Raw genomic sequence first — 55,150 nt, forward strand, 5'->3', positions numbered from 1 at the left:
GAATTCCGCGACTTCGCGCAGCGCCACGCCGTCGGCAAGGGCGGCTTGCGCGATTGCCTTGGACACCGGATGGTCGGAGCGGCTGGCCAGGCTGGCCGCGAGACTACGGGCGTGCTGGGGCGAAGCGTTACCCAAGGCAACGAAGTCGGTCTGCGCGGGCTTGCCGTGGGTGATGGTGCCGGTCTTGTCCAAGGCCAGCCAGCGCAGCTTGCGGCCCTCTTCCAAATACACGCCGCCCTTGATGAGAATGCCGTGGCGTGCCGCTGCGGCCAACCCGCTGACGATGCTGACGGGTGTCGAAATCACCAGCGCGCACGGGCAGGCGATCACCAGCAAAACCAGCGCCCGATAGATCCAATCCAGCCATGCCGCTCCCACAAAGAGCGGCGGCACCAGTGCGACGACCACGGCCAAGGCGAATACGGCGGGCGTGTACCAGCGCGCGAACTGATCCACGAAGCGCTGGGTCGGCGCGCGGCTGCCTTGTGCGGCCTCCACCGCATGAATGATGCGGGCCAGCGTGGAGTTGTTCGCCAGCGCCGTGACACGGTACTCGAACGAGCCTGACTCGTTGAGGGAACCCGCAAAGACGGGATCGCCTAGGCCCTTGTCGACGGGCAGACTCTCCCCGGTGATCGGCGCTTGGTTCACGGTCGAGCGGCCTTCTACGACCTCCCCATCGAGGGCGATGCGTTCGCCAGGCCGCACTCGCACCCGGCTGCCGATCGCAACCTGCTTGGCATCCACCTCGCGCCATGAGCCATCAGGCTGTTGCACCGTGGCTCGCTCCGGGGCCAGATCGAGCAGCCCCGCGATGGCGTTGCGGGCGCGGTCCAGCGACTTGGCCTCGATGACCTCGGCCAAAGCGAACAACACCATCACCATCGCCGCCTCCGGCCAGTGCCCGATCAACATGGCCCCGGTGACGGCAATCGACATCAGGGCGTTCATGTTGAGGTTGCGGTTCTTGAGGGCAATCCATCCTTTCTTGTAGGTGGACAGGCCACCGGTGAGGATGGCGACCAGAGCCAGAACCATCACCGACCAATGATTGCCGCCTTGGAGCCAGTACACGGCCTCCGCCGCAACAGCGGCGACTAGCGAGATGCCGAGCGGCCACCAATGGGTCGTGGTCTGCCCCGGTGCTGATGACGCAGGCGTGCGGTTGGCTTCTTCGAGCACTTGGGCCTCGAAGCCGAGCGATTGCAGAGCACCCAGCACGTCAGGCAGCACGGCTGGGGCATGGCGCACGGTGAGCGTGCGTTGCATCAGGTTGAAGTCGAGATCGATCACACCGGCCAGCGTGGCGAGATTGCTGCGGATCAGCGCCTCCTCGGACGGACAATCCATCTTGGCGATGGCAAGGCGGGTGGTCTGCACCGCCGAGCGGTCGTCCTGTCGCACCGCCTGCATATCGACAGCCGCCAAGGCTTGTTCCACGGGGGCCAACGACGCCAGGGTGTGCCGCACGGTCAAGGTGCGCCGCATCAGGTTGAAATCGAGCTCCACCACGCCGGGCACGCCGCCCAGCTTGCCCCGGATCAGCGCTTCTTCCGTGGGGCAGTCCATGTTCTCGATGTGATAGACGGCAACCGCCACCCCGGTAGTGGCGCTGGTCTGTGTTTCTGATTTGAGAACGGGAGCATCAGCACAACCGTACCCGCTTGATCCGCAACTCATAGCAATTCCTCGGCGTCGTCATTCGTTCAAATGCATTAAAATCCCTATAGTGGCTATAGGGTCAAGCATTGGAGGACCAGCATGGAAATCAGGATCGGCGAACTGGCGCAGCGCACGGGATGCGAGGTCGTGACCATTCGTTACTACGAAAAGGAAGGGCTATTGCCTGAGCCGGCGCGAAGCAGCGGGAACTATCGGCTGTACGGCGAGGAGCAAGTCAAGCGCATGCAGTTCATTCGCCACTGCCGTTCGCTGGACATGTCGCTGGGCGAGATTCGGACCTTACTGAACCTGTGGGACAGCCCCACCCAGGATTGCGGAAAAGTGAATGCCCTGCTGGATGACCATATCCGGCAGGTGGAGGCGCGGGTCGAGGCGTTGTTGCAGCTAAGGCTGCATTTGACGGCCTTGCGTGAAAAGTGCGCCGGCGCACGACCCGTCGAGGCGTGCGGCATTCTTCAAGGGCTCGTGAATTGTTCTTGCCATACCGTCAGCACCCGAGACGAGGCCAGCGCTGGCGTTTAGCGTACGATTTTTCCCAAATTCTGTGGCTTCCCCTGCTAGGCGACCCCGACTCGCGGCGGGGTCCATTCGCTTTCCTTCACGGCCGTGCTCACTGCCATGGCGAGCTTGTCGAGATTGCTGGCAGTCACGCCCTCCAGTGCCGAACGCCCCCGCAGCATCGAGCGCGGTTGCAGCAGTGCATGGTAGATCTGCCAAGGGTCCGCATCCCTGGTCAGCTTCAGGACGGACTGGATCAGCTCGTGCTTGAGCGGGTCGAGGTGCCAGTCCGGCACGCGCTGGCCGCGGTTGCCTACGTTCAAAGCCAGCAAGTTGCCCGCCTTGATCTCGTAGCTGATCCACCTGCGGGATTTGCCTGCCATCTTGGCAAACGCAGCGACGGGAAGGTTGTGCGGCGCTTCGAAGACATCGAACAGCTCCATCCGCTCGCGCTGAATGTCCGAAGGCACCAGCGGCGCGGCCGATCGAGGGGGCGGAACCGCCGGCAGCCGATGTGCGGCGGCAGAAACCAACGGCATGGCGTCACCCGGCTTTGTCACGAGCAGGATTGGCGAAGCAGCAACCGGCGTAGAGGGGGCGTTTGCGGTTTGCTCACTCGGGAATGCGGGCACGCCTTCCAGATGCACGGTGAGGGGCATGCTGGCCGCCTCGACCTGGTTCTGCTCGAAGAGGTCGAGCCGATCGGCCCAGTCCTGCATCATGCGGCGACGCTGCTCCACGTACTCGGCATGGTTGTAGGTCGCGCTGACCTTGTTGGGATCGACGTGCGAGAGCTGTGCATCCACCCAGACTTTCGGGTAGCCGATCTCGTTGAGCGCAGTGGACATCGTGCCGCGGATGCCGTGTCCGGTCAGGCGTTCCTGATAGCCCATGCGCTTGAGGGCACCATTGAGGGTGTTCTCGCTGATGCGCTTCTTCAAGTCGCTGTCGTGCCGGAACAGGTGGCGCTGGGCCGGCTTGAACTCATCGAGCAGGTGCCGGACGATCTCCATGGCCTGAATCGACAGCGGCACGATGTAGGGCGGGATGTCCTTCGCCTGCTGCCGCTTCTTGCGCATATCCAACTGGAGTTGCTTCACGACGTCGGGCGGGATGATCCACAACCCACGGTCCAGATCGAATTGATCCGGCATCGCCTGTCGCAGCTCGCCGGTTCGCACGCCGGTCAGCAGCAATAGCCGCAGCCCGAGCTGGGTCTGCCGCCTGCCGCGATAGCTGCGCAGCCGCTGCAACAGCTTCGGCAGCTCGGCCATGCGCAGGAACGGGTTGTGGTTGACGGGTGGCAGCGGCAGCGCCACCACATCGAGATCGGAGGCGGGGTTCTGCTCCAGGCCCGGCACGATCACCAGCGCGTAGCGGAACAGTTGGTTGAACCACGTCCTGACTTTCTCGGCGACGGAGAGCGCCCTGCGCTTCTCGATCTTGGCGATCACCTCCAAGAGGTCGGGACGCTTGATCTCATAGATCGACCGCTTGCCCAGGGCGGGCAGCACATCTTTGTCGAAGATGCGCGGAAGTATCGAGAGGGTCGTCTGCCGGCCTTCCTTGAGGCTGAGCCCGCGATGCTTGAGCCACTTGCGATACACCGCCTCGAAGGTGTTTTCGTCGGCGAGCCGGACAGCGGTGCGCTTCTGCTTGCGGTGAACGCGAGGATTGGTGCCTTTGGCCAGCAGGGCGCGCGCTTCGTCGCGCAGGCTGCGGGCCTCGCGAAGCGTCACCTCCGGGTAGGTGCCGAGCGACATCCGCTTCTGCTTGCCCGCCCAGTAGTAGCGGAAGTGCCAAGTCCTGCCCCCTGCAGCCGTGACGGCCAGGGAGAGGCCATCCAAGTCAGGGAGGGTGTATGCCTTGCCAGTTGCCTTGGCCTGTCGAACGGCCAGGTCTGAGAGTGCCATGCTCTTGCTCCTGAACATGAGTCAGGAACCAGATGCTGGTCACGTCGACCTCGCCCCTCCATCAACAATCCGGAATCAGCCGCGCCCGCAAAAATGGACTTGTTTGTGGACTTAAAAGTCCCGGCTGTAGATGGATCGCAGTGGACCGCGGCAGAACGTCAAAGAGAGGAAAAGTCCTTGTGTGGCAACGACTTGCAGACTCTCTTGGACTTCTGCGGAAGTCCGCAGAATGATGCAGTGGAGCGGGCGATGGGAATCGAACCCACGGCTCTAGCTTGGGAAGCTAGGGTATTACCATTATACGACGCCCGCTCGGGCTGATTTGGCGGCTCCAGAGGCAGAACCGAGGTGGCATTCTACGCCGCCGCCTGCCGCAGGGGCAACCGGCGGGGTACGAAACTCAGTCGGCCAGGCGGCGGTAGCGGCCGCCCTGGAAGACGAGGGGGGGCCGGGCCGGGTCCTGGGCGAAGCGCTCGACCTGGCCGATGAAGATGAGGTGATCGCCGCCGGCATGGCGGGCGACGTTGGCGCATTCGAAGCTGGCGCAGGTGCCGGCCAGCACCGGGGCGCCGCCCAGGCCGGGCTGCCAGGCGATGCCGTCGAACTTGTCTTCGAGGCGGGAGGCGAAGCGGTTGGAGACTTCTTCCTGGTTCGCTGCCAGCACGTTCACGGCAAAGTGGGAGGCGCTCTCGAAAATGCCCAGGCTGGGGGAGTTGGCGGAGAGGCTCCACAGCACCAGGGGCGGCTCCAGGGAGACGGAATTGAAGGAGCTGACGGTGAGGCCCACCGGGGTGCCGTCGGCGGCCATGGCGGTGACCACGGTGACGCCGGTGGCGAAGCCGCCCAGGGCGTTGCGGAAGGCGCGGCAGTCGAAGGGGGCCGGGGTGGCGGCGGCGTCGCTGTCGCAGGTGTTGCAGGGCAGGTCGAGGGCGGAGTTTTGGCTGGAAGTCATGAAGTCGTCGGAGGCGGGCTGCGTGCTAACATGCGCGGACTTTTTGCCGTCCGGGGTGGCGCCGCTGTGGCGGTCTGCCCCTGCAATGCCCTTATTTTCAAGGAAGTGATGCTATGAGAATCGGAACGCCCCTCTCCCCTTCGGCCACCAAGGTGATGCTGCTGGGGGCGGGAGAACTGGGCAAGGAGGTGATTATCGCCTTGCAGCGCCTGGGTGTCGAGGTCATCGCCGTGGACCGCTACGCCGATGCGCCGGGCATGCAGGTGGCCCACCGTTCCCACGTCATTTCCATGACCGACGGGGCCGCCCTGCGCCGCCTCATCGAGCTGGAGAAGCCCCATCTGGTGGTGCCGGAGATCGAGGCCATCGCCACCGACACCCTGGTGGAGATCGAGGCCGAGGGCCTGGCCCAGGTCATTCCCACGGCCCGGGCTGCCAAGCTGACCATGAACCGGGAAGGCATCCGCCGCCTGGCCGCAGAGGAACTGGGCCTGCCCACCTCGCCCTACCGCTTCGCCGATTCCCTGGCCGAGCTGCAGGCCGCCATCGACGGCACGGGGGAGGAGAAGGGCATCGGCTACCCCTGCGTGGTCAAGCCGGTGATGTCCTCCTCCGGCAAGGGCCAGTCCCTGCTGAAGGGCCCCGCCGACGTGGAGAAGGCCTGGAACCATGCCCAGGCCGGCGGCCGGGTGCAGCAGTCCCGGGTCATCGTCGAGGGCTTCGTCAAGTTCGACTACGAGATCACCCAGCTCACCGTGCGCGCTGTGGGCAGCTCGGGCCAGGTGGAAACCTTCTTCTGCGAACCCATCGGCCACATCCAGGTGGACGGCGACTACGTGGAATCCTGGCAGCCCCAGCCCATGAGCGAGGCGGCCCGGGAGAAGTCCCGGGAGATCGCCGAGAAGGTCACCAGCAACCTGGGCGGCCGCGGCATCTTCGGCGTCGAGCTGTTCATCAAGGGCGACCAGGTGTGGTTCTCTGAAGTCAGCCCGCGCCCCCACGACACGGGCCTGGTGACCCTGACCAGCCAGCGCCTCTCCGAATTCGAACTGCACGCCCGGGCCATCCTGGGCCTGCCGGTGGATGCCAGCCTGCGCACGCCCGGCGCCTCCGCCGTCATCTACGGCGGCCTGGAGGAACAGGGCGTGGCCTACGAAGGCGTGGCCGAGGCCCTGCAGGTGCCCACCGCCGACCTGCGCCTGTTCGGCAAGCCCGAGAGCTTCAAGAAGCGCCGCATGGGCGTGGCCCTGGCCACCGGCGGCAGCATCGAACAGGCCCGGCAGCGGGCCAGCCTGGCCGCCAGCCGGGTGACGCCGGTTTCCGGCAAGCCCGCAGCCAAGAAATAAGCGGGCCGTAACGCAATGGATACGGGCCAGTGGCTGCTCCCTACCCTGGGGGCCGCACTGGCCCTTCTTCTTGGCCGTGCCGGCCTGCACTGGGCCATCCGGCGCGGCCTGCAGGCCCCCATGGTCCCGGAACAAGGCAGCCCGGGCGATCTGGGCCTGCCCTTTCGTGAGTGCGCCATCGCCGGGCCCCGGGGCAAGCGCCTCTTCGCCTGGATGATTCCCGCCGCCACTGTCGCCGCCCCCACGGTGGCGGTGCTGCACGGCTGGGGCGGCAACGCGGAAATGATGCTGCCCCTGGCGGCGCCCCTGCACCGGGCCGGCTACGCCGTGCTGCTGCTCGACGCCCGCAGCCACGGCCGCAGCGAGGCCGACACTTTCGCCTCCCTGCCCCGCTTCGCCGAAGACCTGGAAGCGGCCCTGGACTGGCTGCCCGGCCAGCCGGAGGCGGACGGCCGGCGCCTGGCAGTGCTCGGCCATTCCGTCGGTGCCGGCGCCGCCCTGCTGGTGGCTTCCCGCCGCGACGATCTGGCCGCCGCCGTCAGCGTCGCCGCCTTCGCCCACCCGGCGGCCATGATGCGGCGCTGGCTGCGGGCCCTGCACATCCCCTACCTGCCCCTGGGCTGGTACATCCTGCGTTATGTGGAGCGGACCATCGGCCACCACTTCGACGCCATTGCCCCCATCCGCAGCATCGCCCGGGCCCGCTGCCCGGTGCTGCTGGTCCATGGCGACGCCGACGACACCGTGCCCCTGGCCGAAGCCCGGGCCATCCTCGCCGCCCGGGGCGACACCGCAGCCGAGCTGCTGGTGGTGCCCGGCAGCCACGACAGCTACGGCGAGGTGGAGGAGCAGATGCCCCGGTTGCTGGAATTCCTGGCCGCCCATCTCCATCCGGGCGAATCGGAGCCGGCGACTCCCGGCGCCAGTCAGTCCGTCAGCGCCTGGAAGATGCGCCGGTAGGCCTGGCGCATGGCTGCCAGGGCCTGGGGCCGGGGCTCCCGGCCGCTGTAGCTGACGATGTCGAAATAGCCCGTCAGCACATGCAGCTCCTCGGCCAGATCCGGGTAGCGGCGGTGCAGCTGGCGCCCGTATTCCCGGGGGCCCTGGGCGGCGGCCCGGGGTTCGCCGTAGTAGGCGAAGAGCCGTTCGGCGGCATGGAAGTACTGGCGGATGCCGCGCCCCCCTGCCCCGTGGCGCCCGCCCAGGCCCAGGCGCAGATAATCGAGGCGGGTGCGCAGCCAGGCCAGCGGCCCCGTCTCCCGTGCCAGCAGCCAATAGGCCAGCACCAGGGCCAACAGCAGCAGCGCCAGCAGGGTCTGGACCACTTCCTGCAGATGCTCCTGCATCCATTGCTTGAAGCGCTCCCACCAGTCTTCCACCGCCTCGCAGGCCGGGGCCGTGGCCTGCGTCAGCTGCTCCAGCCAATCCGCCAGATGGTTGATGGCGCTGGCCTGCCACTCGGGCATGCCGGGCCGGCGGGCGGCCAGGCGCATTTCCCCGGGACCGGGCCAGGCGGAACGGAGCGGACCGGCCTCCCCGGCGCCGCCCCCGCCACTGCCGCCGGCTGCCCCATGGCCACCGCTGCCGCCACCAGCGCCGCCGGCCGGACTCTCGCCCAACTGCACCCCGCCGGGCAGGCCGTGCTTCCAGGAGAGATCGGCCCAGGAGACCTGGGGCGTGATGGCATAGAACAGGCCCGCCAGCCCCAGGATCACCAGGGCGGCGGTCACCGCTGCCAGGCCCTGGCCGGCAACGCGGCCGTCGCCCAGGGCCTGGGCCTGGACCTGGCGGGAGCGGCGATCCACCTGCTCCGCCACCAGGCTCAGCACCACCGCCAGCACATAGGGCAGCAGATAGAAGAGCATGGTCCAGTCGGCCCGGTAGTGGGCGGCGGCGAACAGCACCAGCACCGCCGACACCAGCAGGCCCATGTAGAAATGGCGGCGGCTGATGCTGATGCAGTTCTGCGCCGCCTGCATGCCGCACAGCAGGTAGAGGCCGCCCCGGGGCATGCCCCAGACGGGCAGGAGAATGAGGAAGAAGAGCACGCCGGCCATGACCAGCACCGCCTTCTGCCAGCCCCGCCCCAGCTCGCTGGCCACGCCCTGCTGGCGCCAGCCGAGGAACAGGGTCAGGCCGAACAGCAGGGCCCACAGCGTCACCTCAAAGCCGAAATGGCCGTACTGGATGTCGAGGAAGCAGTTGCACATGACCCCCAGGGTCAGGCAGGCGTACAGCCCCAGGTAGGCGGGGCCGTAGGTGAGGGGCGCGGGGGCGGCGGCAGGGCGGGTCATGGATTGAACAGGGCCAGCAGATCGTCGCCCCGGCGCACCGGCAGCACCCGGGCGCCCAGTTCCATGAGGCCGCCGGTCAGGCCGTCGCTGCCCCAGGCGGTGGCGCCGGTGAAGCTTTCGGGGATGAAGCGCAGGGCCAGCAGATGGGCGCCCCGCTGCCGCAGCTGGGCCAGGGCCCCCAACGTCGCCTGGCCGCCCCCGGGCACGGCCGGCTCGTTGTGGAAGCTGATCACGGTCTCCCCCGGCGTCAGGGCTGCGGCGGCCTGCTCCAGCACCTGGGCGTAGGGCGTGTCGCCGTCCGCCGCCACCACGGCGAGGGCATCCAGCATTTCCTGGAAGTGCAGTTCGCCGCAGCCGGCGCCGATCTCCAGGGGCTGCCGGCCGGCGCCCAGGAGCCGCACCGGCAGGCCGTTGCCGGTGGCGTAGCGGGCCAGGGAGGCAGCGATGCGCACCGCCACCTCGAAGCTGGAATCCCGGCCCCGGCCCAGCTCCGAGGCGGCCTGGCAATCCAGCACCAGACACAGGCTGGCGGAGGCCAGGGGCTCGAACTCCCGCACCATCAGTTCGGCATTGCGGGCGCTGCTGGGCCAGTGGATGTGGCGCGGGTTGTCGCCCCGGCGGTATTCCCGCAGGCCGCAGAACTCGCTGCTGCCGGCCCCCTCCGGCAACTGCAGGGCGCCCCGGTGGATCAGGGTGGGCGTGCCGCGCAGGGGCAGGGCGACGATGGGGAAGATCCGGGGATAGATGACCAGGGAGGTGAGCCCAGCGTTGCGCCCCTGGCGGGCCTCGGCCAGCCCCAGGGGAAAGCTGGAGGCCAGACCCACCGGGCCGAGCTGGTAGAGGCCCCGCTTTTCCGCCTGCAGGGTGACGCTGAACTGGCGCGTGCCGCCCCCCGGCACCCAGGCCACCTGGCCCAGCACCACCTCGGCCAGAGGCGCGCCAGCCGCCGCGCCGACGAAGGGCAGGCGGTCCACCAGTTCCACCATGAAGCGGGGCAGCAGGCCCCGGTTGTGCACCGTCACCGTCAGTTGCAGCGGCTCGCCCTCGGCGGCCCGCACCGGGCCGCCGCGCTCCGCCGCCAGACGGCGCACCAGCCAGTGGGGCCAGACCACGCCGGCCGCCAGGGTGGCGAGGAACAGGGCGGCCACCGCCCACAGCAGGGCCTGCACCCGGTTGAGGGCGGCCGTGTAGGCCACCAGGGTGAGACCGGCCAGGATCAGGGCGCGCCGGTGCCGCCCCAGCCAGCCGGCCAGGGGCCGGCCGTCGAACGCCAGGGGCAGGGGCGTCTCCGGCGCCCGGGAGTCGCTCATACGGGGGCCGGCACCTGGTTCAGGATGTCCGCCAGCACCGCTTCCGCATGGCGTCCCTGGGCGGCGGCCTGGGGCCGCAGGATGAGGCGGTGGGCCAGCACCGGCCGAGCCACTGTCTTCACCAGCTCCGGGCTGACATAGTCGCGACCCTGCAACAGGGCCAGACCCTGGGCCGCCCGGCATAGGGCCAGGGTGCCCCGGGGACTGGCGCCCAGGCGCAGGTCCGGATGGACCCGGGTGGCCGCCACCAGGCGGGCCACGTAGTCGGCCAGGGAATCTTCCACATGCACCTCGCTCACCGCCTGGCGTGCCGCCAGCAGTTCCGCCTCGCCGAGCACGGCCTGCAGCCGCTCGATGGGATGGCCGTGGGCCTGGGCGCGCAGGATGCGGGCTTCCTCCGCCGCACTGGGATAGCCGGTGGACAGGCGCATGAAGAAGCGGTCCAGCTGGGCCTCGGGCAGCACGTAGGTGCCGGCCATCTCGATGGGGTTCTGGGTGGCCAGGACCATGAAAACCGGCGGCAGGGGGTAGGTGTGGCCGTCCACGCTGACGTGGAATTCCTCCATGCACTCCAGCAGGGCCGACTGGGCCCGGGGCGTGGCCCGGTTGATTTCGTCGGCCAGGAGGATGTTGGTGAACACCGGGCCGGGGCGGAACTCGAATTCCGTGGTCTTCTGGTTGAACACCGGCACCCCGGTGACATCGGAGGGCAGCAGGTCCGGCGTGCATTGCAGGCGCTTGCAGTCGAGGGCCACGGACTTGGCCAGGGCCCGGGCCAGCATGGTCTTGCCGGTGCCCGGTACGTCCTCCAGCAGCAGGTGGCCGCGGCAGAGCAGGGCGACCACGGCCAGTTCGATCACCGGGCGCTTGCCGATGATCACTTGTTCCACGTTGTCGATGAGGGTCTGGATGGTCTGCATGGAGGCGGCAGCGTTCATGTCGTTGGAATGGGCCGCAGTGTAGCCCGCCGGCATGGCCCCGGGCAATCCGGCGGCGGGCGGTAGAATGGCGCCCTTGAACGCTTTCCCATCAGTCCCGAGCAGCCCGTGCCCAAGACCGCCCCCGATCCCGTCGCCGAATTCGCCCCCCGCCTGATCGCCTGGCAGAAGCGCCACGGCCGTCACGACCTGCCCTGGCAGCAGACCCGGGACGCCTATCCCATCTGGCTCTCGGAAATCATGCTGCAGCAGACCCAGGTGACCACGGTGATGCCCTACTACGCCCGCTTCCTGGCCGAGTTCCCGACCCTGGCGGACCTGGCGGCGGCGCCCGTGGAGCGGGTGCTGGAGCTGTGGGCCGGCCTGGGCTACTACGCCCGGGCGCGCAACCTGCACGCCTGCGCCGTGCGGGTGATGGCGGAACACGGCGGCCGCTTCCCCCGGGAGCCGGAGCGCATCGCCGAACTGCCGGGCATCGGCCGCTCCACGGCGGCGGCCATCGCCGCCTTCGCCTACGGGGTACGGGGCGCCATCCTGGACGGCAACGTCAAGCGGGTGCTGTGCCGCTGTTTCGGCGTCAGCGGCTTTCCCGGCATCCCCAAGGTGGAGAAGGGCCTGTGGCAGCTGGCCGAATCCCTGCTGCCCCACGGTCCGGGGGAAATCGAGATCTACACCCAGGGCATCATGGACCTGGGAGCCAGCCTGTGCAGCCGGGGCAAGCCCACCTGCGCCATCTGCCCCATGCAGGAAATCTGCGTCGCCCGCCGCGAGGGGCGCCAGGAGGAACTGCCGGAGGCCCGGCCGGGCAAGGTCATCCCGGAGCGCCGGGTGACGGCGGTGATCTTCAGCGACGGCCCGCGCCTGCTGCTGCAGCGCCGCCCCCCCAGCGGCATCTGGGGCGGCCTGCTGGCCCTGCCCGAGCTGGCACCGGGGGAAAGCGCGGCCAGCCTGGCCCTCGGCCTGGGCCTGCGACTGCAGGCGGAGCAGGCCCTGCCGCCGATCCGCCACACCTTCACCCACTTCCGCCTGGAACTGACGCCCCTGCTGTGCCAGGTGGCACCGGTAGCCACGGCTGGGGAGCCGGGCTGGGAATGGCTGCCCTGGCAGGACATGGCCACGGCGGCCCTGCCGACGCCCCTGCGCAAGCTGCTGCAAGCACCGCTGTTCTAGTCTGGGCGCCGCTTCCCGGCCAGCTCCCGGTCAGCTTTCGTCAGTTCAATCTATTAACTAGTGCATACCGGCGGGGCCTGGGGGCGTGTTAAAAAGCGCCCGGCTTCGCGGTGCAGGGAGGTGTTCATCCGCGAGGCTTTCCAATAACAAACAAGAAGCATCGCCGAGCCTTTCATGAAAAATTTCCCGTTATCCAGGCAGATCCTGGTGGCAGCCGCCATTGCCGTGGCCGTGATGGTTGCCGTATTGAGCAGCGTCGTCACCTACCTGGCCCGCGAGGCCGCCATCAAGCAGACCGAGCAGTCCCTGCAGGAGCAGACTGCCCTCATCGTCACCACCCTGGAATTCGCCCAGGAGACCCTGAAACTGCGGGCCCTGGACAACCTGCGGGTATTCGAGCGCTCCCTGGACGGACACATCCGGGCCAGCGGCCGCAGCATCGCCACCGGCAAGGAACAGCTGCCGGAACTGCTGCTGGGCAATACGCCCATCAACGGCAACACCCCCCTGCTGGAGGCCTACCGCAAGGCCAACCCGGGCCGGGAGCCGTCCTTCGTCATCCGCAGCGGCGAGCGCTACTACCGGGGTGCCACCCTGCTCAAGAACGCGGCCGGCGAATCCCGCAACGGCGAGGCCCTCTCCGACAAGGAGGAATATGTGGCCTATCTCAACCGGGGCGAGCCCTACGCCGGCACCATCCAGCGCAACGGCAAGATGTACGCCCTGGCCGCCATGCCGATCAAGGACGACAGCGGCAAGGTCCTGGGGGGCATCACCCTGCGCCTGGACGCGGAGGACAACATTGCCCTGCTGAAGAAGAAGCTCTTGGGCCTGACGGTGGGCAAGAGCGGCTACCCCTACATCATTTCCCAGCCCTACGGCGACCAGACGGAGAGCGTCTACATCATCCACCCCACCCTGGAAGGCAAGAAGACCGGCGAAGCCGGCCCCATGGCCAAGCACGTCACCGACCTGCTCAACGCCAAGCGCAACGGGGTGGTGGAATACAAGTGGAAGGACAAGGAGGGCCGGGAGCGGGACAAGATCGTGGTGGTCAAGGAACTGCCCGAGCTGCACTGGATCGCCGCCATCGGCTCCTGGACCGACGAATTCACCGAAGACACCCTGGCCCTGCGCAACCAGGTGCTGGCCCTGGCCCTGGTACTCGGCATCGCCCTCATGCTGGCCATCGCCCTCCTCGCCCAGCAGCGCCTGAAGCCGGTGACCGCCGTGGTGGAGGCCGCCAACCGCCTGGGCGACGGCGACCTGTCGGTGCAGCTCCGGGGCGCCGAGGCCAGCCGCAACGAGGTGGATGTGCTGTCCCGTGCCCTGGGCCAGGCGATCACCGCCATCCGTGGCCTGATCGCCAATCTGCAGAGCACCAGCCAGACCCTGAACGGCACCGCCGCCGAAATCTCCGACGCCTCGGGCGAACTCAACGGCGCCACCGCCAGCCAGAGCGAAGCGGCCGCCTCCATGTCGGCTTCCGCCGAGGAGCTTTCCGCCAGCATCCACCTGGTGGCCGAAAGCGCCCAGGCGGCCCTGGCCCTCACCGAAGAGGCACGCCAGGTGGCCGACTCCAGCCTGGGCACGGTCAGCCAGGCGATCAGCGCCATGGGCCAGACCGCCGATGCCGTGCGGCATTCGGCAGAGCAGGTGGGCGAGTTGGGGCGCCGTTCCCAGGAAATCGAGCACGCCCTCTCCGCCATCAAGGGCATCGCCGAACAGACCAACCTGCTGGCCCTCAACGCCGCCATCGAGGCGGCCCGGGCCGGCGAGGCGGGCCGCGGCTTCGCCGTGGTGGCCGACGAGGTGCGCAAGCTGGCGGAGCAGTCCGGCCATACCGCCCAGGAAATCTCCAGCATCCTCTCCCAGGTGGGCGTGGGCGTGAACACGGTGCAGGACACCATCGCCCAGGCCGTGACCCGGGCTGCCGACTCGGTCCAGGCCTCCCGCCAGCTGGAGGAGGCCCTGACCCGGGTTTCCCAGCGCTCGGCCCAGGTCAGCAACGCCATCCAGGACATTGCCGGCGCCACCCGGGAACAGTCCGGTGCCGCCCAAAGCATCGCCCGGGAAATCGAGCAGGTGGCCAGCATGGCCGAAGAGACCGGCTACGCCGCCCAGGCCAATCTGGAACGGGCCGCCAAGCTGGTGGCGGCCGCCGACAATCTGCAACGGGACACCCAGCGCTTCAGCCTCTGAGGCATGTCTGGGCTCCCGACCAAGCCCGGCTCCGGCCGGGCTTTTTTGTATCGGTCCCGGGAACGGCGGCCAACCGGCGGCGCCTGCAACGGCCCCGCCGGCAAGGCCTGCATTGGTGCGGGATGCCGGCCATTCTTGACAAATCCCAATAGAATCAATATAGTGCGCACATCGCCGCTTCGCGGCGTTATTTTTTTCAGTCGGTCCCTTACCCGCCTCCCCTCTGCTGAGGCGACTGCCCTTCCCTCCAACCGGGCCGACTGCGGAGGCGCTTCTGCCGCCTCCCGATTTCTTGAACCCCACTGTCACCGTATTCGCGTCCCGAGGTTGTCGACGCGGTGGCCACAGGAAAGGAGAGAGAGCGCATGTCTTCCACCTTCTCGCTCAAGTACATGTCCCGGCGCGTCAGTTGCGCCTTCAACCTGCTGCAGGTCTGTCTGGTGGTGGCCGTCCTGGCCCTGCTGGTGACGGCCAGCCCCTTGTTCGCCGAAAACGCACTGAACGGCGCCGAAAACACGGCCGAAGCCGAAACCGAGGCCGGCGTTGCCGCCGCCGAAGTGATTCAGGCCCCGGCCCTGGCCGCCGTCGCTCCCGACCCCGCTGCCGACGAGCCCCTCAGCCCCCGCATGCGGGCGGCCCTGGGCTATGTGGCCCAGCGCTACCGGGTTTCCGCCGATGCCCTGCGTCCCATTTTCCACGCCGTGCAGAGCACCAGCCAGGAACTGAGCCTGGACCCCCTGCTGATCGTCGCCGTCATCGGCGTCGAATCCCGTTTCAATCCCTTCTCCCAGAGTGTCATGGGTGCCCAGGGCCTGATGCAGGTGATCCCCCGCTTCCACAAGGACAAGCTGCCGGCCAACGCCGGCAAGGCGCCCCTGCTGGACCCGGTGACCAATGTGCGGGTCGGTTCCCTGGCCCTGGAAGAGGCCATCCGCCGCAACGGCGGCCTCATGGAAGGCCTGCAGCAGTTTGCCGGCGCCACCCGGGACGAGGACCAGACCTACGCCACCAAGGTCCTCTCCGAGAAGCAGCGCCTTGAGGATGCGGCCAACCGCCGCCTCGGCCGCGGCTGAGGCCACGCCGTCCCCACCCCATCGGGCCTGACCTTGCGTCAGGCCTTTTGCATTGGGGCGTGCCTTTCTTCAGGCTCAGGTCGCCGCCGGCCCCTTTTTATCCACCAGGCCGATGCTGAGCCGGGCCAGGCCGATGCCCAGGGCCAGGGTGACGAAGCCGGCGCTCCAGCCGCCGACCCCGTGCCGGCCGAAGGCGTCCAGGGCCATGCCGAAGGCCACCGGGCCGACGAAGCCGCCGGCGAAGCCGATGCAGGCGTAGAGGGCCAGGGCCTTGCCGCGCCGGTCCGGCGGCGTTTCGGTGAGCAGGCCGGCGGTCATGGCGGCCGAATCCAGGTTCATGGTGGCGGCGTAGGCCAGCAGCAGCACCATGGCCCACCAGCCGTGGCCGCCCACATTGCCCATCAGCGCCACCAGCAGGGCCATGGCGGCGGACAGGTTCATCACCCGGCGCAACCAGACGGTGCGGCCCCAGCGATGGGCGCCCTCGTTGCCCAGGATGCTGGCCGGCACGGCGAGGAAGGTGGCCAGGGCGGCGACGATGCCCGGAGCCGCCGTCAAAGCCGAGGGCGTCTGCAGGTGGGACCAGGTGAGGTAGGCCACCAGCCAGGAGCGGAAGCCGAACAGCTCCCAGTTGTGGCCGCAGTAGGCGCCGCAGAAGGCCAGGATGCGCCGGTCCCGCAGCACGCTGCGCCAGCCGCCGTCGCCGCTGCCGGCGGCAGTGGCAGGCAGCTTGGGCGGCAGGGCGAAGGCGATCAGGGCCACGGCGGCAGCCACCGCAGCCGCCGCCAGGGCAAACAGCAGGGGCCAGGGCAGCAGGCGGCCCAGGCCTTCCAGCAGCAGGTAGGAAAGGCCGGCGCCGGTACCGAAGGAAGCGGTGTAGAAGGCCGTGCCCCGGGACTGGAAAGCCACCGGCAGGCGGTCGGTAAGGGCCCGCAGGCCCGGCATGTAGGTGCCGGCCAGGCCGAAGCCGGCCACCAGCCAGCACAGCAGGCCGGGCACGAAGCCCCGGGCGAAAAGGGCGAAGGCGGCCAGGGCCAGGGCGGAGAGGCTGGCCGCCAGGAGGTAGATGCGGCGGGCGTCGTAGCGGTCGGTGAGGCTCACCAGCAGGGGCACGGCGGTGATGTAGCCGAGGAAGAAGACGCCGCCGAGCCAGCCGCCCTCGGTGGCGGAGAGCCCCCATTCGGCGGTGAAGGTGGGCAGCAGGGTCGGCACCAGGGCGAAACCCAGCATGGTGAGTATCTCGGCACCGCAGCAGAGCAGCACCAGACGCCAGGGGAAAGCGGCAGGAACGGTCACGGCGACGACGGGGGCGCCCTAGGACACCAGGCCCTTGGGCGCCAGATACTTGTAGAGGATTTCCAGGCGGGACAGCGGGTCTTCCAGTTCCAGCAGCTTCTGCTGGGCCAGGGGCTGCACCGGCATGACCTCGGACAGGCGGTAGCCGACCCAGCTGGCGTCGTCGAAGGCGTGGGGCGGCGGCAGGCGCTCCGGCCCCAGGTCGGCGGCGATCTGTTCCAGCAGGGGCACCAGGGGCGCCAGCCCTTCCGGCACCGGAGTGAAGGGCGCCTCCTCCAGCACTTCCACCCGGGCCCGCAGCAGGCCGTCGGCCTGGGTTTCGCGTTCCAGGATGCGGAAGCGGTGGTCGCCGGCCACGGTGAGATGCAGGATGCCCAGCTGGGGCATGTCCCACTGGCGGATGAAGGCCAGGGTGCCGACCCCGTGGGGCGCCGCCGGGGCCCCCACTTCCTTGCCCTCGGCGATGAGGCAGACGCCGAAGGGCCGCTTGTTCTTCATGCAGTCGCTGGCCATGTCCAGGTAGCGCTGCTCGAACACCTTGAGGGGTAGCACGCCGCCGGGAAACAGCACCGTGTGCAGGGGAAAGAGGGGGATTTCCAGCACCTCGGGCGTCGCCTGGCCGGCGGGTTCCTTGCCCAGCAGTCGTTCCAGCCAGCCCATCAGCCCTCCTCCCCGGCTTCGCCCCAGCGGGCCATGAGCCGGTGCGGCACCGCCAGCTGGTCGAGGATGCGGGCGACGACGAAATCCACGATCTCCTGCACGCTCTGCGGGTGATGGTAGAAGCCCGGATTGGGCGGCAGGATCACCGCCCCGGCCTGGGACAGGCGCAGCATGTTCTCCAGGTGGATGGAGGAAAAGGGCGTCTCCCGGGGTACCAGCACCAGGAGGCGGCGCTCCTTCAGCACCACGTCGGCGGCCCGCTCGATGAGGTTGTCCGAGAGGCCCTGGGCGATGGCCGCCAGGGTGCCCATGGAACAGGGGCAGACCACCATGGCATCCGGCGGATTGGAACCGGAGGCCACCGGGGCAAACCATTCCTCCCGCCCGTACACCTCCAGGCGCCCCGGCAGGTCGGCATGGCGCTGGCGGAAATAGGCCGCCACCTCCTGGGGCCGGGAGGGCAGCTCCAGGTCCATCTCCTGTTTGGCGACGATCTGGGCAGCCTGGGAGTAAAGCAGCTGGACGCGGCAGCCGGCGGCAAGCAGGCATTCCAGCAGGCGCACCCCGTAGGGCAGGCCGGAGGCGCCGGTGAAGGCGAGGCAGACGGTCTTAGACATGGGCGGGCTCCGCGGCGGCCGCTTCGGCCGCCAGGGGGGTGGAGAGGAAACGGGCGGCGATGAGGCCGTTCACCGTGCCGAAGAAAAGCGCGGCGCAGGCGAACAGGGGCGCCAGGAGAAAGACCCCGTCATGGGGGATGAGCCAGGCCCGGGCCAGGAGGATCTGCCCGGCCATGTGGGCGAAGGCGGCAATCACCGACAGGCTGACCGGGCCGAACCAGCGCCCCGGCAGGTGCCGCGCCGCCCCCAGGGCCAGCAGGCTGAACAGGGCGCCGGTGGCGGAAAGGAAGAAGCCGGGAGCCAGGAACTGGCCCAGCAGCAGGCTGCCGGCCAGCACCCGCAGGCCCGTCACCCAGGCAGCAGCCCGCCAGCCGCAGCGGGCCAGGACGATGAGGGTGACGATGTTGGCCAGCCCCGGCTTGACCCCGGGCAGGGGCGTGGGAATGGCGGCGTCGATGAGGGAGAGGCCGATGGCCGCCGCCGCCAGGCGGGCGATGCGGTGGTCCTCGGCGCTGAGGGGAATGCGCAGCACCCGGCGGCAGTCCGCGTCAGTAGCTGAGGGAGTCATAGGCGGAGGTGCGGCCGGCGATCTGCAGGCTGACGTGGTTGGGGGCGCAGATGGCGATCTCGCCGGGACGGGCCAGCCAGCCCTGGCGCACGCAGTACTGGCGCGGCCCGGGGTCGGCGGCGATGCGGGCCCGGCCGGGCTCCACGGCAATGACGGTGCGGCCCAGGGGGCCGGGCACTTCCAGGGTGCGGCGCTGTTTCAAATCCACTTCGGCAAAGACCTGGCCGCCGCTGCGCACCACCGCCTTTTCCGCCGCCCCGCCCTGCCAGGCCAGGGGAAAGAGGCCGGCGCAGAGCACGGCCCCCAGGCCCAGGGTCAGCCAGTCGCCGGGACGCAGCAGGTGGCGCCATTCCTGCCAGCGCTGGCCCAGGGAGGGAGCGGCCGCCGCCGCCGGCTCACTTGGCGGCATCGGACAACTGCCGGTGACGCAGCAACACCCGCAGGCCATCGTTGCCGCCCTCGTCTTCGCCGTCGCGGAACTGGCGGGCCAGCCACTCGGCCAGGTACACGGAGCGGTGCTGGCCACCGGTGCAGCCCACGGCCACCGTCAGATAGCTGCGGCTGTCGCGCACATAGCTGGGCAGCCACTGGGAAACGAAATGGAAAATGTCCGCCGCCATGCGGCCCACGTCCTCCTGGGCTTCCAGGTAGTCGATCACCGGCTGGTCGCGGCCGGTGAGGGGGCGCAGGTCCGGGTCGTAATGGGGATTGGGCAGGCAGCGCACGTCGAAGACCAGGTCCGCGTCCAGGGGAATGCCGTGCTTGAAGCCGAAGGACTGGAACAGCAGGGTCAGGCCGTGGCTGGCGTCGGCGGCGATGAACTGGCGCACCCAGTCGCGCAGGGTGGCGGCCTTGAGGTCGCTGGTGTCGATGTGGTGGCCGAGCAGGGCGATCTCTTCCAGCAGCTCCCGCTCCTCCCGGATGGCCTCCACCAGGGTGCGGGACTCGGTGGCCAGGGGATGGCGGCGGCGGGTCTCGGAGAAGCGCTTGAGCAGGGTCTCGTCCTTGGCGTCGAGGAAGAGGAAGCGCAGCTCCACCTTGGCCTTGAGGCTATCCAGCAGCCGCGGCAGCTCCCGGATGCCGGCGCCGCCGCGCACGTCCATGGCCACCCCGACCTTGCTGTAGCCCTGGGCGGAAAGGGAGTCGATGAGCTGGGGCAGCAGCTCCGAGGGCAGGTTGTCCACGCAGTAGTAGCCGCCGTCTTCGAGGACGTTGAGGGCGATGGACTTGCCGGAGCCGGAGAGGCCGGAGATGAGGACCAGATGCATGGGGTGGAGAGCAGTCGGAAGGCGGATGGATAAAGGGCGGGCCGGCGCGGGCGCCCGGTCCCCGGAGCATAGCGGCGGGGGCTTTCGCGATCAAGCCGGGGCGGCATACACTGTTGGGCCCCGGTTCGATCACCGACCGTCACGCAAGTTCATCGCCATGCACCTGCTCAGCATTCCCTTCCTGCCCGAACTGACCGCCCTGCGCCGGGACATCCACGCCCATCCGGAACTGGCTTTCGACGAGAGCCGCACCGCCGACATCGTGGCCCGGGAGCTGGAACGCTACGGCATCGAGGTGCACCGGGGCATCGCCAAAACCGGTGTGGTCGGCGTCCTCAGGAATGGCAGTTCCAAGCGCGCCATCGGCCTGCGCGCCGACATGGACGCCCTGCCCCTGGAGGAAAAGAACGAATTCCCCCACCGCTCCCGTCACGAAGGAAAGATGCACGCCTGCGGCCACGACGGCCACACCGCCCTGCTGCTGGGGGCGGCCCGCTGGCTGGCGGAGCAGCGCAACTTCGACGGCACCGTGGTCTTCATCTTCCAGCCCGCCGAGGAATCGGAAGGCGGCGCCGCCGTCATGATCGAGGACGGCCTGTTCGAGAAATTCCCGGTGGACGCGGTGTACGGCCTGCACAACTGGCCCGGCATCCCCCTGGGGGAGATGGCCATCATGCCCGGCCCGGTGATGGCCGGCACCTGCGCCTTCGAGATCGCCATCCGCGGCCACGGCTGCCACGCCGCCATGCCCCACCAGGGGGTGGACCCCATCGTCGCCGGCAGCCAGCTGGTGCAGGCCCTGCAGACCGTGGTCAGCCGCACCCTGCATCCCTGCGAATCGGCGGTGGTCTCGGTCACCCAGTTCCACGCCGGCTCGGCCTGGAACATCATTCCCGACGACGCCGTCCTGCGCGGCACCATCCGCACCTTCAAGCCGGAAGTGCAGGAAACGGTGGAGCGGGCCATCGAGCGTCTGGTCAGCGGCGTCGCCGCCGCCACCGGGGCCCAGATCGGCGTCACCTTCGACCACCGCTATCCGCCCACGGTCAATTCCGGCCCCGAAACCGAAGTCTGCCGCCACGCCGCCCGGGCCGTGCTGGGCCACGAGCGGGTCATCACCGACGCCCTGCCCTCCATGGGCGCCGAGGACTTCGCCTACATGCTGCGGGAAAAGCCCGGCTGCTACGTCTGGCTGGGCAACGGCCCGGGCACCGGCGGCTGCACCCTGCACAACCCCCACTACGACTTCAACGACGAGGCCCTGGCGGTGGGTATTTCCTACTGGGTCAGCCTGGCCGAGACCGCCCTCAAGCCGGTCTAGGCCGCTGTCCCTGCCTGGCCGGCGCGGAAGGCCACGTAACGTTCGCTGATGAACTGTTCGAGGGCCCGGGTCAGATCATTGCCGGACAGGCCGGATGCCAGTTCCCGGGCCCGGGCGACAAACTCATCCTGAGCGACGCCGGCCCCCTCGGCCAGTTGCAGCCACAGGGAACGCTGTGGCGTCACCGCCTCCGTCACTTCGGGCATTTCCAGTCCTTCCTGCTGCCAGCGGGTCTTCCAGCCAGCCATGGGGTCCCAGACCCGGGGCGTGTCGTCCCCGGCCGCCGGCTCCGCTTGCGGCTGATCCGCCATCAAGACACCCATGGCCTGGGAAATGTCCAGTTCGCGCTGGGCGTCGGCTTCGGTCATGGGCGCCTTCCAGCCATCGATCTGGACCTTCATCGACAGATTGAGCAGGCGGTTGAAGCGGGCCTGCTTTTCCGGGTCCGGATTGTTGTGCCCGATTTCCTTCATCTCCTGGCGGAACTGCTGCAACAGGGCCTCGTTCTCCGGCAGCAGGGGCAGGTTGGCGACGCTGTCCGGCAGATAACCGCCGCCGGGGGCCGGCTGGCGCTGCTCCAGCCGGGCCCGGGCTTCGGCCATGATGTCCTCGGGAAAGTCCCGGCTCATCCAGTACTCCGCATCCGGCAGCTTCAGGCCCTGGCTGGTGTCATTTCTTGCCGCCTCCCGGGCGGCGCTGGAAATGGTGACGCTGGCACTGGCCGCCGCTGCCGCCGGGGTGGCGCCAGCCTCTGCGACATCCCGCTGGCGGCCCAGGGCTGCGGCGGAAATGCGGCTAATACTGGCATAGCCGCTGACTGCGGCAAGGGCAGAGGTGGTGCTCATCAATCGTCTCCTGGCGGCGCGGCAAAGTCTGCCGCGGGTGGCTCATGCCCGACTTCCATGCAGAAGTCATGCCAGAAACGTAAAGCTAGGTTAACGCGCCACCAGCCAGCCCTCTTCTTCCTGCAGCACGCCGGCCCGCAGCAGGTCGGCGGTGAGCCATTCCGCCGTTTCCTCCTCGTCCATGGCCAGGTAGCGGGCGGCCACGGAGCGGGGGAAGCTGAGGCTGGCGATGAGACCCGGCAGTTCGCGGCGCTGCACCCGGCGCTTTTCCAGCAGGTAGAAGACCAGCATCACCTTGAGGGCGTGACGGGCCAGGCGTTCGATGGAACTCTCGAAGCCGGCCAGGCGGGAATAGGCCCGCTCGAAGCTTTCGCCGATGTCGGCAAAAGGGGCTCCGTGGCCGGGAATGACCGCCCGGATGGGCAGGGCGGCCAGCATGTCCAGGGTCTGGCGGGTGGTGCGCAGGCCGTCGCCTCCCAGCAGTTCGGCGAAGATGACGCCGAAGCCGTCCTGCCACAGGGCGTCGCCGGAGATGAGGATGCCCTGGTCGGCATTGAAGTAGGCCAGGGCGTCCATGTCGTGGCCGGGCACGGCCAGGGACTGCCATTCCAGGCCGCCCAGGGTCAGCCGGTCGCCGGCGGCCAGGGTGGCGTCGTGCTGGAAGCGGGCCGCCTGCTGCCCCAGGGGCGAGAGCAGCAGGGCCTCCTCGTCCCACTCGGCGATGGTCGCCGCCATGCCGGCGGGCACCAGCACCCGGCAGCCGGTGGCGTGCTTCAAGGCGGCATTGCCGCCGATGTGGTCGGAGTGGGAGTGGGTGTTGATGAGGCGGGTCAGGCGGCGGCCGTCCAGGGCCTTTTCCACCAGGGCCAGGGTCTGGGCGGCGTGGGTGACGTAGCCGCTGTCCACCAGGGCCGCTTCTTCATCCTCGATACAGAGAACGTTGTTGGAGGAGAGCCAGCCCCGCTCCAGCACCAGCAGGGAAGCGGGCAGCCGGGGCGGCGGCGCCACGGATCGGGAGGATGCCATCAGTCGCTGCCTGGGCCGAGTTCGGCCTGCACATTGGCCGGCAGGGGCGCCTCCGGCTCAGCCGACGGCAACGGCTGGGGGACCGGCAGCGGCTCCCCGTCGCCGAAAATCTCGGCCTCGCTGCGGCCGCAGCCGATGCAGTAGCCGTCCTCCATGGTGCAGATACCGATGCAGGGGTTGTCCTGTTCGCTCATGGCAGACTCACTGATGGCCGCTGCCGACGGCAGCAGCAGGGGGATTCCTGAGCCTGCCGGCGCTCTTCCACCGCGGCCAGCACGGCCAGGCGCGCTTCGTCCGCAGCGCCGGCCCAGGCGGCGATTTCCTCCAGGGTGCGCAGGCAGCCCCGGCACAGGCCGGAGGCGGCATCCATCTGGCAGATGTTGATGCAGGGTGAGGCAACGGCCATGACAGTCTCGTCCGACAAAAAAGGGGCCGGGGTAGACCCGGCCCGCTACGGGGGGTTCCGTTTCAGCCGGCGCACTTGGCCAGCAGGGCCCGGGCGGCCTTGGAGGCGGACTCCCGCCCCAGGTGGGCGGAAATGAAGGCGCCGGCTTCCACCAGCCGCTGCAGGTCGATGCCGGTGCTGATGCCCAGGCCCTCAAGCAGATAGACCACGTCTTCCGTGGCCACGTTCCCCGAGGCGCCCTTGGCGTAGGGGCAGCCGCCCAGGCCGGCGACGGAGGCGTCGAACACCGCCAGGCCCAGCTGCAGGGAAGCGTAGATATTGGCCACGGCCATGCCGTAGGTGTCGTGGTAGTGGCCGGCGAGCTTGGCCATGGGCACGTGGCGGGCGCAGGCCTCCAGCAGGCGGGAAACGCTGGCCGGATTGCCGACGCCGATGGTGTCGCCCAGGGAGACTTCGTAGCAGCCCATGTCGTAGAGGATCTTCGCCACTTCGGCGGCCTTCTCCGGCGCCACGGCGCCCTCGTAGGGACAGCCGACAACGCAGGAGACGTAGCCCCGCACCTTGATCTCCAGGGCCGAGGCGGCGGACACGATGGGCTCGAAGCGCTTCAGGCTTTCGGCGATGGAGCAGTTGATGTTCTTCTGGGAAAAGGCCTCGGAGGCGGCACCGAAGATGGCCACCTCGGTGGCTCCGGCCTCCACCGCCGAGTCGAAGCCCTTCAGGTTGGGCGTCAGCACCGGGTAGGCGACCCCGGGCTGCTGGCGGATGCCGCGCAGCACCTCGCTGTTGTCCCCCATCTGGGGCACCCACTTGGGGGAGACGAAGGAGGTGGCCTCCACCGCCGGCAGGCCGGCGGCGGCCAGGCGTTCGATCAGTTCGATCTTCACCGCCGTGGGCACCACCTGCTTTTCATTCTGCAGGCCGTCCCGGGGGCCGACCTCGACGATCTTGACGTGGGTGGGTAGGGGCATGGTCAGTCTCCGCTAGGGTCAGGCCGGCAGGGGCGACATGAGGGCCTCGCCGGGGGCGGGCCCCGGCTGCCGCTCCAGCAGGCCGCCGGCGGTGGTGGCCGGCAGGGGACGGTGGAAGTAATAGCCCTGGTAGGCGGTACAGCCCAGGGCGGTGAGGAAGTCGAGCTGCTCCCGGGTCTCCACCCCTTCGGCCACGGTGGCGCAGCCCAGCACCCGGGACAGGGACAGGATGGATTTGACGATCAGGGCCTTCTTCTCCTGGCCGGGCAGGTCGGCGATGAAGGAGCGGTCGATCTTGATGGCGGAGACGGGGAATTCGTTGAGCTTGGAGAGGGAGGAATAGCCGGTACCGAAGTCGTCGATGAGCAGGGCGAAGCCCCGCTCCCGCAGGGCCTGGGCATTCTCCACCGCCAGCCGTTCGTCGCGGATGAGGCCGGTCTCGGTGATCTCGATCTCCACCAGGGCCGGCGGAATGTGGTGCCGGGCCAGGGTCTCCCCCAGGCGGTGCACGATGTCGGGACGGACGATGTCCAGGGCCGACAGGTTGATGGCCACCGGCAGCAGGCGGCAGCCTTCGCCCTGCCAGCGCTGGAGCTGGCGGCACACCTGCTCCAGGACGAAATCGGTGAGGCGGTGCATGAGGCCGGTGCGCTCCGCCAGGGGAATGAACTCCGCCGGGCTCACCGCCCCCAGGCGCGGGTGCTGCCAGCGCAGCAGGGCCTCGAAGCCCAGCACCTTGCCGTCGGCCAGGCACTTGGGCTGGTACACCAGCTCCAGGCCGCTGTCGTCCAGTTCCCGCAGGGCCAGTTCCAGATCCAGCTGGCGGTGGTGGCGCTGCTCCATTTCCTGATCCAGCACCGCGACGCTGCCTTCGGGCAGGTTGCGCGCCAGCTCCAGGGCCGTCTGCACCCGCTGCAGGGCCTCGTCCGCGCCCTCATCCAGCCGCGCCGCGGTGACGCCCACGGCCACCGGCACCGGCACCGCCAGGCCGCTGTCGGGCAGGGCCAGCTCCCGGGGCAGTTGCTGCAGCAGGCCCCGGGCCCGGGCTTCGGGCGCCTCCCCCGGCTCCAGGGGCAGCAGCAGGGCGAAGGTCACCCCGGCGGTGCGGGCCAGGAAGGCGTCGGCCGGCAGGTGCTCCGCCAGGGCCTGGCCGTAGGCCCGCAGCAGGGCGTCGCCGATGGCCGGACCGAGGCGGTCGTTCACCGCCCGCAGATTGGTCAGGCGCAGGTTGAGCAGGGCCCAGGCCCGCTCCTCCCCCGCCTGGCCCAGTTCCTCGAAACGCTGGCGCAGGTATTGCCGGTTGGGCAGGCCGGTGAGGGTGTCGTGCAGTTCCAGGTAGGAGGCGTTGGCGGCGCTGCGGGCCAGGGCCAGCTTGGCTTCCCGCAGGGGGGTGTCGTCCCGCAGGATGACCAGGAAATTGCCGTCGTGCTCCAGACGCCGGGGCTGCACCGTGACCCAGCGCAGCTGGCCGTCGGGGCGCCGCACCTGGCGCTCGCCCCCCAGCTCCTCCGGCTTGCGGCCCCAGATGCCCAGGTAGCGCTGCATGTTCTGCCCCTCTTCCAGCTGCTCGCTGCTCACCCCCAGGAGCTGGGCCGCCTGGGTGTTGGCCTTGATGATGTGGCCGCCGCGGCCGCAGATGAGCAGGGCCATGCCGGAGTGGTCGAACATGTCGCGGAAGACGCTGTTGCTGCGGGACAGCCGCTGATTGCTCACCGCCAGCTGCACGCCGCGGAATTCCAGGGCCTGGAGGGCGCGGAAGACGGCCAGGGGCACGCACAGGTTAAAGAAGAGGAAGACCAGGGTCTGGATGTAGGCGTGGCTCTCGGGCAGGGTGATGGAGTACTGGGGTCCCAGGGGATTGAGCAGGGGCTGGTTGCGCAGCAGCACCGCGAAGAGCAGGGTGTTGAGCAGCATCATGAGCACGGCCGAGCGCATGCCGAAGAACAGGCGGGCCACCAGGGGCGCGCTGTAGGCGAAGATGATGCCGAGCTTGGCTATCTCGAAGACGTCGACGAAGAAGAGGATGTGCAGGCTGGCGGCGTAGATGGTGAGCAGCAGGAAGCCGGCACCCAGGCGCACGTTGCGCAGGGCGGCATAGATGGCCGCGGCCAGCAGCAGGTAGAAGCCGGTGACGATGACGGGGATGTGGTACAGCCCGAGGCCGATGGCCTGCCAGGAACTGTGGGCCGCCACCAGGAACTCGAGGCAGATGCCGGAGATGAGGATGATGCGCAGCGCGCTCTGTCGCCACACCGGCTCGCCCAGTTCGGGCGCTTCCGGCTCGTGGAGGAGGAACAGTCTGGCAAGTTTTTTCAGCATGGTGGCGGCATACCTGAGGAAACCTGAACGGCTCAAGGGGCGGGCGGACCAGGGCCCCGTTCCTGGGGTGCAAAACCGGCGAAGACTATCCGCCATCATAGCAGCCCCGGGACGCGCGCCAAGCCTTATTGTTGCGGCACTATCCCCGGAGAATGGCTACTGTCGCCGATCTCCGGGGTATGCTCCGTTCAGGCCGCCGCTTCCGGCGCGAAATCCACCAGCTCGGCCCCGTCGGCAACCTGCTCGCCAACGGCATAGCGGAAGCCCTTGAGATTGCCCTGCTTCGGCGCCGTGATGGTGTGCTCCATTTTCATGGCCTCCAGGATCAGCAGGGGCGTTCCCTTTGCCACCGGCCCCGGCTGGGCCAGCAGGGCCACCACCTTGCCCGGCATGGGGGCGGTGAGGCCGCCGCCCTGGGCGCCGCCGGCTTCCACCAGGTGCAGGGGATCGTGGCGCTCGATGACGTAGGTGCCGCTGTTGAGGAAGACGTGGCGTTTCTCAGCCACGGCCACCACGCTGGCCATCAAGCGCCGGTCTTCCAGCTCCACCGCCAGCCGGTCGTGGGCCAGCAGGCGGCCCCGGACCAGCAGGGTGTCGTTGCGCAGGGTCAGCTGCCAGTCCTCGCCGGCATAGGCCACGCCCACGTCCACCTGGGTCTCGCCGACCCGGAAGCTGACGGTGCGGCGGGCGGCAATGTTCATGCGCCAGCCGTCGCGCCGGTTCCACGGCGACCAGGGATCGCCGCTGCGCCGGCCCTGCTGGGCCGCCAGATCCCGCTCCCGCAGCAGCTCGGCCACGGTGGCGGTGAGGATGACGTCCCGCGGCACTTCCGGGCTCTCGGGAAAGAGGAAGTCCTGCTGCCGCTCGATCAGGCCCGTGTCCAGGTCGGCGCCGGCGAAGGCGGGGCAGGACACCAGACGGGAGAGGAAGTCGATGTTGGTGGTGACGCCCACCACCCGGTAGTCGGCCAGGGCCTGGCGCATGCGGGCCAGGGCGGCCTCCCGGTCCTCGTCCCAGACGATCAGCTTGGCGATCATGGGGTCGTAGTGGGGCGTGATCTCGTCGCCCTCCTCGACGCCGGTGTCCACCCGCACATTGAGGCCCTCGGCCGGCGGCACCAGGTGCAGCAGGCGACCGGTGGAGGGAAGGAAGCCCTTGCCCGCGTCCTCGGCGTAGATGCGGGCCTCCAGGGCATGGCCGCGGATCTGCAGCTGCTCCTGGCGCAGCGGCAGGGCTTCGCCGGCAGCGACCCGCAGCTGCCATTCCACCAGGTCCTGGCCGGTGATCATTTCGGTGACGGGGTGCTCCACCTGCAGGCGGGTGTTCATCTCCATGAAGTAGAAGGAGCCGTCCTGGTTGGCGATGAATTCCACGGTGCCGGCACCGACGTAGCCGACGGCCTTGGCAGCGGCCACGGCGGCCTCGCCCATCTGGCGACGGCGCTCCGGCGTCATGCCCGGCGCCGGGGCCTCTTCCAGCACCTTCTGGTGGCGGCGCTGCACCGAGCAGTCCCGCTCGAAGAGATAGACGCAGTTGCCCTGGCTGTCGCCGAAGACCTGGATTTCGATGTGGCGCGGCCGGGTGATGTACTTCTCCACCAGCACCTGGTCGTTGCCGAAGGAGGAACGGGCCTCCCGCTGGCAGGAGGCCAGGGCGGCGATGAAGTCCTCGCCCTTGTCCACCAGGCGCATGCCCTTGCCGCCACCGCCGGCAGCGGCCTTGATCAGCACCGGGTAGCCGATGGCGTCGGCCTGCTGCTTGAGGAATTCCGGCTCCTGGTTGTCGCCGTGGTAGCCCGGGGTGAGGGGCACGGCGGCTTTTTCCATGAGGGCCTTGGCGGCGCTCTTGGAGCCCATGGCGCGGATGGCGGAGGCGGGCGGGCCGATGAAGACGACGCCGGCGGCGGCGCAGGCCTCGGCAAAATCGGCGTTCTCGGAGAGGAAGCCGTAGCCCGGGTGGATGGCCTGGGCGCCGGTGCGCCGGGCGGCGTCGAGAATCTTCTCGGCCACCAGGTAGGATTCCCGCGCCGCGGCCGGGCCCAGCAGCACCGCCTCGTCGGCCAGGCGCACATGGCGGGCGTTGGCATCGGCCTCGGAGTAGACGGCCACGGTGCGGATGCCCAGACGGCGGGCGGTCTTGATGACGCGGCAAGCGATCTCGCCGCGGTTGGCAATCAGGATCTTGCTGAACATCTTGTCTCCTCCGGGCCCCCGTCTAGGCGCGGGGGCTTGGGCATGTTGGGGTGGGGTGCGGCTTCAGTCGGTGATCCAGTGGGGCTTGCGCTTCTCCAGGAAGGCGGCGATGCCTTCCCGGCCTTCCGCCGAGGCCCGCATGGCGGTGATGCGCCGGGCGGTGTCGGCGATCACGGCATCGTCGATGGGCTGGTTGGCCACGGCCCGGATCAGCTCCTTGCTCGCGGCCTGGGCAGCGGGGCCGTTCTTCAGCAGCTTGTCCACGATCTCGCCCACGGCCTCGTCCAGCTGCTCCTCGCTCGGCACGATCTCGTGCAGCAGCCCCAGGCGGTAGCCTTCGGCGGCGGAAAAACGCTCGGCGGTGAGGAAGTAGCGGCGGCACTGGCGCTCGCCCAGGGCGGCGATGACGTAGGGGCTGATGACGGCGGGAATGAGGCCCAGCTTCACTTCCGTCAGGGCGAACATGGCGTCGTAGCTGGCCACCGCCACGTCGCAGGCGGCCACCAGGCCGACCCCGCCGCCGTAGGCGGGGCCCTGGACCCGGGCCACGGTGGGCTTGGCCAGGGTGTTGAGGGTGCGCAGCAATTCCGCCAGGTTGCCGGCGTCGGCCAGGTTCTGCTCCGGGGTGTAGCCGGCGGCCCGCTTCATCCAGTTGAGGTCGGCCCCAGCGCAGAAGCTCTTGCCGGTGGCGGAGAGCACCACCACCCGCACCGCCGGGTCGGCTTCCAGCTGCTTCAAGCCGGCGGTGATTTCCGCCATCAGGGTCTCGTCGAAGGCGTTGTGGCGGTCCGGCTTGTTGAGGGTGAGGATGCCGACGGGGCCGTCCACTTCGATGAGGATGGAGCTGAAGGTCATGGTCTTGTTCTCCCTGTGCGTTACATGCGGAATACGCCGAACCGGGTCTCTTCCGCCGGCGCATTCATGGCCGCCGAGAGCCCCAGGCCCAGCACCCGACGGGTGTCCGCCGGATCGATGATTCCATCATCCCACAGGCGGGCGCTGGCGTAGTAGGGGTGGCCCTGGGTTTCGTACTGCTCCCGGATGGGGCGGCGGAATTCCTCCTCCTCCTCCGCGCTCCACTGCTTGCCCGCCGCTTCCAGACCGTCCCGCTTCACCGTGGCCAGCACGCTGGAAGCCTGCTCGCCGCCCATCACCGAGATGCGGGCGTTGGGCCACATCCAGAGGAAGCGGGGCGAGTAGGCCCGGCCGCACATGCCGTAGTTGCCGGCACCGAAGGAGCCGCCGATGACCACGGTGAACTTGGGCACCTTGGCAGTGGCCACGGCGGTCACCATCTTGGCCCCGTCCCGGGCGATGCCGCCGTTTTCGTACTTGCGCCCCACCATGAAGCCGGTGATGTTCTGCAGGAACACCAGGGGGATGTTGCGCTGGGCGCACAGCTCGATGAAGTGGGCGGCCTTGAGGGCCGATTCGGAAAAGAGGATGCCGTTGTTGGCGACGATGCCCACCGGGTAGCCCCAGATGCGGGCGAAGCCGCAGACGATGGTGGTGCCGTAGCGGGCCTTGAATTCGTCGAAGTCGGAACCGTCCACGATGCGGGCGATGATCTCGCGCACATCGAAGGGCTTCTTGGTGTCGGTGGGGATGACGCCGTACAGCTCCTCGGCGGCGTAGAGGGGCTCCACCGGCTCGCTGAGGCTGACCGAGGGCTGCTTCTGCCAGTTGAGGTTCTTGACGATGCGCCGGGCGATGGCCAGGGCGTGCTGGTCGTTCTCGGCGTAATGGTCGGCGACGCCGGAGACGCGGGTATGCACGTCGGCCCCGCCCAGGTCCTCCGCCGTCACCACCTCGCCGGTGGCGGCCTTCACCAGGGGCGGACCGCCGAGGAAGATGGTGCCCTGCTCCTTGACGATGATGGACTCGTCGGACATGGCCGGCACGTAGGCGCCGCCGGCGGTGCAGGAGCCCATCACGGCGGCGATCTGGGGAATGCCCTGGGCCGAGAGATTGGCCTGGTTGAAGAAGATGCGGCCGAAGTGCTCCTTGTCCGGGAAGACCTCGTCCTGCATGGGCAGGAAGGCGCCGCCCGAATCCACCAGGTAGATGCAGGGCAGGCGGTTCTCCAGGGCGATCTCCTGGGCCCGCAGGTGCTTCTTCACGGTCATGGGGTAGTAGGTGCCGCCCTTCACCGTGGCGTCGTTGGCGACGATCATGCACTCCACGCCATTGACCCGGCCGATGCCGGCGATCACCGAGGCAGCCGGCACGTCGCCGCCGTACATGCCGTGGGCCGCCAGCTGGCCGATCTCCAGGAAGGGAGTGCCCGGGTCCAGCAGGGCGCTGACCCGCTCCCGGGGCAGCAGCTTGCCCCGGGCGATGTGCTTCTGCCGCGCCGCCTCCGGCCCGCCCAGGGCGATGCGGGCCATCTGCTGGCGCAGATCCGCCACCAGCCCCGCCATGGCATCGGCGTTGTGCTGGAAGTCCTCGGACCGGGGATTGAGTTGGGTTTTTAGTATGGTCATGTCTCCTCGCTTCTTATAGTTCGGGGTGGATGCGGACAAGTTGCAGCCCCGGCCAGGAGACAGCCTCCGCTCCATTTCGGCACGGCCCCGACAAGGCGGCCGGCAGGGAAAGGGTGCGGGGCAGGCTCATGGCTAGAGCTGACCTTCCTTTTCCACCCACTTGATGACGCTGGGGGGTTCATAGGCGGCCATGCGCTTGAGCAGGGCGGCGGGATCGATATCGGCCAGCAGCAGGTTGCGATGCACTTCCCGCACGAAACCCTCGTCCCGGGCCCGGTCGCACAGGGCCAGCAGCGGCGCGTAATAGCCCACAACGTCGAGGATGGCGGCGGGCTTGCCGTGGAAGCCGAGCTGGGCCCAGGTGAGGATTTCCCACAACTCCTCGAAAGTGCCGAAGCCGCCGGGCAGGGCGATGAAGCCATCGGCCAGCTCGGCCATGCGGGCCTTGCGGGTGTGCATGGAATCCACCACCTCCAGGCGCGTCAGCCCCGGATGGCCGACCTCCTTGTCCATCAGGGACTGGGGAATGACGCCGGTGACGCTGCCGCCGGCAGCCATGCAGGCATCGGCCACGGCCCCCATGAGACCCACGTTGCCGCCGCCGTAGACCAGTTCAATACCCTCCCGGGCCAGCAGGGTGCCAAGGCCTTCGGCGGCCTGGCGGTATTCGGGACGGTTGCCGAAGCTGGAACCGCAAAAGACGCAAATTCGTTTCATGTACTTTCCACCTTGGATGAAGCCAAAGCGGACAAGCATAGCGCGAGGCGGCAGGGAGGGGCCATGGCGGATGCAGTTGCCCGGGGGTGGAAAGTCATGACGGACACGACAAACACTCAGAAGGTGCCGTGGGCCAGCCAGCGTTCGATCTGGGGCAGACGGTCGGCGCCCCAGAAGGGCTCGCCGTCGATGAAGATGAAGGGGGCGCCGAAGACGCCGCGGGCGATGGCGGCATCGCACTCCTGGCGCAGCCGGGCCTTCATTTCCTCGCTCTGGATGGCGGCAGCCAGGGCCGCCGGATCGGCGCCGGCCTGCACGGCCAGCTCGGTCACCACGGCCGTATCGGAGATGTCCCGGTCGTGCACGAAGAGGGCGCGGAAGACGGCATGGGCAAAGGCCCGGGCCTGGGCGCAGTCCTGCTGGTGCAACCAGTAGTAGGCCCGCGCCGCAGCCTGGGTAGGCAGGGGGAACTTGCTGGGAAAGCGGAAAGGCAGGCCGAGGTAGCGGGCCGAGCGGTCGAAGTCCCGCCGGGAATAGTCGCCCTTGAGGGGAATCTCGGTCAGGGGGGCGCTGCCGGTGGCCCTGAAGACCACACCGAGCAGAATGGGCCGCCATTTGACCTGGCGCCCGTACCGGGCAGCGAGAGCGTCGATCTGCTCGCTGGCCAGGTAGGCGTAGGGAGAGGAGAAGTCGAAGTAGAACTCCAAAGGCTCGGCCATGGCCATGCTCCTGTTGTTGCTCCGCGGGGTTGGGGTGCGGGGCGCCGTCGTTATTGTAGGCTGGCGCCCCGGTGTTGCCGGTACTGCTTACTCCTGGGCGATGCTGCGGCCGATCACCAGACGCTGGATGTCATTGGCGCCTTCGTAGATCTGGCTGATGCGCACGTCGCGGTAGATGCGCTCCACCGGGAAGTCGCTGGTGTAGCCGACGCCGCCGTGGATCTGGATGGCGTCGGAAGCGATCTTCTCGGCAGCCTCGGAGGCGAACATCTTGGCCATGGAGGCTTCCTTGAGGCAGGGCTTGCCCGCATCCTTCAACGCGGCGGCGCGCCACACCATGAGGCGGGCGGCGTCGAGCAGGGTGTTCATGTCGGCCAGGCGGAAATTGACGGCCTGGTGCTCGATGATGGGCTGGCCGAAGGTGACCCGCTCCTTGGCGTAGCGCACGGCGGCCTCGAAGGCGGCCCGGGCCATGCCGATGGACTGGGCGGCGATGCCGATGCGGCCGGCTTCCAGGTTGGAGAGGGCGATCTTGTAGCCCTCGCCTTCCTTGCCCAGCAGGGCGGAGGCGGGCACACGGCAATCCTCGAAAATGATCTGCACGGTGTCGGAGGCATGCTGGCCCATCTTCTCCTCGGTGCGGCCGACGATGAAGCCCTTGGTGTCGGTGGGCACCAGGAAGCAGGAGATGCCCTTCTTGCCGGCGGCCTTGTCGGTGACGGCGAAAACGATGGCCATGTGGGCGTGCTTGCCGGTGGTGATGAACTGCTTGACGCCGTTCAGCACGAAATGGTCGCCGTCCCGGTCGGCCCGGGTGGTGATGGCGGCCGCATCGGAGCCGGTGTGGGGTTCGGTCAGGCAGAAGCAGCCCAGCTTCTCGCCCCGGGCCAGGGGCTTGAGCCATTCTTCCTTCTGCTGGTCGGTGCCGTACTTCTGGGTGATACCGCAGGCCAGGGAGTTCTGCACCGAGACGATGGTGGAGGTGGCGCCGTCGCCGGCGGCGATTTCTTCCAGGGTCAGCACCAGGCTCATGTAGTCCATGCCGGCACCGCCCCACTCTTCGGGCACGCACATGCCCATGGCACCCAGCTCGCCCAGTTCCTTCAGGGCTTCGGCGGGGAAGGTGTGGTTCTTGTCCCATTCGGCGGCGAAGGGGGCCAGACGCTCCTGCGCGAAGGCGCGCATGGAGTCGCGGATCATTTCCTGTTCCTGCGTCAGAATCATTTGCTACTACTCCGTCTTGTCGTTTTCGGCGCGGCGCCCGTCCGGGGCGCCGCGGTTTGCATCAATGGGACAGGCTGGGCCCGTCTCAGAACATTTCCACGCCAACGGCCACGGCTTCGCCGCCGCCGATGCACAGGGAGGCGACGCCCTTCTTCTTGCCGTACTGCTTCAGGGCGCCGATCAGGGTCACCAGGATGCGGGCGCCGGAAGCACCGATGGGGTGGCCCAGGGCGCAGGCGCCGCCGTGCACGTTCACCTTGGCCGGGTCCAGCTTGAGGTCCTTGATGGCGGCCATGGTGACCACGGCGAAGGCTTCGTTGATTTCCCACAGGTCCACGTCGGCCACGTTCCAGCCGGTCTTCTGCATCAGCTTTTCCATGGCGAAGACGGGGGCGGTGGTGAACAGGTTGGGTTCCTGGGCGTGGGTGGTGTGACCGACGATCTTGGCGATGGGGGCAAGGCCCAGGACCTTGGCCTTGGATTCCTTCATCAGCACCAGGGCGGCGGCGCCGTCGGAGATGGAGGAGGAGTTGGCGGCGGTGACGGTGCCATCCTTCTTGAAGGCGGGCTTCAGGGCGGGGATCTTTTCGATCTGGGCCTTCAGGGGCTGCTCGTCCTGGTCCACCACCACATCGCCCTTCTTGCCGGCGATGGTGACGGGAGCGATTTCCCACTTGAACAGACCTTCCTTGATGGCCTTCTGGGCGCGCACGGTGGACTGGATGGCCCACTCGTCCTGGGCTTCGCGGGTGAAGCCGTAGGACTCGGCGCATTCCTCGGCGAAGGTGCCCATCAGGCGGCCCTTCTGGTAGGCATCCTCGAGGCCGTCGAAGAACATGTGGTCCAGCAGCTGGCCGTGGCCCAGGCGATAGCCGCCGCGGGCCTTGGGCAGCAGGTAGGGGGCGTTGGACATGGATTCCTGGCCGCCGGCGACGCCGATCTCGTAGGAGCCGGCCAGCAGGCTGTCGTGCACCATCATCACGGACTTGAGGGCGGAGCCGCACACCTTGTGGATGGTGGTGCAGCCGGCGGAGAGGGGCAGACCGGCGCCCAGGGCGGCCTGGCGGGCCGGGGCCTGGCCGACGCCGGCTTGCAGCACGTTGCCGAACACCACCTCTTCCACCTGTTCCGGCTTGATGCCGGCCCGTTCGACGGCGGCCTTGATGGCCGTGGCGCCGAGCTGGGGTGCGGTCAGGCTGTTGAAGTCGCCCTGGAAGCCACCCATGGGGGTGCGGGCAACGGAAACGATGACGATGGGGTCAGACATAGTGCTCTCCTAGGTTAAAGAATCTCCGACCGCCCGCCTGGCACCGCCAGGCCGACGGCCGGATTCAGTTTCATGCCGTTTCGGCAAATAGCTCCCGGCCGATCAGCATACGGCGGATTTCGCTGGTGCCGGCGCCGATCTCGTAGAGCTTGGCGTCGCGCCACAGGCGGCCGGTGGGGTATTCGTTGGTGTAACCGACGCCGCCCAGGGTCTGGATGGCGTCGCCGGCCATCCAGGTGGCCTTTTCGGCGGAATAGAGGATGGCGCCGGCGGCGTCCTTGCGCAGGCTGCGGGCATGGTCGGCCCGGTCGCAGGCCTGGCCCACGGCATAGACGTAGGCCCGGGTGGCCTGCCAGGTGGAATACATGTCGGCCAGCTTGCCCTGCATCAGCTGGAATTCGCCGATGGCAGTGCCGAACTGTTCCCGTTCGTGCAAGTAGGGCAGCACCACGTCCATGCAGGCCGCCATGATGCCCAGGGGGCCGCCGCAGAGCACGGCCCGCTCGTAGTCGAGGCCGCTCATCAGCACCTTGGCGCCGTTGCCGACGCCGCCGAGAACGTTCTCCTCCGGCACCTCGCAGTCGTCGAAGAACAGGGGGAAGGTGTTGGAGCCGCGCATGCCCAGCTTGTCCAGGTGGGTGCCGTGGCTGAAGCCCTTGAAGCCCTTTTCCACGATGAAGGCGGTCATGCCCTTGGCGCCGGCGTTGAGGTCGGTCTTGGCGTACACCACCAGGGTGTCGGCATCGCCGCCGTTGGTGATCCACATCTTGGAACCGTTGAGGACGTAGCGGTCGCCCTTCTTCTCCGCCTTGAGCTTCATGGAGACCACGTCGGAACCGGCATTGGGCTCGGACATGGCGAGGGCCCCGACCTGCGTGCCGGAGATCAGGCCGGGCAGGTACTTGGCCTTCTGGGCCGCAGTGCCGTTGCGGCGGATCTGGTTCACGCAGAGGTTGGAATGGGCGCCGTAGGAGAGGCCCACGGAGGCGGAGGCCCGGGAGATTTCCTCCATGGCCACGATGTGGGCCAGGTAGCCCATGGCAGTGCCGCCGTATTCCTCCTCGGCGGTCATGCCGAGCAGGCCCAGGTCGCCGAATTTCTGCCACAGGTCGGCGGGGAACTCGTTGTCCCTGTCGATCTGGGCCGCCCGGGGGGCGATTTCCTTGGCTGCGAAGGCGCGCACGGTGTCGCGCAGCATCTCGATGGTTTCACCGTGACCGAAGTCCAGGCTGGGAATGTGCATTTGTCTCGCTCCTTTGGATTTTTTCCTTTCCCAGACCACCCGTGGCTTTGTCGCCTTCGCCTCGCCGTGCTGTTCGCACTGTCTTCGGCTTGGCTTCGCGCCACGAGCGGCCTGGAAAAGGAATTGTTTTGTGATGCCGCTTGTTACGGCTTATTCCTTGTGGCTTGTCTCATGTTTTTCTTTTTTACCGTGCATGGTCATGATGGTCTGCTGCATGACCGCGCACAGAGTCTTCTTGCCGTCTTTCACCGCAAACACCTCGCCCCGGGTCACGGTCAGGGTGCGGCCGTATTTCAGCACCGTACCCTGGGCGATGAGCAGTTCCCCGTCGGCCGGGGCCAGCAGGTTCATCTTGTATTCCACCGTCAGCACGCTGGCGTCGGCGGGCGTCAGGGTGTTGGCGGCATAGCCGGCGGCGGAATCGGCAATCATGCCGACCACGCCGCCGTGGATGAAGCCGTGCTGCTGGGTCACCTCCGGCTTGTAGGGCAGGTGGATCTCCGTGTAGCCCGCCTCCACCACCGGCATGGTGGCCCCGATCAGGGCCATGGCCTGCTGGCGGTGGAAGCTGTCCCGCACGCGGGCGGCGAAATCCGGATCGCTGGGGTGGTGCATGTCGTCTCCTCCGGCGCATTGTTGCGCTCTCTGGGATGCTATTGAATGTTACGTTGACGTAAACGTCAACTACCGCTGAAAACCTTCAGCCGGCCGCCTTGCCGGCGCTGGCCGCTCCCTGGCTGCGGCCGGCCTTTTCCAGGGCTTCGGCCTCCACCAGATGCTCGCGGCAGACGGCTTCGATGGTCTCGATCTCGGCCAGAACGGCCTCGATGTCCTCCCGCTGCTGCTCCAGGGCGGCCCGCCGTTCCGACAGCACATCGAGCAGGCGGGTCAGCTGGTCGGTCTCGTCCCGGGCCACGTCGTACATGTCGATCAGGTCCCGGATCTCGGCCAGAGACAGGCCCAGGCGCTTGCCCCGCAGGGCCAGCTTGAGGCGGGTGCGGTCGCGCTTGGTGTAGACCCGGTTGCGCCCTTCCCGGTTGGGCGCGAGCAGGCCCTGGTCCTCCCAGAAACGGATGGTGCGGGGCGTGATATTGAACTCCCGGGCCAGGTCCGAAATGGTGAAGGTCGGGGTGGCGGCAGCAGGCTCGGCCGCTTCGCTAACGGTGCTCACGTCGGCGCATCTCCGGAGAAAGTGGGGCGGGTTGGGAAAAGTGACGGGAGAGTTAAACAGATGCCCCGCCATTTTTCAATCGATACGACGGATACCCGCCGCCGCCAAAGGCCGGCCGGGATCGCCCCGGGACCAGCCGTCTGTCATGTTGGCGTAAGGGAACTGGGCTTCAATGGCCCTTGTCCCGGGGTATAGTTAAAAACTCCAATAACGCCCCTGCCACCCCACTCCTGTCCATGAAACCATCGCTGCACCTGCCCTTTTCCGAGCCCCCGGCCCCCGGCACCACCCTGGAAGTGGCGCCCGGCATCCTCTGGCTACGCATGCCCCTGCCCTTCGTCCTCAACCACATCAACCTGTGGCTGCTGCGGGACGGCGACGGCTGGGTGGTGGTGGACACCGGCTTCGGCCTGCCCGACATCCAGGCCATCTGGGAAACGGTCCTGGCCGGCCTCGACGGCACCATCGCCGGCATCGTCGTCACCCATTTCCACCCGGACCACCTGGGCCTGGCCACCTGGCTGCAGGAGCGCTCCGGCGCCCCGCTGTACATGACCGCCGGCGAATACCTGACCGGCCACGCCGTTTGGCACGAAATCGGCGGCCACGGCACTGCCCCCATGCTGGCCCAGTTCCGCCTGCACGGCCTCGACGCGGAACGCTGCAGCGCCCTGGAGCAACGGGGCAACGGCTATCGCAAGGGGGTGCCGGCCATGCCCCAGACCTACCATCGCCTGTTCGACGGCGACACCCTGGAGATCGGCAGCCGGCGCTGGCAGATCATCGTCGGCCACGGCCATTCGCCCGAGCACATGTCCCTTTACTGTGCTGATTCCAACGTGTTAATTTCAGGTGACATGCTGTTGCCGAAAATTTCCACCAACATCAGCGTTTATGCGGTCACCCCCCGGGACAACGCCCTGGAGCATTACCTGGATTCCCTGACCCGCTTCGCCCGGGAATGCTCCGACGAATCCCTGGTGCTGCCCTCCCACGGCCTGCCCTTCAAGGGCATCCGCCAACGGGTGGACGACCTGCACGGGCATCACGATGAACGCCTGGCCGTGCTGGAGGAGAACTGCAGCGAACCCCGTAGCGCCGCCGAGTTGCTCGCCGCCCTGTTCCCGCGGGCCCTCGACACCCACCAGACCATGTTCGCCATGGGCGAGGCCATCGCCCACCTGAATTACCTGGAGCAATCCGGCCGCCTCACCTGCCAGCAGGGCGCGGACGGCATTCTCCGGTATGTCCGGAAACAAACCACGCATTGACCAAGAAGGGGATTCACGATGTCGCAGCAGACCCAACAGGAAGACCACAACCTCCCCAACCCGGCCGAGCTGGCCAAGTCCTACGCCGAAGTGGCCCAGCGCGCCTCCCGCCTGCTGACCCATTTCATGGAAAAGAAGGCCGCCGAGGGCATCAATCCGCCCAGTGACGAGATGGGCATCGCCAAGGCCTTCATGGACCTGTCCTCGCGCCTCCTGGCCAATCCCTACAAGCTGGCCCAGACCCAGATGAACATGATGTGGGACTACTTCTCCCTGTGGCAGGGCTCCATGCTCAAGATGATGGGTATGCCGATCCAGCCCATCGCCGCACCGGCCAAGGGCGACAAGCGCTTCCACGACGAGGACTGGGAACAGCATTTCCTCTTTGACTACATCAAGCAGTCCTACCTGATCGCCTCCCGCCACATCCACGACACCGTGTGCTGCGTCGAGGGCCTGCCGGACGAAGCCCAGAAGAAGGTGGCCTTCTACACCCGCCAGTATGTGGACGCCCTGTCCCCCTCCAACTTCGCCTTCACCAATCCGGAAGTGTTCCGCGAGACGGTGAAGAGCCACGGCCAGAACCTGGTCAAGGGCCTCAACAACCTGCTGCAGGACATCGAAGCCGGCGACGGCCAGCTGCGCATCCGCATGACCGACACCAGCGCCTTCGAGCTGGGCAAGAACGTGGCCACCACCCCGGGCAAGGTCGTCTTCCAGAACGACCTGTTCCAGCTGGTGCAGTACGAGCCCACCACCAAGGAGCAGTACAAGAAGCCCCTGCTGATCGTGCCGCCCTGGATCAACAAGTTCTACATCCTGGACCTGCGCGAGAAAAACTCCCTGGTGAAATGGGCCACCGACCAGGGCCACACCACCTACATCATCTCCTGGGTCAATCCGGACGCCCACCTGGCCCAGAAGACCTTCGAGGACTACGTCACCGAGGGCACCCTGGCGGCCATCGCCGCCGTGGAAAAGGATACCGGCGAGAAGCAGATCGACGTGGCAGCCTACTGCATCGGCGGCACCCTGCTGGCCACCACCCTGGCCTACATGGCGGCGAAGAAGGACAACCGGGTGGCCTCCGCCACCTTCTTCACCACCATGATCGACTTCTCCAACCCGGGCGAGCTGGGCGTCTTCATCGACGAGCAGCAGGTCTCCAGCCTGGAGCACAAGATGGCCGAGCGGGGCTATCTGGAAGGCAGCGAGATGGCCATGACCTTCAACCTGTTGAAGGCCAACGACCTGATCTGGTCCTTCGTGGTGAACAACTACCTGCTGGGCAAGGACCCCTTCCCCTTCGACCTGCTCTACTGGAACAGCGACTCCACCCGCATGCCCTACGCCATGCACAGCTTCTACCTGCGCAATATGTACATGGCCAACAAGCTGAAGGAGCCGGGCGGCATCAGCATCGCCGGGGTGCCCATCGACATTTCCAAGATCAAGGTGCCCGCCTACTTCATCTCCACCGTGGAAGACCACATCGCCCCGTGGAAGAGCACCTACCTGGGGGCCAAGCTGTTCTCCGGCCCGGTGCGCTTCGTTCTCGGCGGCTCCGGCCACATCGCCGGCATCGTCAATCCGCCGGCCGCCAACAAGTACGGCTTCTGGATCAACGACGCCGCCAAGCTGCCCGCCACCGCCGACGACTTCCTGGCCGGCTCCACCCAGCATCCGGGTTCCTGGTGGACCGACTGGAACGAATGGGTCACCGGCCTGGACGGCGGCAAGAAGGTGGCGGCGCGCAAGCCCGGCGCCGGCAGCCTCAAGGTGCTCGAGGAGGCCCCCGGCTCCTACGTCAAGTTCCGGCTCGACACCCAGAAGAAGGAATCGGCCTGATCCTGGCAGGCCGCAAAAGCAAAGGGCGCCGACGGCGCCCTTTTTTTTCAGCCGGCGTGCCGGCCGGCTCCGCCTACATCTGGGCCACCTGGTTGCGGCCGTGGCGCTTGGCCTGGTAAAGGGCGCTGTCGGCCCGGGCCAGCACCGCATCGAAATTCGGATCGCCGGCCCGGAAGCCGGTGACACCGATGCTGACCGTGTAGGCGATGGTGAGGCCGTTGCAGTGGGCCGGCTGGCCGGCGATGGTCTGGCACAGGCGCTGGCCCAGGGCGAGGCCGCCGTCCTGGTCGGTATCGGGGGAAAGGATGCAGAATTCCTCGCCGCCGATGCGGCCGAAGAGGTCCACCTGGCGCAGCAGGATGCCGGTGCGGCGGGAAAAGTCCCGCAGCACCGCATCGCCGACACCATGGCCGTAGGTGTCGTTGATGTGCTTGAAGTAGTCCAGGTCCAGCATCAGCACCGAGGCCGGATTGCCGGCCCGGTTGAAGCGCGCCATCTCCTGATCGGCCAGGCGCAGGAAGCTCTGCCGGTTGCATAGCCCGGTTAGGGCGTCGGTGGTGGCCAGCTGGCGCAGTTCGTCCTCCAGCTGCTTGGCCTGGGTGATGTCCAGCATGAAGCCGCTCCACACCGCCGACTGGCCCGGTTCGATGACGTTGGGGCGAGACGAGAGGCGCAGCCACTTCTGCCGCCCCGAGGGAGTGAGGATGCGGATCTCGCTGCTGAACTGACTGGCACTGCGGTTGGCGGCCTGTTCCTCCTGGCGCAGGCGGGGCAGGTCCTCCGGATGCACCAGCTGCCAGAAGCACTCCATGTTGGCCATCAGCACCTCGGCCGGCACTTCGAAAATCTCCTCGCAGCGGGAATTGAGGTAGAGGAAACGGCTGTCACCGTCGCCGTGCAGGATGTAGTCGTAGAGCACGCAGGGGACGGTGCGGGCAAGGCGCTCGAAGCGCTCCTGGCTGGCGGCCAGCTCCCATTCGGTGCGCTTGCGCTGGTCGATGTCGGCAATGTTGCCGACCAGGCCGGTGGTGCGGCCGTTGGCGTCCACCAGGGCCTTGCCGGTGAGGTTGCCCCAGAACTCGCTGCCGTCCCGGCGCCGGTAGAGGCGCTCCACGTCCACATGGCCGACACCCCGGGCCATGGTGTTGAGCATGTTCTGCCGCCCCGCCTCCCGTTCCTGGGGATGGATCAGGCTCACGTACTCGCTGCCCACCAGCTCGTCCAGGGTGTAGTGGAAAAGGTCGGCCATGCGGCGATTGGCATGGACGATGCGGCCGCTCATGTCGAGCAGGAAGATGCCGACGCTGGAACTGTCGTAAATCGCCTGCAGCAGCGAAGTGTCATCAGCGATGCGCTTCTTCATCCGTGGGGGCCCCTTCTTTGCGGCTGCCTTTATAAAGAAAGCGACAGCCTGGGAGCATGGTATTCCTCCTGCCGGGTTTCTGCACGGCCGGCGCTACCGTGCTAGCCTGAAGGCAAACGGCAGCATGGAAATACCCCACATGTACCTTCCCGACTACGATGGCGGCAGCATCGCCAACCTCATGGCCTCCCTGGCCCGGGCCTGCGGCAGCTGGGCCAGCCCCTGCCCGCCCCTGGCCGAACTGCCCCCGGCCCGCCTGGCCGCCGTCAGCAACCTGGTGCTGATCGTGGTGGACGGCCTCGGCTACGATCTGCTGGCAGAACGCCCCGGACCACTGCGGCCCTATCTGCGCGGCCATCTCACCTCGGTCTTTCCCAGCACCACCGCCGCCGCCATTCCCACCTTCATGACCGGCCTGCCTCCCAGCCGGCACGGCCTCACCGGCTGGCACATGTGGCTGCGGGAAGTGGGCGCCCTGCTCGCCATCCTGCCCCTCAGCGCCCGTCCCGGAGCGCCCCTGGCGGAGCCCCTGCCGCCCCGGGCCGAGCTGCCCCAACGCCTGTTCCGGCACGACACCCTGTACCAGACCATGGACCGCACCAGCTACGTGGTGTCACCCCATTTCATCGCCGACAGCCCCTTCAACCGCTACCACAGCCGGGGCGCCGTGAAGCAGCCCTACCACGGGCTCGACGGCCTCTTCGCCGCCCTCGGGCAGCTCACCGCCAAGGCCGGCCGCAAGTTCGTCTACGGCTACTGGCCCGACTACGACAGCGCCGCCCACGAACACGGCTGCCGCAGCCCCCAGGCCCTGGCCGCCATGGATGCCTTCGCCACGGCCTTCTGCGCCTGGCTGGAGCAGATCCGGGGCAGCGACACCCTGGTCCTGATCACCGCCGACCACGGCTTCATCGACTGCCCGCCGGAGCGGCAGATCGCCCTGGCCGACCATCCCCTGCTGGCCGAATGCCTGGCCCTGCCCCTGTGCGGCGAGCGGCGGGCCGCCTGGTGCTACCTGAAGCCGGGCAAGGCCCCCGTGTTCGAGGCCTACGTGCGCCAGCACCTGGCCCATGCAGCCCGGGCCGTGCCCCGGGAACAGCTGCTGGCCGAAGGCTGGTTCGGGCCCGGCCCCTGCCACCCCGAACTGGCGGCCCGCATCGGCGACTACGCCCTGCTCATGGCCGACGACTGGGTCATCCACGACACCCTGCCCGGGGAAGCGCCCTACACCCTGATCGGCCACCATGGCGGCCTCAGCCCTGCGGAAATGCGGGTGCCCCTGCTGGTGGCCCGGCCCTAGGCTGCGCCCATGCACGCGTGGAACCTGAGCCCGGCCCAGGCCCGGGCGCTGCAGCTGGAACTGGCGACCCGGGTGGAACGGCAGGACCGGCTCGGCCCCCTGCGACGGGTGGCCGGGGTGGACGTGGGCTTCGAGGACGGCGGCGCCGTCACCCGGGCCGCCGTGGCGGTGCTCGACTTCCCCGCCCTGACGCCGGCGGCCCAGGCGGTGGCCCGGGTGCCCACCACCTTTCCCTATGTGCCCGGTCTGCTCTCCTTCCGCGAAGGGCCGGGGGTGCTGGCGGCCCTGGAGCAGCTGGAGGCCCTGCCGGATCTCCTCCTGTGCGACGGTCAGGGCATCGCCCACCCGCGCCGGCTGGGCATCGCCAGCCACCTGGGAGTGCTGCTTGATGTGCCCAGCATCGGTGTCGGCAAAAGCCGGCTCACCGGCTGGCACGAGGCCGTGGGGCCGGAGAAGGGGGACTGGGTGCCCCTGTGGGACAGGCGGGGCGGCAGCGAAGTGATCGGCGCCGTGCTGCGCAGCCGCCGCGGCTGCCTGCCCCTGTACATCTCCATCGGCCACCGGGTCAGCCTGGCCACCGCCATCGAGCTGGTGCTGGCCTGCACGCCCCGCTACCGGCTGCCGGAAACGACGCGTCAGGCCCACCGCCTGGCCTCGGGCTGAGGCCGGCGCCGTGCCGCTGCAAGGGGAAGGTGAAAGGGAAACGGCGCCGGGCGGCTAGTCCCGGGCCGGCTGCTCGGCATCGTTGAGTTCGTAGGCGTCGGCCACGTAGCCGTGGCCCTTCATCAGGACCACGATGATGCAGGCGATGGCCAGGGTGAACACCAAGGTCCAGTGCAGGACGACGACGCTGATGGCCAGGATGTCGGCCGTCTGCAACTGCTTCCCCACCTGGGCCAGGGAGCCTTCCAGGGGCACCAGGCGCATGGCCAGGGCGGCCAGGGCCGGCAGCAGGGTGCCGATGAGGGCGATGCGGGGCAGCTTGCGCAGCAGGGTCCATTCGAAGCCCGAGGCTTCCCGCCGGCTGCCCGGCAGACGATGCAACATGCCCATGATGCCCTCCCGCAGAAACGGTGCCGCCGGCCGGCGGCACCTGTTCCTGAGAATAGCAAAAGGGGCCGGGGGTTCCCCGCGACCCGTTGCCGCAAGCCTCAGTCGGTGACCAGCCCGGCCACCGAGTCGGTCAGGCCCACGGCCAGGGTGCCCAGCTCGGCCACGGCCTGGCTCGAGGCGCGGATGGCGGCGTGGTTCTCCTCGGCCATGTCGGCGATCTCCTGGATGTTGCGGGCGATCTCGGTGCTGGCGTCGCGCTGGCCGGCGGTGGCATCCACGATGTCGCGCACGTGTTCGGCGGAACGGCCCACGGCGTGGCGGATTTCCGCCAGGCTGCGGGACAGCTCCTCCACCCGGCGGGTGCTGCCGTCCACCCGGGCGCTGTTGTCGTCCATGCCGGCCACTGCCTGGTGGATGTCCTGCTGGATGGCGCTGATGGTGCTGCCGATCTCCCGGGTCGAGACGCCGGTGCGGTCGGCCAGCTTGCGCACCTCGTCGGCCACCACGGAAAAGCCGCGGCCGTGCTCACCGGCCCGGGCCGCCTCGATGGCGGCGTTGAGGGCCAGCAGGTTGGTCTGGTCGGCGATCTCCTGGATGGTCTGTACCACCTTGCCGATTTCCCGGCTGCGCTCCTCCAGGCTCTGGATCAGCTGCACGCTCTCGCGCACGCCGCTGACCACGCCGGCCATGTCGGCGGCGGCGGCTTCGGCCTGGACGGCGCCGCGGCCGGCGGCGGTGTCCGCCTCCTCGGTCATGCGCGCCGTCTCCCGGGCGTGTTCCGCCACTTCGGCGACGCTGACGCTCATCTGCTGCACTGCCGCCGCGGTGCGGGCGGCGGCCTCGCTCTGGCGGCCGGAGGCATGTTCCACTTGCTGGCTGGCCCGAGCCAGGTTGTCGCTGGCCTCCACCACGGCGCGGGCCGCCTGGCCGTTGCCGCGGATGAGGCCGGCGAAGGTTTCCGCCATGTGGTTGAAGCTGTGCCCGGCCTCGGCCACCTCGTCGCCGGAGACCAGCTCCACCCGGGCCCGCAGATCGCCGCCGGCCATCACGGCGGCGGCGCCGCGCAGGCTGTGGATGCCGCGCATGATGGAGATGTAGGCCCCGGTAAAGCCGTAGACGATCACCAGCAGCAGCAGGGCGAGGCCCCCCAGCACCAGGTTGCGCACCAGCAGCAGCCTGCCCTGGCGCTCCGCCAGGAGGCCATCGATGGCCGGGGTCAGAGCCCGGGCCAGGTCCAGCACGGCGGCCATGGCCACGTCGCCCCGGGCGGCGTATTCGGCGGCACCGATGTCGAAGTCGGTGGTGTCGATGACCTTGGTGGTGAGCACTTCCTGCAGGCCCAGGGAGGCGGTGCCGACGTTGCCCGCCGGGCCCTCCAGGCCGGCCTTCAGCTCGGGCCGCAGCTGGGCGGCCTTGTCCACGTTCTCCAGGGTCCAGCCGATGAGGGGTTCCAGGCCGCCGCGGACCACCGTCAGCCGATTGCGCAGGCCCGACTTGAGGCGCTTGCGCGCCACCGCGCCAAGACCCGCATCCCGGGCCAGGCCCAGGCTCTCCACCAGCAGCGGCAGCTTCACCGAGAGGGTGTCCACCAGGGCGGCGGCGGCCACGTCACCGTCCCGGCGCAGGCGGCTGCCGTCGGAGATCTGGCCGAGCCACTGGCGGCTCAGCTGGGACAATTCCAGGAAGGCATCGAGGCCGCCGTCCGCCTCGTCTTCCGGACGCAGGGCGGCCACCGCCTGCCAGCGGCCCTGCAGCTCGCCCCAGGCCGGGGCGGGACCGAGGGCGCCGGCCTGTTCCTGGGCCAGCTTGCCGACCCGGGCCAGGGCCTGTTCCACGGCGGCCCGGCGCTGGGGCAGGCGCTGCTGGAAATCCGCCTCGCCGGCGGCAGCGCCCTGGAAGGCACCGTGCAGGTCATGCAGCGCCAGCATCAGTTCCAGGGCCGGCAGCTGCAGGGCCAGCCCGGCCCGCTCCTGCTCCAGCTCGGCCAGGGCGCTCTGGCGGTCCGCCAGCAGCAGGCCGCCGAGGAGGATCAGGGGCAGGGCGAACAGGGCGCCGGTGGCCAGGAGCTTCTGGCGGTAGGAGAGGCGGCCAACCAGCCAGGCGGCGGGGGCGAATAGCGCTTTCATGGAGTCCGGTCCGAAAAAGTGTGACTTTTTTCAGGTTAACGGCCCAATGTGTCACGCCGATGAAATGCGTTTGTAATGATCACGGGCGCAGTGCCCGTCTGTCAGCAAAGAGGGACGGGCCTCTTCAGGACCCCTACCCCATGGTTCAGCACGGACGCGGGCCCGCGGGCATGGCAGCCGAAAAACCTTGCCCCCATTGGCTGACAGCCGGGCATCGTCTCAGTCGCCGGTGGGGGAGATGCGGAACTCCAGCAGGCCGTTGCCCTGACGCAGATGTTCGGCCAGGCGCTCAAAATTGTGCTTGCCGTAGGTCTTGATGATCATGCGGTACTCGTACACGGCGCCGGACTCGGACAGGCGGTAGCTCATGTTGGCGATACTGAAGCCGAAGCCCTGTAGCAGCTGCCGCACCGTATCCTCCACCGGGGCACCGCTGCCCGGATAGCGCAGAACCAAGTGGGCATAGGCCTGGCTCGGCACCCGGTACTCGATCCAGCGGAACAGGGCCAGGGTGCCCAGCACGGCGGCGGTGGAGATGAGGGCGGGAAAGTAGAAGCCGATGCCGTAGAGGATACCCAGGGCGGCGGTGATCCAGATGGAGGCGGCGGTGGTGAGGCCGCGCACCGTCAAGCCTTCCTTGAAGATGACGCCGGCGCCGAGGAAGCCGATGCCGGTCATGATGCCCTGGGCCATGCGGGTGGGATCGGTACGGATGGCTTCCAGGGGCATGGCGGTCATCCAGCGGCCCTGATAGGTGGTGACCACCATCAGCAGGGCCGAGGCCAGGCACACCAGGGCGTGGGTACGGAAGCCGGCGGGCCGGCCGTGGAAGCTGCGCTCCAGTCCCACCAGACTGCCGGCGACCCAGGCGCTGCCCAGGTGCAGGATGATTTCCAGGTAGTCGTTGGACATGGCATTCCTCCCTCTGGCTCAAGGGGAAAAAATGCCACCGCGCCGAAAGCGGGGCAAGCCCGGGTTTACCCCGGAGCGTGCTGGGGACTCAGGCCGTGCGGCCGGGACGGGGCAGGCCGGCAACCAGGGCGGAGAGGCGCTCCAGGCCGGGAATGCGGCCGACGCTGGGGGGCCACTCGATGGCGTCGAGCATGTTCTTCACCACCAGGCCCAGTTCGGTGTCGCCTTCGATGGAGAGCTGGCGATTGAAGAACAGGGTGTCCGGGTCCTCCTGGCGGCTGACCAGCTGCAGGTAGGCGGAGAGGTCGGCGCGGAAGGTCAGGTCGGGCTCGCCGGCGGCGCCGAAGACGGGACGGAACCAGCCGTTGGCGTAGGTGAAGCGGGCTTCGCCGCCGGTGTCGTTCACCGCCACCAGGAAGGTCTTGCCCGCCAGGCTCTGCAGGCTGTCTTCCGGCAACAGCTTCAGCTTGGCCGCGGTGTTGAGGCCGGAGACCAGGGCCAGGGCGTGGGGCCACTGGGGCAGGCGGGCACCGATCTTGGCGACGAACTCGGGCAGCTTGAAGGTGGGAATGGTGAAGTGGCTCATGTCAGGCTCCTGCATGCAGTTCGGTGGTGGCCGCCGCTGCCAGATCGATGCCGGCGCGGCCGAACCAGTAGCCGTCGCACAGGCCGTGCTCGGCCCACTGGGGCTGTTCCGCCACCTCTTCGCCGCGGCGGGCGCGCTCGAAGGCGGCGACGATGGCGGCAGTATGCGCCGGTTGGGGGCTGATGCGCACGGCGTCGATGCCCATCTGCGACAGTTCGGGCATCAGGTGCAGCAGGCTGTAGGTCTGGGCCGACATGGTCTGGATGCCGTTGATGACCAGGAAGGGCTGCTTTTCCCGGGTCAGCAGGGTCAGGCCCTCGCTGTGGTCCAGGCACTTGAACTGGCAGTCGTCCTTGTTCAGGTTGTAGTGCCGGGCGGTGAAGCAGCGGGCGGAGAAGGCCAGGGGAATCTTGCCGAAGGCGAAGACCTCCGTCTCCATGCCTGCCGGACGCGCCTGGTGCAGGGTCTGCACCAGTTCCCGGGTCGCCTCCAGGGGCGGCACCCAGCGCTTGGCGCCGAGGCCGGCGAAGTAGGCCAGGGCCGATTCGTTGTAGATGTTGAGGTGGGGGCCGCAGACGAAGGGCAGCTGCTTTTCCCGAGCCAGGCTGACGGCGCCCAGGTCGTTGGCCTCGAGGGAGCAGTTGCCCTCCTCCACCAGACGGCGCAGGGCCTTCAGGTCGCTTTCCGATTCCAGCAGGGCCTGGGCCGAGATCACCACCTCCTTGCCCGATTCGGCCAGGTCCCTGGCCAGGCCGATCCAGTCGCTGGTGCGCAGCTGCTGGCGGCGGGAGCACACCACTTCGCCCAGGTAGATGCGGTCCAGGGGCGTCTCCAGCATGGAGGCGTAGAAATTCATCACTTCCTGCTTGGGCCAGAACCACAGCAGGGGGCCGAGGGAGAGTTTCATGGTCATGTTCGTGCTTTCCTCTCTCAGCGCCAGGGCCGGTTGTAGGCGCCCAGGGTGGCCTGGTGGCCCTCGGAAACCTTGGTCAGTTCGGCCTGCCAGGAAGGCTTGACGCTGTAGCGGTCGTTGCCGTCCTTGAGGCTGTCCAGGGCGGCACGCAGGGTGCGGGTGACCTGGGTGACGTAGGCGGGGCTGCGCTGGCGGCCTTCGACCTTGATGGCGCGGACGCCGATCTTGACGATCTCCGGCAGCACCGAGAGGACGTTGAGGGAGGTGGGTTCCTCCAGGGCGTAGTAGGTCTCGCCCTGGACTTCGAAGCGGCCCTTGCACAGGGTCGGGTAGCCGGCGTTTTCCTGGTCGCCGTAGCTGTCGATGAGGATGCCGTTGAGGCGGGCGTCCATGCGGCCCGGATTCTTTTCCCAGCGCACGTACTTGGCCGGGGAACAGGCGCCGACGGTGTTGGGGGATTCGCCGCAGGCGTAGGAAGAAAGCCAGCAGCGGCCCTCGTTCATGACGCAGAGGCTGCCGAAGCCGAACACCTCGATCTCCACCGGGGTGTTCTTGATGACGTGCTCCACCTGGGCCAGGGTCAGCACCCGGGGCAGCACGGCGCGGCGGATGCCGAATTCCTTGTGGCAGAAATTGACCGCCTCGTAATTGGTGGCGGAACCCTGCACGGAGAGGTGCAGGTTGAGGTCCGGGTATTTCTCCCGGGCGTAGGCCAGCAGGCCCACGTCGGCCAGGATCAGGGCGTCCACGCCGAGGCCGGCGGCCACGTCCACCGCCTCCCGCCAGGCCTGCACGCGGCCGGGCTGGGCATAGGTGTTGAGGGCCAGCAGCACTTCCTTGCCGCGGCTCTGGGCGTAATGCAGCCCTTCGGCCATGGTCTTCTCGTCGAAATTGAGGCCGGCGAAGTTGCGGGCGTTGGTGTCGTTCTTGAAGCCCAGGTAGACGGTGTCGGCGCCGTTATCGACGGCGGCTTTGAGCGCCGGCAGGCTGCCGGCGGGGCAGACCAGTTCGGGCAAGGGATTGTTCGACATGGCAAAAATGGAGAATCCGGGGAAGCCGGGAGTATAGCCCCGCCCCCGCGCAACCCCTTGATTTCGGTCAAACAGGGGGCAGGGAGCGCCCGGCGGACTGCAGCCGGGCCGGGGCAAACGTGTAAGCTGATGCGCTCCCCATGCCCCGAATGAATCCCATGAAGTGCGTCGATGCAGCCTGGAAAGCCCATGAGGCGGAACTGATGCGGTTCATCGCCGCCCGCCTGCCCGACCGGGAGGAGGCCCGGGACCTGCTCCAGGAGGTTTTCCTGCGGGCGCTGCGGCAACCCGATGCCCTGTGCGGAGTGGAAAATCCCCGGGCCTGGCTGTTCCAGGTGGCCCGCAACCTGCTGATCGACCGCTTCCGCCTGCAGCGGCAGCAATTGCCCCTGGACGAAGACTGGCCCGCCGCCGAGAGCCCCGAAGTCCCCCCGGTGGACAGGCTGGCCGACTGCCTGCCCCGGGTTCTCGGCGAACTGGCGGAGGCCGACCGGGAGGCCATCCGCCTGTGCGACATCGAAGGCCTGAGCCAGCAGGAGTTCGCCCAGCGCCAGGGACTCTCCCTGGCCGCGGCCAAGTCCCGCGTGCAAAGGGCCCGCCGCCGGCTGCGGGCCCGCCTGGTGCAGGCCTGCCAGGTGCGTTTCGACGGCGAAGGCCAGGTCTGCTGCTTCGTGCCCCGGCCGCCCCTCCTTCCCCGGGATTAGCTGCATCCTTTTTGCCCCTGCTTCGTCTTCTGTGCGAGATGCCCCGTTGCCGGCCACGGCCGGGGCCAACACCGCCTTTCGCGAACAGGAGTGAAGATGAATGTGGAAATGAACACGGCGGCCCCGGCAAGGGGCCTGGGATGGCGCTGGCTATGCGGCACGGCGGCAGCCGCCGGACTTTGGTTCTGGCTCTACGGCAATCTGACGGCCATGGCCGATTTCGTCGTTGCCGCCCTGGGACAGAGCCGTCAGACGGCCCTGGGCGAAGCCCTGCACTTCTTCGTCTATGACACGCCCAAGGTCCTGCTGCTGCTGACCGGCATCGTCTTCCTGATGGGCGTGATCCAGACCTTCTTCGCACCGGAGCGCACCCGCGCCCTGCTCTCCGGCAGGCGCACCGGGGTGGGCAACGTCCTGGCGGCCTGCCTGGGCATCGTCACGCCCTTCTGCTCCTGCTCCGCCGTGCCCTTTTTCATCGGCTTCCTCTCGGCGGGCGTGCCCCTGGGAGTGACCTTTTCGTTCCTCATCGCCGCCCCCATGATCAACGAGGTGGCCCTGGCCCTGCTCTTCGGCATGTTCGGCTGGCAGGTGGCCCTGCTCTACCTGGGACTGGGGCTGCTGGTCGCCATCCTGGCCGGACTGGTGATCGGCCACCTGAAGATGGAGGCCCACCTGGAAGACTGGGTGCGGGCGATCCAGGCGGGCGCCCCCGCCAGCTTTGCCGGCGGCGGCATGAGCTGGGTGCAGCGGGGCCGCACCGGCCTGGACCATGTGCGGGACATCGTCGCCAAGGTGTGGCCCTACGTGGTGGCCGGCATCGCCCTGGGCGCGGGCATCCACGGCTACGTGCCGGAGGACTTCATGGCCTCCTTCATGGGCAAGGACGTGTGGTGGGCGGTGCCGGCGGCAGTCGTGCTCGGCGTGCCCATGTACACCAACGCGGCCGGCATCATCCCGGTGGTGGAGGCCCTCATCGGCAAGGGCGCGGCCCTGGGCACGGTCCTGGCCTTCATGATGAGCGTCATCGCCCTTTCGGCGCCGGAGATGATCATTCTGCGCAAGGCCCTCAAGCCCCGCCTGATCGCCACTTTCGCCGGCGTGGTGGCCCTGGGCATCCTCCTCGTCGGTTACGTCTTCAACGCCGTTCTATAAGGAAGCATGATGAAAGAAGTGAAAGTCCTGGGCACGGGCTGTGCCAAATGCAAGACCCTGGCGGCCATGGTGGAACAGGCGGCCGTGCGGACCGGCACCGCCATCAATCTGGAAAAGGTCGAGGACATGGCCCGCATCATCGGCTACGGCGTCATGGCGACACCGGCCCTGGTCATCGAGGGCCGGGTGGTCCACAGCGGCAGCCTGCCGGAGGCGGAGACGATCGACCGGCTGCTGCAGGAATCCTGATATTTCCGGTCCGCCAGGTGCCGGCGGCGTACCAATGAAAAACCGGCTCCGGGTCGCCCCGGGCCGGTTTTCTCTTTTGATTGTTTCTCTGTTGGGGAGGTACGGAAGCTGGGAGAGTTACACCCCCGTACCGGTGCGACGAAACCGTGCAAGCTTTGCTGTCACGACCCGCCTTCGCTCCCCGTCGCACGGGAGAGTCGGCAGACCGGCGCTCAGAATTTGACCGCGATGTCCTCGTCCAGCAGCATGTACTGGCAGGCCAGGCGCCAGCCCGGGGCCAGGTCCTTCACCACCAGTTCGTCCAGCTCGGCCTGCTTGACCTTGCCGGCCAGCACCAGGGCGGTCTTTTCCTTTTCCGTCAGGTGGGCGGCCATGGGCTGCTTGTTGCCCAGGTGCAGCACTTCCACGGCGCAGGAGCCGCAGTTGCCGTCCTGGCACTCGAAATCCACGGGGATCTTGTGTTCCTTGGCCAGGCCGAGGATGGTGGAACGGTTGCCGGCCACGGCATACACGGTCACGTCCTTCTTCTGCTTGGGGGAGGAAAACGTCACGTTCGGCATTGAATCACTCCTGTAAAAAAATCCCGCCCGCCATCGAAGACCTGATGGACGGGCGGGCAGATCGTCACCGCACGACGTCGAAACTGGTGCCCTTCGGATCCTTGTCGAGCACGTCGAAGATCTTGTCGAGGATCTTCACGAGCACGTTGAGGCCGCCCTGGTAACCCCAGATGGGGAAGCGATGGTGGTGGTGCCGGTCGAAGATCGGGAAGCCGATCCGGATCAGGGGCACGCCCGTGTCACGCTCCAGGAACTTGCCGTAGGAGGAGCCGATGAGGAAGTCGGAAGGCTCGGTGGCGAGCAGGGAACGCATGTGCCACAGGTCCTTGCCGGCGTAGATCTTGGCTTCCTTGCCGAAGGGGCTGGCTTCCAGCAGGGCGCCGAGCTTGGTCTCGAAGTCCTTGGTGGAATTGGTGACCACGATGTGCTTGGGCTCGGCGCCGACTTCCAGGAGGAAGCTGACCAGGCCGTAGACCATGTCGGGGTCGCCGAACAGGGAGAAGCTCTTGCCGTGCAGATAGGCCTGGGAGTCGGCGATGGCGTCCACCAGACGGCCCCGTTCCTTTTCCAGCTCGGCCGGGATGGCCTTGCCGGTGACGCGGGAGACTTCCATGAGGAAGGCATCGGTGGCGGTGACGCCCACCGGGTTGTGGAAGGCGACGACTTCCTGGCCCTTTTCCTTGATGAACTCGCCGGTCTTGGCCGTGGAGAAGCCCTGCAGCAGGAAGGTGGCCTTGGCATTGACGGCGGCAATGCCGTCGTCGATCTTGGTGCCGCCGTCGTACATACGGAATTCGCCGTCGGCCGGGGTATCGAAGACGTCGGAGGGATCGGAGAGGACGGTGAAATCCACACCCATCAGGCCCAGCAGGCGCTTGATTTCCCGGTTGTTGCCGACGCAGTAGCCGTCGAAGCCGCCGTTCACGTTGATGGCGGCGCCTTCCTTGCGTTCCTGGCCGGCCCACAGGTTGGTCAGCACGCCCTTGAGCATGTTGTCGTAGCCGGTGATGTGGCTGCCGACGAAGGACGGGGTGTGGGCGAAGGGCACGCGGAAGTCTTCCGGAATGGAGCCCTTCTGCTTGGCGTTCTTGATGAAGCCGTCCAGGTCGTCGCCGATCACCTCGGCCATGCAGGTGGTGGAGACGGCGATCATCTTCGGCTTGTACAGCGCGTGGGCGTTTGCCAGGCCGTCGATCATGTTGTTCAGGCCGCCGAACACGGCCGCGTCTTCCGTCATGGAGTCGGAAACGCAGGAGGAAGGCTCCTTGAAGTGACGGTTCAGGTGGGAACGGAAGTAGGCGACGCAGCCTTGGGAACCATGCACATAGGGCAGGGTGCCTTCGAAGCCGGAGGCGCAGAGGACTGCGCCCAGGGGCTGGCAGGCCTTGGCCGGATTGACGGTCAGGGCTTCGCGCTTGAAGTTGATTTCCCGGTATTCCCAGGACTTGGTGAAGGCCTCGACTTCCTTGACCTTGTCGGCGGAAGCGCAGTCCTCGAACTGCTTCTTGCGGGCCATCAGGTCCTGGTATTCGGGCTGTTTGAACAGCTCGTTGTGGTCGAGCACTTTCTCAGCGGATTGCGGCATTTTGAATCTCCTTTTTACGCGCCGGGCGGTCATCCCCGCACCGACAGCGCTTCAAGTTTCCGGCTCCCCTAACCCTCTGCCGACCGGCAGCAGGCATGGGAGACGGACTTCGTACTTGCAGGCGGCCTGGGCTTACTTCTTCCAGGGGGCCTTGGTCATGCTCCAGACCGGGCTGTTGATGGCCATGTCCATGTCGCGGGCGAAGATGGCGAAGCCGTCGTAGCCGTGATACGGGCCGGAGTAGTCCCAGGAGTGCATCTGGCGGAAGGGGATGCCCATCTTCTGGAAGATGTACTTTTCCTTGACGCCGGAACCCACCAGGTCGGGACGGATCTTTTCGGCGAACTTCTCGAACTCGAAGCCGGTCACGTCGTCGTAGATCAGGGTGCCGTCTTTGACGTAGTGGGTGGTGCGCTGGTAGTCGTCGCCGTGGGCGAATTCGTAACCGGCACCGACCACTTCCATGCCCAGGTCCTCATAGGCGCCGACCACGTGACGGGGACGCAGGCCGCCCACGTACAGCATGACCTTCTTGCCCGTCAGGCGCGGCTTGTACTTGGCGATGATGCCGTCCACCATGGCCTGGTACTTGGCGATGACCTTCTCGGCGTTTTCCTTGATCGTGTCGTCGAAGTGGGAAGCGATTTCCCGCAGGGAGGCAGCGATCTTGGAGGGGCCGAAGAAGTTGTACTCGACCCAGGGAATGCCGTACTTCTCTTCCATGTGCCGGCTGATGTAGTTCATGGAACGGTAGCAGTGCAGCAGGTTGAGCTTGGCCTTGGGGGTCTTTTCCATTTCCGCCAGG

At 68.0% G+C, this 55,150-nt stretch carries 52 protein-coding genes and 1 tRNA gene (2 of these 53 running past the window's edge); 14 read left to right on the top strand and 39 right to left on the bottom strand.

Annotated features, from left to right (window positions below):
• Positions 1–1,680, bottom strand: partial view of a heavy metal translocating P-type ATPase gene (locus OEL49_RS09455; protein ID WP_013721908.1) — the 5' portion only. It extends 723 nt beyond the left edge of the window; only the first 1,680 of its 2,403 coding nucleotides appear in the window; the start codon lies at positions 1,678–1,680; its stop codon lies beyond the left edge, outside the window.
• 81 nt (positions 1,681–1,761) lie between these two features.
• Here OEL49_RS09455 and cadR point away from each other — a divergent pair, with 81 nt between their 5' ends.
• On the top strand, positions 1,762–2,205 hold the full coding sequence (gene cadR, locus OEL49_RS09460; protein ID WP_013721909.1) for a Cd(II)/Pb(II)-responsive transcriptional regulator: 444 nt from the start codon (positions 1,762–1,764) through the stop codon (positions 2,203–2,205).
• A 35-nt stretch (positions 2,206–2,240) separates the two neighbouring features.
• On the opposite strand, the gene OEL49_RS09465 is transcribed toward cadR, so the two are convergent.
• The 3 genes from OEL49_RS09465 to OEL49_RS09475 all read right to left on the bottom strand — a co-directional run bounded on the left by OEL49_RS09465 (position 2,241) and on the right by OEL49_RS09475 (position 5,046).
• Entirely contained in the window at positions 2,241–4,094 is a 1,854-nt protein-coding gene (locus tag OEL49_RS09465; RefSeq protein WP_023085019.1) for a tyrosine-type recombinase/integrase, read from the bottom strand.
• A gap of 238 nt (positions 4,095–4,332) precedes the next feature.
• Positions 4,333–4,406, bottom strand: a tRNA-Gly gene (locus OEL49_RS09470).
• An 88-nt stretch (positions 4,407–4,494) separates the two neighbouring features.
• Positions 4,495–5,046, bottom strand: a complete 552-nt coding sequence (locus OEL49_RS09475) for a flavin reductase family protein (protein ID WP_287874506.1) — start codon at positions 5,044–5,046, stop codon at positions 4,495–4,497.
• Between the two features lie 113 nt (positions 5,047–5,159).
• Between OEL49_RS09475 and purT the strand changes: the two genes are divergently transcribed.
• Positions 5,160–6,392 carry a formate-dependent phosphoribosylglycinamide formyltransferase gene (gene purT, locus OEL49_RS09480; RefSeq protein ID WP_287874508.1) on the top strand — a complete coding sequence of 411 codons (1,233 nt, stop codon included), beginning with the start codon at positions 5,160–5,162 and terminating at the stop codon, positions 6,390–6,392.
• Between the two features lie 15 nt (positions 6,393–6,407).
• The gene (locus OEL49_RS09485; RefSeq protein WP_287874510.1) at positions 6,408–7,352 is read left to right on the top strand and encodes an alpha/beta hydrolase; all 945 of its coding nucleotides are present in this window, start codon (positions 6,408–6,410) and stop codon (positions 7,350–7,352) included.
• Here the strand turns inward: OEL49_RS09485 and OEL49_RS09490 are convergent.
• The 3 genes from OEL49_RS09490 to OEL49_RS09500 are packed head-to-tail and all read right to left on the bottom strand — an operon-like array spanning position 7,319 to position 10,970.
• Positions 7,319–8,686 (bottom strand): DUF4129 domain-containing protein, encoded by a 1,368-nt coding sequence (locus tag OEL49_RS09490; RefSeq protein ID WP_287874512.1) that lies wholly within the window; start codon positions 8,684–8,686, stop codon positions 7,319–7,321. The two genes, OEL49_RS09485 and OEL49_RS09490, sit on opposite strands and share 34 nt — an antisense overlap.
• Complete coding sequence (locus OEL49_RS09495) at positions 8,683–9,996, bottom strand: DUF58 domain-containing protein (RefSeq protein WP_287874514.1); 1,314 nt, start codon at positions 9,994–9,996, stop codon at positions 8,683–8,685. Before OEL49_RS09495 ends, OEL49_RS09490 begins: the two co-directional genes overlap by 4 nt.
• Positions 9,993–10,970: an AAA family ATPase gene (locus OEL49_RS09500; protein ID WP_287874516.1), complete on the bottom strand. Its 978-nt coding sequence runs from the start codon at positions 10,968–10,970 to the stop codon at positions 9,993–9,995. The genes OEL49_RS09495 and OEL49_RS09500 overlap by 4 nt, the downstream gene beginning before the upstream one ends.
• Before the next feature lie 72 nt (positions 10,971–11,042).
• On the opposite strand from OEL49_RS09500, the gene mutY reads away from it, so the two are divergent.
• The 3 genes from mutY (at position 11,043) to OEL49_RS09515 (ending at position 15,379) form a co-directional block, all read left to right on the top strand.
• On the top strand, positions 11,043–12,104 hold the full coding sequence (mutY, locus tag OEL49_RS09505; RefSeq protein WP_287874518.1) for an A/G-specific adenine glycosylase: 1,062 nt from the start codon (positions 11,043–11,045) through the stop codon (positions 12,102–12,104).
• A 207-nt stretch (positions 12,105–12,311) separates the two neighbouring features.
• Positions 12,312–14,306, top strand: a complete 1,995-nt coding sequence (locus OEL49_RS09510) for a methyl-accepting chemotaxis protein (protein ID WP_287874520.1) — start codon at positions 12,312–12,314, stop codon at positions 14,304–14,306.
• Between the two features lie 365 nt (positions 14,307–14,671).
• Positions 14,672–15,379, top strand: a complete 708-nt coding sequence (locus tag OEL49_RS09515; RefSeq protein ID WP_014236102.1) for a transglycosylase SLT domain-containing protein — start codon at positions 14,672–14,674, stop codon at positions 15,377–15,379.
• Between the two features lie 75 nt (positions 15,380–15,454).
• On the opposite strand, the gene OEL49_RS09520 is transcribed toward OEL49_RS09515, so the two are convergent.
• The 6 genes from OEL49_RS09520 to rapZ are packed head-to-tail and all read right to left on the bottom strand — an operon-like array spanning position 15,455 to position 19,788.
• The gene (locus OEL49_RS09520) at positions 15,455–16,675 is read right to left on the bottom strand and encodes an MFS transporter (protein WP_014236101.1); all 1,221 of its coding nucleotides are present in this window, start codon (positions 16,673–16,675) and stop codon (positions 15,455–15,457) included.
• A gap of 18 nt (positions 16,676–16,693) precedes the next feature.
• Complete coding sequence (locus OEL49_RS09525; protein WP_014236100.1) at positions 16,694–17,335, bottom strand: LON peptidase substrate-binding domain-containing protein; 642 nt, start codon at positions 17,333–17,335, stop codon at positions 16,694–16,696.
• Positions 17,335–17,952, bottom strand: coding sequence for a flavin prenyltransferase UbiX (locus OEL49_RS09530; protein ID WP_014236099.1), 618 nt, complete (start codon positions 17,950–17,952; stop codon positions 17,335–17,337). Before OEL49_RS09530 ends, OEL49_RS09525 begins: the two co-directional genes overlap by 1 nt.
• Entirely contained in the window at positions 17,945–18,520 is a 576-nt protein-coding gene (locus tag OEL49_RS09535; protein WP_152090278.1) for a Gx transporter family protein, read from the bottom strand. The genes OEL49_RS09530 and OEL49_RS09535 overlap by 8 nt, the downstream gene beginning before the upstream one ends.
• A complete protein-coding gene (locus OEL49_RS09540) occupies positions 18,501–18,929 on the bottom strand; it encodes a NusG domain II-containing protein (protein ID WP_287874525.1) in 429 nt (142 codons plus the stop codon). Before OEL49_RS09540 ends, OEL49_RS09535 begins: the two co-directional genes overlap by 20 nt.
• Positions 18,916–19,788, bottom strand: coding sequence for an RNase adapter RapZ (gene rapZ, locus OEL49_RS09545; protein WP_014236096.1), 873 nt, complete (start codon positions 19,786–19,788; stop codon positions 18,916–18,918). Before rapZ ends, OEL49_RS09540 begins: the two co-directional genes overlap by 14 nt.
• 157 nt (positions 19,789–19,945) lie before the next feature.
• Here rapZ and OEL49_RS09550 point away from each other — a divergent pair, with 157 nt between their 5' ends.
• Positions 19,946–21,109 carry a M20 aminoacylase family protein gene (locus OEL49_RS09550; RefSeq protein ID WP_287874527.1) on the top strand — a complete coding sequence of 388 codons (1,164 nt, stop codon included), beginning with the start codon at positions 19,946–19,948 and terminating at the stop codon, positions 21,107–21,109.
• On the opposite strand, the gene OEL49_RS09555 is transcribed toward OEL49_RS09550, so the two are convergent.
• The 16 genes from OEL49_RS09555 to OEL49_RS09630 form a co-directional block, all read right to left on the bottom strand.
• Complete coding sequence (locus tag OEL49_RS09555; RefSeq protein WP_287874529.1) at positions 21,106–21,954, bottom strand: hypothetical protein; 849 nt, start codon at positions 21,952–21,954, stop codon at positions 21,106–21,108. The genes OEL49_RS09550 and OEL49_RS09555 overlap by 4 nt on opposite strands.
• 90 nt (positions 21,955–22,044) lie before the next feature.
• Positions 22,045–22,980 carry an MBL fold metallo-hydrolase gene (locus OEL49_RS09560; RefSeq protein ID WP_287874531.1) on the bottom strand — a complete coding sequence of 312 codons (936 nt, stop codon included), beginning with the start codon at positions 22,978–22,980 and terminating at the stop codon, positions 22,045–22,047.
• Positions 22,980–23,174, bottom strand: coding sequence for a DUF1289 domain-containing protein (locus OEL49_RS09565; RefSeq protein ID WP_014236092.1), 195 nt, complete (start codon positions 23,172–23,174; stop codon positions 22,980–22,982). Before OEL49_RS09565 ends, OEL49_RS09560 begins: the two co-directional genes overlap by 1 nt.
• The gene (locus tag OEL49_RS09570) at positions 23,171–23,386 is read right to left on the bottom strand and encodes a DUF1289 domain-containing protein (RefSeq protein ID WP_014236091.1); all 216 of its coding nucleotides are present in this window, start codon (positions 23,384–23,386) and stop codon (positions 23,171–23,173) included. Before OEL49_RS09570 ends, OEL49_RS09565 begins: the two co-directional genes overlap by 4 nt.
• 62 nt (positions 23,387–23,448) lie before the next feature.
• Entirely contained in the window at positions 23,449–24,357 is a 909-nt protein-coding gene (locus OEL49_RS09575) for a hydroxymethylglutaryl-CoA lyase (RefSeq protein WP_014236090.1), read from the bottom strand.
• Between the two features lie 18 nt (positions 24,358–24,375).
• A complete protein-coding gene (locus OEL49_RS09580) occupies positions 24,376–26,676 on the bottom strand; it encodes a putative bifunctional diguanylate cyclase/phosphodiesterase (protein ID WP_014236089.1) in 2,301 nt (766 codons plus the stop codon).
• Positions 26,677–26,864: 188 nt separating this feature from the next.
• Positions 26,865–28,868, bottom strand: a complete 2,004-nt coding sequence (locus OEL49_RS09585) for an acetyl/propionyl/methylcrotonyl-CoA carboxylase subunit alpha (protein WP_014236088.1) — start codon at positions 28,866–28,868, stop codon at positions 26,865–26,867.
• A 63-nt stretch (positions 28,869–28,931) separates the two neighbouring features.
• Positions 28,932–29,723: an enoyl-CoA hydratase/isomerase family protein gene (locus tag OEL49_RS09590; protein ID WP_014236087.1), complete on the bottom strand. Its 792-nt coding sequence runs from the start codon at positions 29,721–29,723 to the stop codon at positions 28,932–28,934.
• A 20-nt stretch (positions 29,724–29,743) separates the two neighbouring features.
• Positions 29,744–31,351, bottom strand: a complete 1,608-nt coding sequence (locus OEL49_RS09595; RefSeq protein WP_014236086.1) for a carboxyl transferase domain-containing protein — start codon at positions 31,349–31,351, stop codon at positions 29,744–29,746.
• 132 nt (positions 31,352–31,483) lie between these two features.
• Positions 31,484–32,068, bottom strand: a complete 585-nt coding sequence (locus tag OEL49_RS09600) for a TIGR00730 family Rossman fold protein (protein WP_014236085.1) — start codon at positions 32,066–32,068, stop codon at positions 31,484–31,486.
• A gap of 116 nt (positions 32,069–32,184) precedes the next feature.
• Complete coding sequence (locus OEL49_RS09605; protein WP_014236084.1) at positions 32,185–32,787, bottom strand: 2-hydroxychromene-2-carboxylate isomerase; 603 nt, start codon at positions 32,785–32,787, stop codon at positions 32,185–32,187.
• 87 nt (positions 32,788–32,874) lie between these two features.
• Positions 32,875–34,011: an acyl-CoA dehydrogenase gene (locus OEL49_RS09610; protein WP_014236083.1), complete on the bottom strand. Its 1,137-nt coding sequence runs from the start codon at positions 34,009–34,011 to the stop codon at positions 32,875–32,877.
• 85 nt (positions 34,012–34,096) lie between these two features.
• Positions 34,097–35,278, bottom strand: coding sequence for an acetyl-CoA C-acetyltransferase (locus tag OEL49_RS09615; protein ID WP_014236082.1), 1,182 nt, complete (start codon positions 35,276–35,278; stop codon positions 34,097–34,099).
• A 70-nt stretch (positions 35,279–35,348) separates the two neighbouring features.
• The gene (locus OEL49_RS09620; protein ID WP_014236081.1) at positions 35,349–36,521 is read right to left on the bottom strand and encodes an isovaleryl-CoA dehydrogenase; all 1,173 of its coding nucleotides are present in this window, start codon (positions 36,519–36,521) and stop codon (positions 35,349–35,351) included.
• A gap of 150 nt (positions 36,522–36,671) precedes the next feature.
• The gene (locus OEL49_RS09625; RefSeq protein ID WP_014236080.1) at positions 36,672–37,136 is read right to left on the bottom strand and encodes a PaaI family thioesterase; all 465 of its coding nucleotides are present in this window, start codon (positions 37,134–37,136) and stop codon (positions 36,672–36,674) included.
• 85 nt (positions 37,137–37,221) lie between these two features.
• On the bottom strand, positions 37,222–37,692 hold the full coding sequence (locus tag OEL49_RS09630; protein WP_014236079.1) for a MerR family transcriptional regulator: 471 nt from the start codon (positions 37,690–37,692) through the stop codon (positions 37,222–37,224).
• A 236-nt stretch (positions 37,693–37,928) separates the two neighbouring features.
• On the opposite strand from OEL49_RS09630, the gene OEL49_RS09635 reads away from it, so the two are divergent.
• Both OEL49_RS09635 and OEL49_RS09640 read left to right on the top strand, forming a co-directional pair.
• Entirely contained in the window at positions 37,929–38,963 is a 1,035-nt protein-coding gene (locus OEL49_RS09635) for an MBL fold metallo-hydrolase (RefSeq protein WP_014236078.1), read from the top strand.
• Between the two features lie 18 nt (positions 38,964–38,981).
• A complete protein-coding gene (locus OEL49_RS09640; protein ID WP_014236077.1) occupies positions 38,982–40,811 on the top strand; it encodes a PHA/PHB synthase family protein in 1,830 nt (609 codons plus the stop codon).
• 73 nt (positions 40,812–40,884) lie between these two features.
• Here OEL49_RS09640 and OEL49_RS09645 read toward each other — a convergent pair whose 3' ends face one another.
• Entirely contained in the window at positions 40,885–42,174 is a 1,290-nt protein-coding gene (locus OEL49_RS09645) for a sensor domain-containing diguanylate cyclase (RefSeq protein WP_014236076.1), read from the bottom strand.
• Positions 42,175–42,298: 124 nt separating this feature from the next.
• Between OEL49_RS09645 and OEL49_RS09650 the strand changes: the two genes are divergently transcribed.
• Together OEL49_RS09650 and nfi are read left to right on the top strand one after the other, a co-directional pair.
• Positions 42,299–43,474: an alkaline phosphatase family protein gene (locus OEL49_RS09650; protein ID WP_043797770.1), complete on the top strand. Its 1,176-nt coding sequence runs from the start codon at positions 42,299–42,301 to the stop codon at positions 43,472–43,474.
• 9 nt (positions 43,475–43,483) lie between these two features.
• Positions 43,484–44,137, top strand: a complete 654-nt coding sequence (gene nfi, locus OEL49_RS09655) for a deoxyribonuclease V (protein ID WP_014236074.1) — start codon at positions 43,484–43,486, stop codon at positions 44,135–44,137.
• Positions 44,138–44,191: 54 nt separating this feature from the next.
• Here nfi and OEL49_RS09660 read toward each other — a convergent pair whose 3' ends face one another.
• From OEL49_RS09660 to ubiU, 6 genes are all read right to left on the bottom strand, one after another.
• Positions 44,192–44,527, bottom strand: coding sequence for a hypothetical protein (locus OEL49_RS09660; RefSeq protein ID WP_014236073.1), 336 nt, complete (start codon positions 44,525–44,527; stop codon positions 44,192–44,194).
• Between the two features lie 98 nt (positions 44,528–44,625).
• Positions 44,626–46,653, bottom strand: coding sequence for a methyl-accepting chemotaxis protein (locus tag OEL49_RS09665; protein WP_152090258.1), 2,028 nt, complete (start codon positions 46,651–46,653; stop codon positions 44,626–44,628).
• 219 nt (positions 46,654–46,872) lie between these two features.
• On the bottom strand, positions 46,873–47,565 hold the full coding sequence (locus tag OEL49_RS09670; RefSeq protein WP_014236071.1) for an MgtC/SapB family protein: 693 nt from the start codon (positions 47,563–47,565) through the stop codon (positions 46,873–46,875).
• 88 nt (positions 47,566–47,653) lie between these two features.
• Positions 47,654–48,151, bottom strand: a complete 498-nt coding sequence (gene ubiT, locus OEL49_RS09675; RefSeq protein WP_014236070.1) for a ubiquinone anaerobic biosynthesis accessory factor UbiT — start codon at positions 48,149–48,151, stop codon at positions 47,654–47,656.
• Position 48,152: 1 nt separating this feature from the next.
• On the bottom strand, positions 48,153–49,064 hold the full coding sequence (locus OEL49_RS09680) for a U32 family peptidase (RefSeq protein ID WP_014236069.1): 912 nt from the start codon (positions 49,062–49,064) through the stop codon (positions 48,153–48,155).
• Positions 49,065–49,081: 17 nt separating this feature from the next.
• Positions 49,082–50,095, bottom strand: coding sequence for a ubiquinone anaerobic biosynthesis protein UbiU (ubiU, locus tag OEL49_RS09685; RefSeq protein WP_130459545.1), 1,014 nt, complete (start codon positions 50,093–50,095; stop codon positions 49,082–49,084).
• A 140-nt stretch (positions 50,096–50,235) separates the two neighbouring features.
• On the opposite strand from ubiU, the gene sigZ reads away from it, so the two are divergent.
• The 3 genes from sigZ to OEL49_RS09700 all read left to right on the top strand — a co-directional run bounded on the left by sigZ (position 50,236) and on the right by OEL49_RS09700 (position 52,200).
• Complete coding sequence (sigZ, locus tag OEL49_RS09690) at positions 50,236–50,799, top strand: RNA polymerase sigma factor SigZ (protein WP_287874546.1); 564 nt, start codon at positions 50,236–50,238, stop codon at positions 50,797–50,799.
• 96 nt (positions 50,800–50,895) lie between these two features.
• On the top strand, positions 50,896–51,951 hold the full coding sequence (locus OEL49_RS09695) for a permease (protein ID WP_287874548.1): 1,056 nt from the start codon (positions 50,896–50,898) through the stop codon (positions 51,949–51,951).
• Positions 51,952–51,960: 9 nt separating this feature from the next.
• Positions 51,961–52,200 carry a thioredoxin family protein gene (locus OEL49_RS09700; RefSeq protein ID WP_287874550.1) on the top strand — a complete coding sequence of 80 codons (240 nt, stop codon included), beginning with the start codon at positions 51,961–51,963 and terminating at the stop codon, positions 52,198–52,200.
• A 212-nt stretch (positions 52,201–52,412) separates the two neighbouring features.
• Here OEL49_RS09700 and OEL49_RS09705 read toward each other — a convergent pair whose 3' ends face one another.
• The 3 genes from OEL49_RS09705 to nifD all read right to left on the bottom strand — a co-directional run.
• Positions 52,413–52,760, bottom strand: a complete 348-nt coding sequence (locus OEL49_RS09705) for a 2Fe-2S iron-sulfur cluster-binding protein (RefSeq protein WP_014236064.1) — start codon at positions 52,758–52,760, stop codon at positions 52,413–52,415.
• A 64-nt stretch (positions 52,761–52,824) separates the two neighbouring features.
• On the bottom strand, positions 52,825–54,345 hold the full coding sequence (nifK, locus tag OEL49_RS09710) for a nitrogenase molybdenum-iron protein subunit beta (protein WP_014236063.1): 1,521 nt from the start codon (positions 54,343–54,345) through the stop codon (positions 52,825–52,827).
• A 132-nt stretch (positions 54,346–54,477) separates the two neighbouring features.
• Positions 54,478–55,150: the final stretch of a nitrogenase molybdenum-iron protein alpha chain gene (gene nifD, locus OEL49_RS09715; RefSeq protein ID WP_014236062.1), read on the bottom strand. 770 nt of this gene lie beyond the right edge of the window; 673 of the gene's 1,443 nt are visible here — the last part of the coding sequence; its start codon lies beyond the right edge, outside the window — the gene reads right to left on this strand; its stop codon occupies positions 54,478–54,480.

Origin of the sequence: Azospira sp. (assembly GCF_030247495.1) — a bacterium.
Classification (GTDB): domain Bacteria; phylum Pseudomonadota; class Gammaproteobacteria; order Burkholderiales; family Rhodocyclaceae; genus Azospira; species Azospira oryzae.

Excerpts from the sequence above, each read along its gene's own strand:
- OEL49_RS09650 (WP_043797770.1), top strand. The coding sequence starts at position 42,299 with ATGGAAATACCCCACATGTACCTTCCCGACTACGATGGCGGCAGCATC.
- rapZ (WP_014236096.1), bottom strand. The coding sequence starts at position 19,788 with ATGCATCTGGTCCTCATCTCCGGCCTCTCCGGCTCCGGCAAGTCCATC.
- OEL49_RS09585 (WP_014236088.1), bottom strand. The coding sequence starts at position 28,868 with ATGTTCAGCAAGATCCTGATTGCCAACCGCGGCGAGATCGCTTGCCGC.
- OEL49_RS09590 (WP_014236087.1), bottom strand. The coding sequence starts at position 29,723 with ATGACCTTCAGCTCCATCCTCATCGAAGTGGACGGCCCCGTCGGCATC.
- OEL49_RS09645 (WP_014236076.1), bottom strand. The coding sequence starts at position 42,174 with ATGAAGAAGCGCATCGCTGATGACACTTCGCTGCTGCAGGCGATTTAC.
- OEL49_RS09495 (WP_287874514.1), bottom strand. The coding sequence starts at position 9,996 with ATGAGCGACTCCCGGGCGCCGGAGACGCCCCTGCCCCTGGCGTTCGAC.
- OEL49_RS09680 (WP_014236069.1), bottom strand. The coding sequence starts at position 49,064 with ATGACCATGAAACTCTCCCTCGGCCCCCTGCTGTGGTTCTGGCCCAAG.
- OEL49_RS09610 (WP_014236083.1), bottom strand. The coding sequence starts at position 34,011 with ATGATTCTGACGCAGGAACAGGAAATGATCCGCGACTCCATGCGCGCC.
- OEL49_RS09705 (WP_014236064.1), bottom strand. The coding sequence starts at position 52,760 with ATGCCGAACGTGACGTTTTCCTCCCCCAAGCAGAAGAAGGACGTGACC.
- OEL49_RS09605 (WP_014236084.1), bottom strand. The coding sequence starts at position 32,787 with ATGGCCGAGCCTTTGGAGTTCTACTTCGACTTCTCCTCTCCCTACGCC.
- nfi (WP_014236074.1), top strand. The coding sequence starts at position 43,484 with ATGCACGCGTGGAACCTGAGCCCGGCCCAGGCCCGGGCGCTGCAGCTG.
- OEL49_RS09475 (WP_287874506.1), bottom strand. The coding sequence starts at position 5,046 with ATGACTTCCAGCCAAAACTCCGCCCTCGACCTGCCCTGCAACACCTGC.
- OEL49_RS09555 (WP_287874529.1), bottom strand. The coding sequence starts at position 21,954 with ATGAGCACCACCTCTGCCCTTGCCGCAGTCAGCGGCTATGCCAGTATT.
- OEL49_RS09515 (WP_014236102.1), top strand. The coding sequence starts at position 14,672 with ATGTCTTCCACCTTCTCGCTCAAGTACATGTCCCGGCGCGTCAGTTGC.
- sigZ (WP_287874546.1), top strand. The coding sequence starts at position 50,236 with ATGCCCCGAATGAATCCCATGAAGTGCGTCGATGCAGCCTGGAAAGCC.
- OEL49_RS09695 (WP_287874548.1), top strand. The coding sequence starts at position 50,896 with ATGAATGTGGAAATGAACACGGCGGCCCCGGCAAGGGGCCTGGGATGG.
- OEL49_RS09490 (WP_287874512.1), bottom strand. The coding sequence starts at position 8,686 with ATGACCCGCCCTGCCGCCGCCCCCGCGCCCCTCACCTACGGCCCCGCC.
- OEL49_RS09465 (WP_023085019.1), bottom strand. The coding sequence starts at position 4,094 with ATGGCACTCTCAGACCTGGCCGTTCGACAGGCCAAGGCAACTGGCAAG.
- OEL49_RS09595 (WP_014236086.1), bottom strand. The coding sequence starts at position 31,351 with ATGACCATACTAAAAACCCAACTCAATCCCCGGTCCGAGGACTTCCAG.
- OEL49_RS09670 (WP_014236071.1), bottom strand. The coding sequence starts at position 47,565 with ATGTCCAACGACTACCTGGAAATCATCCTGCACCTGGGCAGCGCCTGG.
- OEL49_RS09665 (WP_152090258.1), bottom strand. The coding sequence starts at position 46,653 with ATGAAAGCGCTATTCGCCCCCGCCGCCTGGCTGGTTGGCCGCCTCTCC.
- OEL49_RS09535 (WP_152090278.1), bottom strand. The coding sequence starts at position 18,520 with ATGACTCCCTCAGCTACTGACGCGGACTGCCGCCGGGTGCTGCGCATT.
- OEL49_RS09620 (WP_014236081.1), bottom strand. The coding sequence starts at position 36,521 with ATGCACATTCCCAGCCTGGACTTCGGTCACGGTGAAACCATCGAGATG.
- OEL49_RS09600 (WP_014236085.1), bottom strand. The coding sequence starts at position 32,068 with ATGAAACGAATTTGCGTCTTTTGCGGTTCCAGCTTCGGCAACCGTCCC.
- OEL49_RS09570 (WP_014236091.1), bottom strand. The coding sequence starts at position 23,386 with ATGGCCGTTGCCTCACCCTGCATCAACATCTGCCAGATGGATGCCGCC.
- OEL49_RS09660 (WP_014236073.1), bottom strand. The coding sequence starts at position 44,527 with ATGGGCATGTTGCATCGTCTGCCGGGCAGCCGGCGGGAAGCCTCGGGC.
- OEL49_RS09500 (WP_287874516.1), bottom strand. The coding sequence starts at position 10,970 with ATGCCGGCGGGCTACACTGCGGCCCATTCCAACGACATGAACGCTGCC.
- ubiT (WP_014236070.1), bottom strand. The coding sequence starts at position 48,151 with ATGAGCCACTTCACCATTCCCACCTTCAAGCTGCCCGAGTTCGTCGCC.
- OEL49_RS09580 (WP_014236089.1), bottom strand. The coding sequence starts at position 26,676 with ATGCTGAAAAAACTTGCCAGACTGTTCCTCCTCCACGAGCCGGAAGCG.
- OEL49_RS09565 (WP_014236092.1), bottom strand. The coding sequence starts at position 23,174 with ATGAGCGAACAGGACAACCCCTGCATCGGTATCTGCACCATGGAGGAC.
- purT (WP_287874508.1), top strand. The coding sequence starts at position 5,160 with ATGAGAATCGGAACGCCCCTCTCCCCTTCGGCCACCAAGGTGATGCTG.
- OEL49_RS09525 (WP_014236100.1), bottom strand. The coding sequence starts at position 17,335 with ATGGGCTGGCTGGAACGACTGCTGGGCAAGGAACCCGCCGGCCAGGCG.
- OEL49_RS09625 (WP_014236080.1), bottom strand. The coding sequence starts at position 37,136 with ATGCACCACCCCAGCGATCCGGATTTCGCCGCCCGCGTGCGGGACAGC.
- OEL49_RS09615 (WP_014236082.1), bottom strand. The coding sequence starts at position 35,278 with ATGTCTGACCCCATCGTCATCGTTTCCGTTGCCCGCACCCCCATGGGT.
- ubiU (WP_130459545.1), bottom strand. The coding sequence starts at position 50,095 with ATGTCGAACAATCCCTTGCCCGAACTGGTCTGCCCCGCCGGCAGCCTG.
- cadR (WP_013721909.1), top strand. The coding sequence starts at position 1,762 with ATGGAAATCAGGATCGGCGAACTGGCGCAGCGCACGGGATGCGAGGTC.
- OEL49_RS09560 (WP_287874531.1), bottom strand. The coding sequence starts at position 22,980 with ATGGCATCCTCCCGATCCGTGGCGCCGCCGCCCCGGCTGCCCGCTTCC.
- OEL49_RS09700 (WP_287874550.1), top strand. The coding sequence starts at position 51,961 with ATGAAAGAAGTGAAAGTCCTGGGCACGGGCTGTGCCAAATGCAAGACC.
- OEL49_RS09485 (WP_287874510.1), top strand. The coding sequence starts at position 6,408 with ATGGATACGGGCCAGTGGCTGCTCCCTACCCTGGGGGCCGCACTGGCC.
- OEL49_RS09530 (WP_014236099.1), bottom strand. The coding sequence starts at position 17,952 with ATGTCTAAGACCGTCTGCCTCGCCTTCACCGGCGCCTCCGGCCTGCCC.
- OEL49_RS09550 (WP_287874527.1), top strand. The coding sequence starts at position 19,946 with ATGCACCTGCTCAGCATTCCCTTCCTGCCCGAACTGACCGCCCTGCGC.
- OEL49_RS09575 (WP_014236090.1), bottom strand. The coding sequence starts at position 24,357 with ATGCCCCTACCCACCCACGTCAAGATCGTCGAGGTCGGCCCCCGGGAC.
- OEL49_RS09640 (WP_014236077.1), top strand. The coding sequence starts at position 38,982 with ATGTCGCAGCAGACCCAACAGGAAGACCACAACCTCCCCAACCCGGCC.
- OEL49_RS09540 (WP_287874525.1), bottom strand. The coding sequence starts at position 18,929 with ATGCCGCCAAGTGAGCCGGCGGCGGCGGCCGCTCCCTCCCTGGGCCAG.
- OEL49_RS09635 (WP_014236078.1), top strand. The coding sequence starts at position 37,929 with ATGAAACCATCGCTGCACCTGCCCTTTTCCGAGCCCCCGGCCCCCGGC.
- nifK (WP_014236063.1), bottom strand. The coding sequence starts at position 54,345 with ATGCCGCAATCCGCTGAGAAAGTGCTCGACCACAACGAGCTGTTCAAA.